Annotated in this window: 33 protein-coding genes, 3 tRNA genes, 1 rRNA gene and 1 riboswitch (1 of these 38 cut by a window edge); of the genes, 5 read left to right on the plus strand and 32 right to left on the minus strand. The window is 39.5% G+C overall.

The window, feature by feature from the left end:
- From hutW to DW000_RS05680, 12 genes are all read right to left on the minus strand, one after another.
- Positions 1-1186, minus strand: partial view of a heme anaerobic degradation radical SAM methyltransferase ChuW/HutW gene (gene hutW, locus DW000_RS05625; RefSeq protein ID WP_120055516.1) — the 5' portion only. It extends 455 nt beyond the left edge of the window; the window shows 1186 of its 1641 coding nt (coding positions 1-1186); it begins with the start codon at positions 1184-1186; the stop codon falls past the left edge of the window.
- A 21-nt stretch (positions 1187-1207) separates the two neighbouring features.
- Positions 1208-1726: a flavodoxin family protein gene (locus DW000_RS05630; RefSeq protein WP_008601576.1), complete on the minus strand. Its 519-nt coding sequence runs from the start codon at positions 1724-1726 to the stop codon at positions 1208-1210.
- 28 nt (positions 1727-1754) lie between these two features.
- A complete protein-coding gene (locus DW000_RS05635) occupies positions 1755-2558 on the minus strand; it encodes an energy transducer TonB (protein WP_004696671.1) in 804 nt (267 codons plus the stop codon).
- Positions 2559-2560: 2 nt separating this feature from the next.
- On the minus strand, positions 2561-2968 hold the full coding sequence (locus DW000_RS05640; RefSeq protein WP_004698605.1) for a biopolymer transporter ExbD: 408 nt from the start codon (positions 2966-2968) through the stop codon (positions 2561-2563).
- A gap of 2 nt (positions 2969-2970) precedes the next feature.
- Positions 2971-3588 carry a MotA/TolQ/ExbB proton channel family protein gene (locus tag DW000_RS05645; protein ID WP_004696674.1) on the minus strand — a complete coding sequence of 206 codons (618 nt, stop codon included), beginning with the start codon at positions 3586-3588 and terminating at the stop codon, positions 2971-2973.
- A gap of 35 nt (positions 3589-3623) precedes the next feature.
- Entirely contained in the window at positions 3624-8702 is a 5079-nt protein-coding gene (locus DW000_RS05650; RefSeq protein WP_120055518.1) for a TonB-dependent receptor, read from the minus strand.
- Between the two features lie 186 nt (positions 8703-8888).
- Positions 8889-13910, minus strand: coding sequence for a TonB-dependent receptor (locus tag DW000_RS05655; protein ID WP_165851001.1), 5022 nt, complete (start codon positions 13908-13910; stop codon positions 8889-8891).
- A gap of 231 nt (positions 13911-14141) precedes the next feature.
- Entirely contained in the window at positions 14142-15032 is an 891-nt protein-coding gene (locus DW000_RS05660) for an AraC family transcriptional regulator (protein ID WP_004698620.1), read from the minus strand.
- 258 nt (positions 15033-15290) lie between these two features.
- A complete protein-coding gene (locus DW000_RS05665) occupies positions 15291-15686 on the minus strand; it encodes a YbaN family protein (protein ID WP_004698716.1) in 396 nt (131 codons plus the stop codon).
- The gene (locus DW000_RS05670) at positions 15686-17053 is read right to left on the minus strand and encodes a PTS ascorbate transporter subunit IIC (RefSeq protein ID WP_004698733.1); all 1368 of its coding nucleotides are present in this window, start codon (positions 17051-17053) and stop codon (positions 15686-15688) included. The genes DW000_RS05665 and DW000_RS05670 overlap by 1 nt, the downstream gene beginning before the upstream one ends.
- 31 nt (positions 17054-17084) lie before the next feature.
- On the minus strand, positions 17085-17360 hold the full coding sequence (locus DW000_RS05675; protein ID WP_004696686.1) for a PTS sugar transporter subunit IIB: 276 nt from the start codon (positions 17358-17360) through the stop codon (positions 17085-17087).
- Between the two features lie 20 nt (positions 17361-17380).
- On the minus strand, positions 17381-17836 hold the full coding sequence (locus DW000_RS05680; protein ID WP_004696688.1) for a PTS sugar transporter subunit IIA: 456 nt from the start codon (positions 17834-17836) through the stop codon (positions 17381-17383).
- Between the two features lie 251 nt (positions 17837-18087).
- Here DW000_RS05680 and DW000_RS05685 point away from each other — a divergent pair, with 251 nt between their 5' ends.
- The 3 genes from DW000_RS05685 to DW000_RS05695 are packed head-to-tail and all read left to right on the plus strand — an operon-like array spanning position 18088 to position 20894.
- Complete coding sequence (locus DW000_RS05685; RefSeq protein ID WP_120055522.1) at positions 18088-19095, plus strand: iron ABC transporter permease; 1008 nt, start codon at positions 18088-18090, stop codon at positions 19093-19095.
- A gap of 26 nt (positions 19096-19121) precedes the next feature.
- A complete protein-coding gene (locus DW000_RS05690) occupies positions 19122-19868 on the plus strand; it encodes an ABC transporter ATP-binding protein (RefSeq protein WP_004698626.1) in 747 nt (248 codons plus the stop codon).
- Positions 19869-19889: 21 nt separating this feature from the next.
- Complete coding sequence (locus tag DW000_RS05695) at positions 19890-20894, plus strand: ABC transporter substrate-binding protein (protein ID WP_120055524.1); 1005 nt, start codon at positions 19890-19892, stop codon at positions 20892-20894.
- A gap of 232 nt (positions 20895-21126) precedes the next feature.
- Here DW000_RS05695 and DW000_RS09820 read toward each other — a convergent pair whose 3' ends face one another.
- The 5 genes from DW000_RS09820 to DW000_RS05715 form a co-directional block, all read right to left on the minus strand.
- Entirely contained in the window at positions 21127-21300 is a 174-nt protein-coding gene (locus DW000_RS09820; protein WP_004697552.1) for a hypothetical protein, read from the minus strand.
- 429 nt (positions 21301-21729) lie between these two features.
- Positions 21730-22728, minus strand: coding sequence for an inorganic phosphate transporter (locus DW000_RS05700; RefSeq protein ID WP_004696698.1), 999 nt, complete (start codon positions 22726-22728; stop codon positions 21730-21732).
- On the minus strand, positions 22721-23350 hold the full coding sequence (locus DW000_RS05705) for a DUF47 family protein (RefSeq protein WP_004697557.1): 630 nt from the start codon (positions 23348-23350) through the stop codon (positions 22721-22723). The genes DW000_RS05700 and DW000_RS05705 overlap by 8 nt, the downstream gene beginning before the upstream one ends.
- A gap of 230 nt (positions 23351-23580) precedes the next feature.
- On the minus strand, positions 23581-25050 hold the full coding sequence (locus tag DW000_RS05710; RefSeq protein WP_008714435.1) for a [FeFe] hydrogenase, group A: 1470 nt from the start codon (positions 25048-25050) through the stop codon (positions 23581-23583).
- Positions 25051-25182: 132 nt separating this feature from the next.
- Complete coding sequence (locus DW000_RS05715; RefSeq protein WP_120055526.1) at positions 25183-27198, minus strand: ABC-F family ATP-binding cassette domain-containing protein; 2016 nt, start codon at positions 27196-27198, stop codon at positions 25183-25185.
- A gap of 112 nt (positions 27199-27310) precedes the next feature.
- Here DW000_RS05715 and DW000_RS05720 point away from each other — a divergent pair, with 112 nt between their 5' ends.
- The gene (locus DW000_RS05720) at positions 27311-27631 is read left to right on the plus strand and encodes a hypothetical protein (RefSeq protein ID WP_008714437.1); all 321 of its coding nucleotides are present in this window, start codon (positions 27311-27313) and stop codon (positions 27629-27631) included.
- 43 nt (positions 27632-27674) lie between these two features.
- Here DW000_RS05720 and DW000_RS05725 read toward each other — a convergent pair whose 3' ends face one another.
- The 12 genes from DW000_RS05725 to DW000_RS05775 form a co-directional block, all read right to left on the minus strand.
- Positions 27675-28829, minus strand: coding sequence for a glycosyltransferase (locus DW000_RS05725; RefSeq protein WP_120055528.1), 1155 nt, complete (start codon positions 28827-28829; stop codon positions 27675-27677).
- Between the two features lie 82 nt (positions 28830-28911).
- Complete coding sequence (locus DW000_RS05730) at positions 28912-29211, minus strand: HU family DNA-binding protein (RefSeq protein WP_004696710.1); 300 nt, start codon at positions 29209-29211, stop codon at positions 28912-28914.
- A 51-nt stretch (positions 29212-29262) separates the two neighbouring features.
- The gene (gene mazG / locus DW000_RS05735; RefSeq protein WP_008601616.1) at positions 29263-30033 is read right to left on the minus strand and encodes a nucleoside triphosphate pyrophosphohydrolase; all 771 of its coding nucleotides are present in this window, start codon (positions 30031-30033) and stop codon (positions 29263-29265) included.
- The gene (locus tag DW000_RS05740) at positions 30017-31624 is read right to left on the minus strand and encodes a polysaccharide biosynthesis protein (protein ID WP_120055530.1); all 1608 of its coding nucleotides are present in this window, start codon (positions 31622-31624) and stop codon (positions 30017-30019) included. The genes mazG and DW000_RS05740 overlap by 17 nt, the downstream gene beginning before the upstream one ends.
- Positions 31621-34917, minus strand: coding sequence for a transcription-repair coupling factor (mfd, locus tag DW000_RS05745; protein WP_120055532.1), 3297 nt, complete (start codon positions 34915-34917; stop codon positions 31621-31623). Before mfd ends, DW000_RS05740 begins: the two co-directional genes overlap by 4 nt.
- Positions 34918-35104: 187 nt before the next feature.
- A tRNA-Leu gene (locus DW000_RS05750) sits at positions 35105-35189 on the minus strand.
- A 582-nt stretch (positions 35190-35771) separates the two neighbouring features.
- Positions 35772-35944, minus strand: a riboswitch (cobalamin riboswitch).
- Positions 35945-36082: 138 nt separating this feature from the next.
- A complete protein-coding gene (locus DW000_RS09885) occupies positions 36083-36604 on the minus strand; it encodes an ABC transporter permease (RefSeq protein WP_243624540.1) in 522 nt (173 codons plus the stop codon).
- Positions 36573-37199: an ABC transporter permease gene (locus DW000_RS09890; protein ID WP_243624541.1), complete on the minus strand. Its 627-nt coding sequence runs from the start codon at positions 37197-37199 to the stop codon at positions 36573-36575. The genes DW000_RS09885 and DW000_RS09890 overlap by 32 nt, the downstream gene beginning before the upstream one ends.
- Positions 37199-38311, minus strand: a complete 1113-nt coding sequence (locus tag DW000_RS05760) for an ABC transporter permease (RefSeq protein ID WP_120055534.1) — start codon at positions 38309-38311, stop codon at positions 37199-37201. Before DW000_RS05760 ends, DW000_RS09890 begins: the two co-directional genes overlap by 1 nt.
- Positions 38308-40107: an ATP-binding cassette domain-containing protein gene (locus DW000_RS05765; RefSeq protein WP_120055536.1), complete on the minus strand. Its 1800-nt coding sequence runs from the start codon at positions 40105-40107 to the stop codon at positions 38308-38310. The genes DW000_RS05760 and DW000_RS05765 overlap by 4 nt, the downstream gene beginning before the upstream one ends.
- A 9-nt stretch (positions 40108-40116) precedes the next feature.
- Complete coding sequence (locus DW000_RS05770; protein ID WP_120055542.1) at positions 40117-41157, minus strand: efflux RND transporter periplasmic adaptor subunit; 1041 nt, start codon at positions 41155-41157, stop codon at positions 40117-40119.
- A 21-nt stretch (positions 41158-41178) separates the two neighbouring features.
- Positions 41179-42879, minus strand: a complete 1701-nt coding sequence (locus tag DW000_RS05775) for a TolC family protein (protein WP_120055538.1) — start codon at positions 42877-42879, stop codon at positions 41179-41181.
- Positions 42880-43047: 168 nt separating this feature from the next.
- Here DW000_RS05775 and DW000_RS05780 point away from each other — a divergent pair, with 168 nt between their 5' ends.
- Positions 43048-43326 carry a helix-turn-helix transcriptional regulator gene (locus tag DW000_RS05780; protein WP_038125512.1) on the plus strand — a complete coding sequence of 93 codons (279 nt, stop codon included), beginning with the start codon at positions 43048-43050 and terminating at the stop codon, positions 43324-43326.
- Positions 43327-43451: 125 nt separating this feature from the next.
- Here the strand turns inward: DW000_RS05780 and DW000_RS05785 are convergent.
- The 3 genes from DW000_RS05785 to rrf form a co-directional block, all read right to left on the minus strand.
- Positions 43452-43528 (minus strand) — tRNA-Arg (locus DW000_RS05785).
- 112 nt (positions 43529-43640) lie between these two features.
- Positions 43641-43716: transfer RNA gene (locus DW000_RS05790), tRNA-Trp, on the minus strand.
- A gap of 1154 nt (positions 43717-44870) precedes the next feature.
- Positions 44871-44987, minus strand: a 5S ribosomal RNA gene (rrf, locus tag DW000_RS05795).
- Positions 44988-45259 lie beyond the last annotated feature (272 nt).

The raw sequence follows: 45259 nt of genomic DNA on the forward strand, positions 1-45259 counted from the left end.
CTAAGCTCATAATATTGAGGAATCCTTGTTCTAATTGACTTACTACTCGGTTGACGATAGGTTGTAAATCACTTTGTTTCATAAGGGCCATAAATGGTTTTTCACCGCGGGTAACCATATCTTCGTATGGTTTTAATGCACGATGTAACATCATGCCATAACCGTCGACGTTACCACCTGCACCACTACCAAATGGGAACATTGGGACGCCCGATTTAGCTAAAGTGTTATATAGGCTACGCTCACGATTATTAGCACTCCAATGTGCAGCACTCAATCGGCGATAAGATCGCGCATCTAGGTATTGTCGACCGAATTCGAACATATCTCCTTGCATTGCTGTTGTGGCTGCAGCTGGAACTTTACCGTTTGTAATGTCTTTATTGAGATCACTACCATCAAATACATTTAATTGATATAGGTCTGCACCATCAACGCCAGAGCTTACTAAATCAGCTAAATCTTGTTCCCACACCTCCATAGTTTGACCAGGCAAGCCATAGATTAAGTCAATAACGACAGAGCATTGACCATAAGCTTTCAAAGCAGCTAGTCGTTCTAATACGGTTTCTTTCGTATCTAAACGGCCTACCATTTGACGTACTTCTGTATTGAAAGATTGCACGCCGATGGACATACGGTTGACGCCGTTTGCCATCCAAACTTCAAGATTTTCAGGGATCAAATCGTGAATACGACCTTCTAAGGTAAGCTCGTAATCATTTGCCAATGGCAAGTACGCTTTAATCGCTTTAAGCAATCTTTCAGAATTTGTAGGTGATAGAGATGTTGGTGTGCCACCGCCGATAAATACGGCATGGATCAAACCATCTTTTAATCTCGAACGCTCACTAGCGAGCTTTAATTCACTGATAAGACCATCAATATATTGGTCTTCAACACTTTGACTCGTACCGTTTTGGAAGAAACCACAATATGTGCATTTTGTCTTACAAAACGGAATATGAATGTAAGCGCATTGCATTTCGCCCTTTTTAGGAGTGCCATTCATTAACGAATCCCAAACGGCTTGTGTTTCTTTTGGAGAAACGAGCGTACCATTGAGACCTGCATGTACAACACGTTTATGAGGAAATGCACCACTCATCGGATTATCGCATTCTAAACCTAGTTGTAGGTTTCGCTGCTTCTCCGGAATGGATTCAAAGAAACTTGCTAAACTCATACTCCAATCCCCTTTCAGAAATTAGGCTTGCAACTTTGCAAGTACAGATTTTGTAAATTCTTTTGCATTTGCAAAGTCTTGTTCATCTGGATGAGTTTCCGCCGCTTTATGTAATGCATCGCGTTCTGGGCTTTGCCCATGTGCTGATCCAGGGGGGAACATTTTATACATCATTTCGATTACTTTAGGATCGATTTTACCTTGGCATACGAAGCCGTCTACAAGAGCTTCTTTGTTAGGCAATAATTCAGATGCTTTTTCGATACTTTCACGAGCATGATCAGAATCAGCATACATACCTAATGTGGCAAAGAATACCACATTAGGATTCTTTAAAGTTTCAATCAATTTTGCCGCTTCTTTATTCGCTGTACCTCGATCCACCCAGAAACCTACGAATACTGTATCATAATCAGCTAAATTTTCAGGTGCATCTTTTACAGGAACGCAAGGTGTACCTTCAGGCATAACGGAAGCCATTGCTTCCGCTACACTTTTAGTATTTCCCGTAAGGGAAGAATATAAAATAATAGATTTCATATTTATCTCCTTTATTACTTAGATATATTTATTCTTCTTCATCTTCGCCATCGGCCTGTACTACAAAGTGTACAGGAACTTCTACCGGTTGTATATCCCCTGTTTCATTTGGATACGGAGTCGCTCGTCGCACTGCATCAAGAGCCGCTTCTACAAATATCTCATCGCCACCACTAGTTGGATATACGTCTATTAAATTACCATTAGTATCTAATTTAGCCATTACATTAATTGTAACATCTACGTTCATTTTACGCTTAATAGCCGCATAAGGAATTTGTTTTTGGCTATCTACAGCTGCATAAAAGCCCTCTACATTGAACGCTGCTTTACCTGTACCATGACCATCACCTTCACCGGTACCATCACCTGTACCAGTACCATGGCCTCTACCATCACCAACGCCAGTACCTTCACCGGTACCATGACCGCCACCAGATCCGCCACCTGATCCAGGGCCTGTGCCACCAACAGCGGAATTATCACCGGATGTATTGCCTTTATTTTCACTTGCTTTAGCTGCCACATCTACTGCATCAGGAATATCTGTTGCTGTAGATGGTTCAACATTTGCTACAACAGCCTTTGTTCTTGCCGCTACTTCATCTGCTGACAATGGTTTTGGGAACAGATCTGCTCTGTTACCTCCGCCACCACCAGCATGTCCACTGCCACCATCATCGAGCACACTTTGTGTGAGGTCGATTTCATAGGTATCCATTTCTTGAATGGCTGGAACCACTACAAAAAAGATTACAGCAATAAAGAGAGCAATAAGATGAACTACGGCGGATATAATGGCTGCTTTTTTCCATGATATGCCTAGTCCCATAGTTATCCTTTCTGTTCAGCTGCAATAGCTAAGCGTTTAACGCCAGATTGTTTTAACATGTCCATAATCGCTACTACTTGACCATGAGCCGCTCGTTTATCGGCTTGTAAGATAACACTAGCATTAGGGTTTTCTTGGATACGTTGTTTTACCATTGCCTCAGCATCGTCAATGCTCATTGGCTTGTTATCAATCGTAATATGACCCTCCGCATCTAATGTTAAAACCACTGGTAATTGAGCTGGTGCAGAAGCACTAGTAGCCTGTGGTAATTGTACAGACAAGGCTTTTTGAGCCACTGTTTGCAAGCTGTTCATCATGAAGAATACCAACAAGAAGAAAATGATATCAATCATTGGAATGATCATGAATTCCGGCTTAGTTTTCATACGAAAGCTTTGCAAGTTCATAACTATTTCCACCCTTCTCGTTTAGCTGTAACTATATTTACACACATATTTTCAATTTGATTAATAATGGAGTCCAAACGATGACTAAAAATTGTGTAAACGATAAATGCCATTATGGCCACACATAAGCCAGATGCTGTCGCGATAAGCGCCTCACCTACACCACCAGTAATGGCAGATGCACCCGCACCGGAGTCAAGGATACTGAAAGAACCAATCATACCTGTTACTGTACCAAGCAAGCCCAATAATGGAGAAATTGTAACTGTTGCACTTAAGTAGTCCATATATTTTCGGAAACCAACTGCATCAACCCCCATTTGATCAGCAAAAGCGGTCTTCATTGCTTCTTCGCTAGAATCATTTTTTAAACCTGCTTCTGCAATACGACTTGCAATAGAAGGGTTCTCTTTAATTACTTTATCGATTTCATCCCAACGTTGTAGTTTTGCGAATTCATTTACTGCATGAGTTACAACAAATGTTTTGCCTGCATACTTACGATAGAAGAAAGCACGTTCTGCAGCTATAGCGATAACCATGAAAGACAAGAGTAACAATGGATACATTACATACCCGCCACTATGAAATAAGTGAATGACATAATTTAAATTTTCCATATTTGTAACCTTTCTGTCTGTTTACAGACTGAACATTAGAACCTGTAGGTCCCTTGAATTCTTGTATAATCGCCTAACTTAAAGCTTTCACTACCATATAAAGTGTCTCGTTTATTAGTGCCCTTCGCATCGAAAGTATAGAATGCTTCAAGGAGCAAGTCCTTGCGCGGTACATAGCCGGCACCAAATGTAAAGCTGCGAACACCATCTAAATAACGATCAGGTACTGCACCCGTACCATTACCACCGAAGAAGGAGCCATGTTCAAAGTATTTGTAATCGATGAACGCATTCCAAGATTTCGGAACATCTAAATCAGCACGCCCAATATCTAGACGAGCCATCCAGAAGTGTGGTGTGCCGCCCATTTGGTGACCTTTTAGAGTAAAGTCTGCTGTACCACGTTCATGTTGATATACGGTATTACCATTGAGGTAACGTCCTAAGTTAGAACGATTTTGACCGTAATCAACTGTAACAGCTGCATTAGCACCAAGTTGATATTTAGCACCAATACCAAACACATGAGCTACATTGGAGAAGCTATGTTCATCATTACCGTTACCGTTTGCATTTAAATATGTATGTGTTTTACCGCCAAAGGAGCGTAAATACCAAGCTTGCAAACCTAAACGAGAGCCAATTTGTTTCTTGTATTGAATAAAGGCTGCCTTATCGATGGCTGGTACAGTATCTTTTTCAAGAACTACACCTTCTGTTCTAATCAAATTACCAATGATCTTACCAATTGCTTCACGTGGCAATTTATTTTCAGATTCCGCATCATGTACAACTTTTTCAAGATTATACATATAGTTATACATAGCATTTGGCATGCCCCAACCATAGTAAGAACCACCTTCGCCATAATCACCAGAGGACATGGTGAAGTTCTTTTTGTAAATGGCATCTTTAGCATCATAATCACTAAATACGTATTTACCACTATCGTATTTGTAAGTCTTTGCACCTAAGGAACCAGTGAATTCATAATCACTTGATGGTTGACCAGAGTAATCATAAGATTTCTTAAATGTACCATCAGCTTGTTTTACCCAAACTTCATCAAGCTCACCATTGTTATAATTACTCCAATTATCTTTTGCATTATATTTAGCAATTTCTGAAATGGATTGATTAATCTCATTACTATGTTTATCAACATAACCCTTTGGATTCAACAAAGCTTCTTTATTATCAGTAGGTACGATAAGGCCTTTAGCCTTATCTTTTAGATATTCAGGGTATAACGGAGAGTTCACATTATACATAAGATCACCAGTCTTATAGAGTTTTTCCCCTGTTTTCTTATTAGTAATTTCATACATTGTATATCCACCAGATGGAATATCGAGGGAGAATTTCTTCTCAGCCATCTCTGTAGGATACGCTTTTGTAAGAATATCTTGTAAACGACTCATAACTTGAGCTTGTTTTTGTTGTATTTCTGCTAACTTAGCATTAGCCTTTTCAACTTCTTGATCGCGGTTTGGATTACTCCAATTTAGGTTTAATGTAGCCTTATAAGCTTCGTATTCAGCTTGCAAGTCTTTGAGCTGTTGATAGAAATAGAGGCTATCTGTCTTACCTTTGTAAGTGGAGTTATAAATACCAGTTGGACTATCTGGAGCTGCCGGATCTGTTGAGGTCTTCTTCTCACCATCAGAACCGGTTTTAGTAGCACTCTCAATATCGTATGGATAATCATCGCGATTGATACCAATCAATTCAGCTGCTGTTGGTGGTCTAAAGATAACTTTGTGCACTGCATGAGTATATGCAGAATCAGTGATACCTGTACTATGTTTGAAAGTACCAACACCAATACGAACTTGAGAGTCATGGCCATTCCAAACAGCACGAACGCCATCATAAGATTGACCAAACCAGTAACCACTAGCACCCATAGGCTCGGTTAAGCGGCCCACTGATACATCCCATTTTTTAACTCGTCTTGTAAGATCAACAGTATCGAGTCGTTGATGATTGAGACCTTTGGAATCAGATTTTGTCCAGCTTGTATCTACTCCACTCATACCACTCATGCTGCCAATAACCTTGAGGTTTGTGAACTCATTGAGTCGAGCATCAAAGCCAAGACGTAAGCGTTGTTCAAAACTATGACGATTAGCATCGTACATATTAGCTTTTGCAGAACCGATAGCAGAATTCGATCTAAATGGAGATTGCGGTCTATTAGAACCATCATGTGCCATCCAACGCGCTCTATAGTCGCCAACCATTGTAATACCACGTTCTTTAGTAGTATCAAAATCAGAACGAATAAAGTCAGTTAAACGAACTACATCAGCTACGTTTTGTACACCAGATTCAGAATTTACCACTTCACCATTAGCTACATTAACCCCTGTAGCATTAACTTTTGAACCATCCTTAGTTTTGCCGATGGCTGTAGTTTTACTACTATCGCCACCACCAAATTTAAGGTTAACACCCATGCGGTATACGCGTTCTTGTGTAGCACGATCATCATCGCGATGGTTAAAGATATTGTTGATACCGAAATACATCATGGCATTTTTATTGAAACGTTTTTGAATCATTACATTCCAAATGCCAAATGTTTTCTTTTCATACATTTGTTTCTTATAAACGCCTGCATCACCAGATAAGATATCTGGCCAGTAGTTACCACCGTTATTAAGAGTATTACTATCAAGCATATTGATATAGTAATCACCCCAGATGGAGCCATTCCAACCGGATTTAGGGTTATCATAAGTAATGCCAATATCAACTTTGTGCATTGGTTTATCCAATAATTGACGTGGCATGGATGGATCGCTTTTGTTGATGGCGTGTAAATATGTATAACCTAATTTACCAGACCAATATTTGCCGAATTTTTGTTGTACTTCCGCTTGCAACCCTGTAATTTCAGCTTTACCAATATTTTTAAAGCTGTAAATCATATCCGGTGCACGTTGGTATTTCGCATCACCTTTAAGATATGGTGCGAAGTCCATAAAATCACCAGTGAAGTATACAGACATATAGTTCTTAATACGGTTATGGAATACACCTACGCGTGCATATGTATTTTTATTTTCACCTTCCAAACTCATGTCGAAATTGACCGATTTTTCTGGTTTCAAATTAGGATTGCCAGCCCAATACCAACCGAGTTTTGCTACCCCAATCCCTACAGGGTTAGAAGCATACATTTCCCAGTTATACCACAATTCGCCCATACCAGGTTCTGTATAACCAGTACCTAAATTGGCTTTAAATCTGCGATGTGTATTACCGTTAACGTTATATGTCATACCCAAGGATGCAGATACGTTAGAACCAAACAAGCTACTATTATCAAAACGCACAATTGGAGACAATGTTAAATTCTTATTAACTTGCCATGTATCAGAAATATAAGCGTTTATTTTACGAATCGTACCACTACCAGTAGTCAAGCGTTGGTCGCGATTACGGTACTCTTCCAAGAAAGCCTTACCATTTAGCTTAGGCGCTTTCTTACGCATTTCTGGATCGTTAGACTCACCATATTTAAAATAGTCACCTACGATGTTTGCACGATGTGCCGCCATTTCAGGATTTTCCGATTTCAACCGATTTTCCAAAGCATAATATCGCTTCTTAAATTCATCCGTTACGGGTTGATTATTCGGCGATGTGCTTGACCATTCACTAAGTCTGCTTTCCGATAAACCATAATTCACATAATCATCGTACGTAATGCCCGGCTTTTGTGCCTTTGTTTCAGCCCCATAGTATTCATAATCCATATCCCATTGCGGCATGCCGCCACCGGAATTAATGAATTTATAGTCATGGATGTGAGAGTAAACTTTAATACTATTATCGCCTTTACGTCGCACGAGACGATCAAGGCGGTCTACTAACAAGCTTTTATCGTAATCCCATGGATCAATGTACATCGTACTTGTATTAGGAGAACTCTTTAAGCGACTACCAGAACCTTCTTCACGAGCATAGCTAACACCATAGCTTAGCAAATGATTTTTATTGACTTGCGTATTAGCATTTACTCGAATATCTAATTGACGATGATCGATGTTATCGATATAACGCAACTCATTAGAGCCTTCATAAGCGGAACGACCTGTATAGTTAATGAGCGCTACGTCATTTTCTTTAATACGAGAGTAATTAGTTTCTACAGTCCAGTCACTCTTTCCAGCTCTAGAGGACCATTGCAGGTTAGCTGTATTACGATCTGCCGTACGTTTGAAGTGTTGCTGTGGCTCTAAGTCGGAGTCGGAGTGCTTAACATCGCGCACAAGGTCTTCCGTGTAACGATTAAGTCGCAATTCTACCTTATTTTTATCATTTGCCTCGTAGGTCGCTACAAGGCCGATATCTGCCGCATCACCATAGTAACGAAGTACATTGGGCTTGAAGTTATGTTTTGCATAATCAAAGGCCATCCCAGAGGCACGACGTTTAACAGATGCTAGAACAGGCATAAGATCTCGTTTACTACCTGATAAACCAACCTTTAACTTGCCCATTTGACCAGAATCGGCACGAATGAAGAAGTTTTGGAACGGAAACACATCGCCATCGCTCTTGCGACGCAGGCCTTCAGCATTAAATTGTACGGATGGTTTCTTTTGTGCTTTTTTAGTGATGATATTAACTACACCACCTACTGCATCAGATCCGTATTTAGCACTAGCCGCACCTTGAATAACTTCAATTCTCTCTACGTTCTCTGTACCCAAACGTTGTACTTCATCGGCCGCACCAGAGTACTTATCAAAATCACCTAGCACTGGTTGACCATCTACGAGGATAAGAGTGTGACGCGCTTCTGCACCGCGAATGGACACGCCCACACGCCCCATAGCATCAACTGTTCTAGATACGCCTGTTTGCGTAAAAATAATATCTTCAACGGACTTCGCCTGTTTCTTTTCAATCTCTTTCTTGGTAATGATTTGCACTTGCTGTGAGTTCAATTTTGCTTCTTCTTCTGCCCATGTGCCTTTCACATTAACAACATCTGTAGTGACAGTCGCATTATCTGCCCAAACCACTAGAGGTGCGCTAAGCCACAAGGCAACTGCACTAGACAGGATTATGGTACGCTTTGTATGTCCCCACCGGTTCATTATGCCCTCCTAAACTTATAACTAAACATATGTCTTGTATCTCCCACACAAAAATTAAAAAGATACACTTCACCAACATTAATGACATTGAATATCATTCACATTTTAATGTTAGCAAAGTGTATCTTGCATATCTACTCCGAATAGACCAAAAATATACGTTTCGGACAAATCGGATATAAATTTTTAGAATTTATACGTCATTTGGAAACGAGTATAATTCCCAAGTTTAAAGTTTTCAGATCCATATAAGGTATCTCGTTTATTAATCCCTTTTGCATCAAATGTATAGAATGCTTGTAAAAGAAGATCTTTAGTTGGCACATAGCCACCACCAAAGGTAAAGCTCTTAATACCATCTAAGTAACGGTCAGGAACAGCCTCTGTACCATTGCCACCAAAGAAGGAACCATGGGCAAAGTATTTATAGTCTACATAGGCATTCCAAGAACCAGGTTTATTCATATCGGCACGACCAACATCAAAGCGCAATGCCCAGAAATGAGGTACACCACCTACGTCACGGCCCTTGATATCGAATTGAGAGGATCCAGCCTTATGGTCATAATGAGTATTGCCATTCATGAAGCGACCAAAGTCACTACGGTTTTGTCCATAGTCGAAGGAAACACTTACATTATGATTTAATTGATACTTAGCTCCAACGCCGAAAACATTAGCCATATTGTTGAATTCATGCGCTTCTGTAGCATTACCATTCGCCGTATAGAAGCGATAGTCACTACCGCCAAAGGAGCGTAAGTACCACGCAGCTAAACCAAGACGAGGCGTTACCATATGTTTAACTTGAACATAGGTAGCCTTTTCAATTGGTGGAATTGTATCCCGCTCCAATACGACACCTATTGAAGGAATAACAGCACCTGTATATTTGCCTAGCGCCTCTCTCGGCAAACGACTGTTTCCGTCCGCTTTTTCAAGCATTCGGGCCAAGCTATTAAAGTACGAAGCTATCATAGAAGGATAATAGGCACTTCCTTTTACGTTAATAAGACCAGACGTGCCGGAGTCGTTAATATCAACGACATTCGCCTTATAAATAGACTTGTCCAGCCCGTCAAAGGCATTATCTTCAAATTTCATCGTATACGGATTATTGCCGAAGCTATAGGTTGCTATATCTTTCGCCTTGGCACGATACGCCTCCACGATAGCCGCCTTATTCTGATTGTACCAATTTGAAATAAACGTTTTTCCGCCATTGGAAAGAACAGTGGTATCACTCAACTTCATTTCAAACAATGGGTTTTTCTTATCAAGCCCAATCGTTCCCGGTGCTATTTTCTGAGTGAAAGTACGTTCGTCTTCATACCATTGTTCATCATCTTCATCATAGTATCGCGATTTATAAGAATACGTTACTGACACATCAGGCATCTTAATCGATACAGTCTGTTTAGCCGCATCCGCACCATAAGCTTTCACCGCGATTTCCTGCATCCGGCGCAACACATCAAACTGCGCAGCTCGCAACGGTTCCCGTTCTTTCGCCACACGAGCTTCCACATCCGGTAAAGATGCTTCCAACTTTGCCAACTCCGCTTTTAATGGAGCCAGTTGATCCGCGGACATGCCGTCAATAAATTCTTTAGACCAGATATCGGAAGTCATATCGTCGATTTTCTTCTTTAATGTACCTACCTCCGCATCTAAGGTGCCTTCCTTATCGCGCAAGGCTTTTAATTGCTGGTAGAAATTAATAGTATTCCCTGCGTTTGGTACGATGAGTTCCTTATTGGCACCGTCCGAATCCATAGTAACACCTAAGAATTCCTCCACCGTTGGAACCCGTTTAAAATGTGTATAAATAGCATGAGTATAAGCACTGTCGCTAATTCCCGTACTATGTTTAAAGGTCCCTACACCGATACGGACTTGAGTATTCTTATTCGTCCAAACACTACGAAGGCCGTCATATTCTTTATTAAACCAATAACCTGTAACCCCCATAGATTCAGTAATACGACCAACACTATGATCCCATTTAGAACCGTGATGTGTTACATCTAGTTCTTCGAGACGTTGATGATCGAAACCTTTAGAGCCTTCTGTTTCATGACTACTATCTACACCAGCTTGGCCAGAAGCACTACCCACAACACGTACATTCGTATTATCGTTAATACGAGCATCGACACCGACACGTATACGTTGATTCAAGCCATGTTCCTTGCGGTCCGCCAGATTCTTTGCGGCCTCGTCGGATACGTAACTTGTAGTCGTCACCCGCGTAGCAGGACGATCGGATCCAAGATGACTGTCATTACGTACACGATAATCACCTACAAGTTCCATACCTCGTTTTCTGTCTGTATCGAAAGGACGCGTAATAAAATCCTGCAGCATAACCGGAGGTAACGATTCAAACTGCTCCTTCGTAAGTTTCGTTTTACTTTCACCTGAACCGAAACCGAATTTCATATTTAATCCGATACGATATACTCGAGCCGATAAAGCCCGATCATCATCACGATGATTAAAGAGATTATCAATACCGAAATAGATTCGCGAATCCTTATCAATCTTCTTTTGAATCATCAAATTCCATATGCCGTAAGTTTTATGTTCATACATATCGGCGGTTTTTCTATTATTCAAATTATATCTGATAACGGAACGATCGGAATTATTAGGATCAATATAAGATACCATATAATTACCGCCACCAGACAAGGAGTTACTATCCAGCATATGAATATAATAATCGCCCCACAGACTACCGCTCCATCCGCTAGCCTTATCCTCAAAATCCACACCGATATCCACTTTATGACGAGGTTTATCCAGTAATTCACGAGGCATATCTTTATCGCTCTTATTAAGCGCTCGTAAATACGTATATCCCAAACGTGCCTTCCAGTGCTTATTCAAAGTTTGTTTAACTTCAAATTGAAGTCCCGTAATTTGGGCCTTGCCAATATTACGGAAACTGTAAATCATATCTGGTGCATGAGCAAATTTCGCCGCTCCATATGTGGTAGATTCATCATACTGAGGATAAAAATCCATCAAATATCCCGTATTGTAAATCGACATATAATTCCGAATATTATTATGGAATACGGTTACTTTACCATAGGTATTTTTATTTTCCCCTTCCAAAGAGAGGTCGAAATTCATGGATTTCTCTGGTTTAAGGTTCGGATTTCCGACCCAATACCAACCTAATCGGGCTTCACCGCCACCGATTGTGGCATTTGTAATATTCGGACCATACATTTCCCAGTTATAATACAGCTCGCCCATACCAGGTTCCGTATAACTGGTACCCACATTAGCCTTTAATCTGCGGTGTACATTTCCATGTACATTATGAGTCATGCCGAAATTAAACGACCAATTAGAGCCAAATAAATCACTATGATCCAGTCTTATAATTGGTGATAAAGTAGTATTTTTATTAACCTGCCACGTATCCTGAATAAAGAAATTCTGTTTCTTGATCTCCGCACGTCCTGCGGTCTGTTGATTAACGCGTTTTAAATACTCTTCTTTAAAATAAGCTCCGTTTAATTTCAACTTCGTAGAATCAAAATCCGGTACGGCGCCATAGTAAAAGCTCGGTAAATATGCATCATAAAGTGCTGGATAATACTTACCGTTTTCATCTTTTCGGCCCTCCTTATTAAAATGATAGTCTTCAATAAATTCTTTATTCTCCGCTAATAAACGTTTAGCAAACTGCTGATATCGCGCATAAGCTTCAGGATTCCGTTTTTTCAGCGTACGCTCCGTCACGGGGCCGTCCACAAGTCCCATTGCGGCCGCTGAATCAATTCCCGCCTGCGGATCCAAATATTGAAGATATTCTTCGTAAGTAAATTCCGGCAATGTATTTGGCTTGCTTTTATCTCCGTTATACCATTCTTTCTCCTTATTCCACTGCTCTACACCGGCCTCGTTTTTTCTGAAAGAATGGTCATAAATTGTGGATGAAGGAACACCGTTTTTTACCGCCAGACTTTTATCGTAATCCCAGGGATCGATATGCCGTTTATAGGTATGAGGCGCATTTTTAAGTCTGCTACCTTCGCCTGTCTCCCGTATAAACCCAATACCATAAGACAAGAGATGTTTCTTATTGACTTGCGTATCTGCCCCGAGTGTTACGCTCCATTGACGATGATCTACATTATCCACATAGTTTAATGTATTTTTCCCTTCATAGGTACTGTTCCCGTAGTCACTGGTTAATGTTACATCATCTTCTTTGGTTCGAGTATAATTCAGCTCCGCTTTCCACGAACTCTTATTGTCCTGACCAGTATACGTCAAATTAAGATTGTTCCTATCTAAATCCCGTTTGTAATGAACCTGAGGTTCCAAATAAGAAGTACTGCGCTTTACATATCGTTCCAAGTCTTCATTATACCTATCGATACGGACTCCCAAAGACTGTTTATCATTAATATCATACGTAGCGGCCAAACCTATATTGGAATTTGTACCGTAATATCGTAGGGAATTCTTTAAAAACCCGTGATCTTCATCATTGGTCATAGCGCTGATACGACGCCGCTCGCTAGCATAAATAGGCATAATATCACGTTTACTACCGTGAATATTAACTTTTAACTTACCTAATGAGCCAGAATCAGCGCGCATAAAGAAATTGGAAAACGGTACGATATCACCGTCGCCTTTAGTTCTACGACCTTCTGCATTAAACTGAAGGCCAGCGATCTTACGCGGTTTATTGGTAATAACATTGATAACACCACCGATGGCGTCGGATCCGTATTTAGCGCTAGCTGCACCTTGAATAATTTCTATACGTTCCACATTTTCTGTACCGAGACGCTGTAATTCATCACCGGCGCCTTGATATTTAGCAAGATCGCCCATCACAGGCTGTCCATCCACAAGAATCAAGGTATGACGCGGATCCGCACCACGGATAGATACACCGACGCGCCCCATCGAATCAACGGTTCTGGATACACCAGTTTCGGAAAATACAATATCTTCTACGGATTTTGCCTGCTTTTTGACAATATCCTTCTTCGTAATAATCGTCGTCTGTTGAGACTCTTGTTTTGCCTGCTCTTCAGCCCATGTACCGCGAACATGAACCACATCGGTTGTTACAGTCGCATTATCCGCCATAACTACCGGCATTTGCAACCAGCACGCTACTGCGCAGGATAATATAACATATCTCCTTGCCCGCACCCAACTCCTATTCATTAAATTTCCTCCAGACATATATTTAACCATGCATATAAAAATACACTTTACCACCACAACCAAATGACATTGAAAATCATTTACAGATTTAATGGTAGCAAAGTGTATTATACATATCTACTCCGAATAGACCAAAAACATACGTTTCGGACAATATTTAATTTTCATAGACTATCAAACCTAGCCTAAAGCACAAAATTTCTATCTAGAATAATATAAGATCCAAATTATTTAAACCTTACGATAAGCACTTGGCGTTACACCAGTAGCCTCTTTGAATGCACTAGTAAACTTACTACCATTCTCATACCCTACCGCATTAGCGATTTCTAAAATAGACTGATCTGAGTCTTGAAGCAATCGCTTTGCCGCATTAATACGACATTCTTTTAGATACTGATGTATGGTTGTACCAAATACACCTTTAAAGCAACGTTTCAGGGTAGATGTAGGAATATCAAACTGTTCAGACAAGGAGTCAATAGTAATACGCTTCATAAACTGTGTCGATACATATTCACTTACAGCTTTTACAATATCTACCTGTTGCTTTCTATAGGTACTTCTCTTTTCAGGATTAGCTGTAGAGATAACAGATAATAATAAAAAAATTTCAATTACTTTTAATTTAAAATAGTGCTCCTTTATTTGATCTGGCACATTATATAAACTGGAAAAAATGTGACGAACTGTTTCCGTTTCTTCCATCATCATACCAAAATCAGAATGCTCACAAAACCGATTGGCCAGCTCAGTCAAATCAATTCGAGAATCACTAACAAGTGCATCTAATACGGGTTGTGCCTTTTCAACATCTACTAATAATACAATTCCTTTAAATAGTTTTGTAGGAAAGTAATTTTCATGTTGGTAAGCGGAGCGTGTATGCCACCCTAACGACATATCCCCTGGACCCATATATAAATACTCACCAGATGTGAACTTGCACTCAATGCGCCCTTCTTCACAGTGATTTATAGCAAACGTCTTGGTATGTGATTTAGCATAAAATTGAATCGTCTCTTGCTTCACATCTAAGAACATCAAATCGATACCGTCAAATATCGTATGTCTTGACATAGATGTTCCAGCATGTGAAACCGCATGATTATGTGGATTCATACTATCACCATATACACAAATACTATAAACATAAATTAATAATATTATATTATAGTATACTTATTGATAGTCATTGTCAACTTCTAATTAGTAATAATTCATTTTAGATTTAAAAACACAAGCTAGTTCGTTTTAGTAATATAAAACAATTAAGATCTTCGTTGAGAGTTATTCTAGTGTACTATAAAATAAGCCTCATGAATTAAACTACAACAATTTAATTCATGAGGCTATATTCAAAACTAAGGATATAAGTTCCTATTTTTTTGTTTTAATAATAAAAGCTAATGCTATGACATGCGCTACCCATATAATGCCCATAACCATTAGAGCAATAGGCATATCTTGACTAAAATAGGCACCAACCGCCATTATGGCACTAACGGATACGAGAATGGACAACTTTGCCCGCAAGGTCAACGCTTTATCGCGTTCATAAGCAGCAACAGTCTTTTGATATAAACTAGATTCCAAAAACATTTTATGGAATCGTTCAGACCCTCGAGCTAAACAAAATAAAGTTAGCATATAAAAAGGAACTGTTGGCAATAGTGGTAATACGATACCTGCTGTACCAAGTCCAAAACTTATTGCTCCAATAGTCAGGAATACATATCGTACTACAACATTACTGTGTTGCTCAGTTTTTTTCATTAATCCTCTTCTACATAATTAATAACTTTACCTTTTGTTTTAATAAAGTTAGGAATAATAAGTACTAAAGCGGCAATAGCTACAATGCCATAAATACCAGCCATACCTACCCATTCATAAGCATTACCTAATACGAGACCCATCACTGCAAAGTCCGCATCACCAAAGGTTGTATTTTGGAAGCCTAATTGACCAAGAACTGGCAACGCCAAAGCTGGCAAGAATGTAATAGCCAAACCATTTAGGAAAGCACCTACCGCTGCGCCACGACGACCACCAGTAGCATTGCCATAAATACCTGCTGTAGCACCACAGAAGAAGTGTGGCACAAGACCAGGAATGATTAATACGCCACCTACAGCCCCAAGGATAAGCATACCGATGATACCACCGATGAAGGAACTAAGGAAGCCTAATACAACCGCAGTTGGAGCATAGGTGAAGAATACGGCACAGTCTACAGCTGGAATTGCATTAGGAATAATTTTTGTAGCAATCCCTTGGAATGCAGGAATCAAATCACCTAAGATCATACGCACACCTGAGTATACGATTGTTACACCAACAGCAAAATTCATAGCACTCATAACAGCGTATAAATATGGGCTCATATCACCTGATAAAGTAGCGACAAATTCGGAACCTGCTGCAAATGCCGCAATTAGGTAAAATACGATCATAGTTAATGCTGTAGATAATGTTGAGTCTCGTAAGAACCCCCATTTTTCTGGTATTTCAATATCTTCTGTGCTATCTTCAGCTTTCCCAACATATTTAGCAACCCAAGCCGATAAATAGTAGCCTAAACTACCGAAATGACCAATGGCAATTTCATCACCATCTGTCACTTTGGATGTATAACTTTGACCAATAGCTGGAGAAATGGCAGACCAAGCCCCCATTAAGAAACCACCTACAAGAATTAGTTCCATGCCAGATAATCCTGCAGTACCAAGCACGGCAGACATAAGACATGCCATAAATAAGCTGTGATGACCAGTTAAGAACACATATTTGAACTTGGTGAAACGAGCAATACATAAGTTCATCAATAAGCCTACTACGAGAATAGACATCGTTTCAACGCCAAGTACCTTTTGTGCAACAGCTACGATAGCTTCATTATTTGGCACTACACCAGTAATATGGAATCCATGTTCAATCATTTTCCCCAATGGGTCAAGATTGCTAACGATAACACCCGCACCTGCAGCTAACATTAAATACCCAAGAATAGGTTTTAATGTGCCCGTCATTATTTTATGAAACGGACGTTTCAAGGCGATCAAGCCTATACATGACATAATACCAATCAAAAGTGCCGGTTGAGACAGCACATCACGCAAGAACTCTAATACCATTTCCATGGCACTACCTCCTATATATAATTGTTACATATTATTGAGCGGCTTGTTTTAATGCTTCAAGAACATCTTCTGTAATCTTCTTTTTATTAATATAGCTACGAACAATAGCAACATTTTTATCGTCAAATTGTTCAGCCAATTCTTTTACAGTTACGATAAGGTCAGCCTTACGACCTTGAGCCGCGTTAAAATCGATAGATTCAACTTGTGCATCGATACCATTTTCAGCACAAATTTCTTCAATTTTCATTTTTAACATCAAGCTAGAACCAATACCATTACCACATACAGTTAATACAGAAATCATACTTGCCTCCTTCTAAATGTTTATTGCTCGTCTAAATGCTCTGCCAAGAATGCTTGTACGTCGTCAATACTTTCAAAGTCAACGGCCGCATCTAAGAACTCTTCATCCTCAAATAAAGTAGCAATATCTGTTAACAATTGAATATGCTCATCTTTATTGGGAGCACATAAGAATAATGCGACAGATACTGGGTCATTATCAGGGCTGCCAAAATTCAATGGTTTTTCCAATGTCACTAAAGCTGTCCCTACACGCTTAGCACCATGTTCTGGGCGCGCATGTGGCATAGCAAGACCGGGAGCCAATACGATATATGGACCCATTTCACGAACTACTTCAACCATAGCCTCTGTATAAGATGGATCCGTAAAGCCCGCATCAACCATCAGTTGACCACCATGACGAATTACATCTTCCCACGTTTCGGCGGGATAATGAAAGGATACATTATCCTCAGATAATAAATCTTGTATCAAACTAACACCTCCTAAACATTCTATTGTACATATAATTCTATTATAGCCATTCTAATAAATTTTTCATATATCAAAATAACAATGAACTTATAAAAATGAATAAAGCTAACATAAGATTTTGCTATTTATAATTTAATGAATCCTCATACTTATAATACCTATACAGGTATTAATATTGTATATATATTGAAAATTCTCTATACTTAGATAAGACTTAGACTACCTAAATAAAAATAGAATAAGGAGATTTTATGCAGACTTCGGTAAAAGTATTTATACTCTGTCTAATCCTCTGTATTTCATTGGTAACAGCGTTACAGTTTGGATCTAAATTTGTACCACTAGACCAAATTATTTCAGCACTTATGTCTATGATTGATGTAAATGCTACAGCATCTATGACTGATACGATTATTACAGATATCCGCTTACCACGACTTATTTACTCTGTTCTAACAGGTATAGGCCTATCACTTGTGGGTCTATTAATGCAAACGGTCACGCGCAATGCCCTCGCAGATCCCTATGTATTAGGTGTTTCTTCTGGTGCAAGCACAGGTGCGGTTTTCGCTATTATCATGGGTGGGCTTCCATTCTTAGGTCATTACAATACGCCTATTTTTGCGGCCCTAGGCGCAGCACTTTCAATTATATTAGTACTACTATGTGTTGGTAAAAGTAACAGTCCAGTAAAGCTTATCCTCATAGGCATGGGCATGACCGGTGTATTTTCAGCCTTAACGATGATGATCATTTACGGAGCCAAACACGAAGCACAAGTACGAAGTGCCATGTTCTGGCTACTTGGCAGCTTTGCAGGCATACAATGGGGCGATTTACCATTAACAGCAATTATTGTAACCTTGTTTATGCTATATATCTATATGTTCAATCAAGACCTTGATGTGTTGCTACTCGGTAATCATGAAGCAGCACAAATGGGGCTTTCCGTTAAGCAGTTACAATTAAGCATCGTTATCATATCCTCTATTGTGATTGCCACACTAGTATCAAAGGTTGGTGTAGTTGGCTTTATCGGCCTTATCATCCCTCACCTTGCTCGGATTGTAGGCGGACCTAAGCATAAATACACATTACTATTCAGTGCACTCATCGGTAGCATCGTTATGATTTGGTCAGACGTATTATCGAGAGCACTCTACAGTCCAGAAGAAATCCCTATTGGTGTGCTTACATCTTTATTGGGGGCGCCTCTCTTCATTTGGATTATCATGAATCGTTATAAACACAATGGTTAGTGTATATCATATCTATAGGAGATACTATGTATCAAATTAATCAGCTGTCTTTTTCTTATGAAACAAAAGAAGTGTTAAAGAATATTTCTGTAACATTTCCTACCAATAAAATAACAGCCATAATTGGACCGAATGGATGTGGTAAGTCTACCCTACTTAGCCATCTATATCGACTTCATCCAACAAAAAACAAAATCACATTAAACGGAAAACCTTTAGAGTCTTATAAAGGTCGCGAATTTGCTCAATTGGTAGCAGTCTTAACACAATCTAGAGACGCTATGATTGATGATTTTCTCGTAAAAGATATCGTTCTCATGGGACGGTATCCGTACAAACAACACTTTGGCACCTATAGTTCTGAGGATGTTAAAATTGCAGAGCATTATATGAATGAAGTAGGAATCACCCATTTAGCAAATGAAGAAATTCATCATTTATCAGGTGGTGAGAAGCAACGCGTATTTATTGCTAAAGCCTTAACCCAGAAACCTCAAATACTTCTTTTAGATGAACCTACTAATCATTTAGATATGAAGTATAAAGTGGCACTAATGAAACAATTACGGGCTTTTAAAGGCACTACGATCGTAGTCCTTCACGACTTAAATCTAGCGGCTCAATATTGCGATCATATTGTCATCATGAACAGCGGAACTATCCTAAAAGAAGGTTCCCCTACCGAGGTGCTCACACCTGAAATTCTTGAACCAATTTTTGAAGTTCCTTTTAAAACCTCTTGGGATGAAGGGCGCTATCATTTATATTATTAATTAGTAAAGAAAGGACTTACTATGTTTCAGAATTTAAGAAAGTCAAAAAAATTATTATTAATCGCTATGACATGTGCTACATTTGCTATTGCTGGTTGTGGTTCTGATACTACAAAAACTACAGCGGATAATGGAACCTCTGTAACATGGAGTGAAACATTTGACGGTACAAAAACAGACTTTGCCGTAAAATCCGCCCCTACTCATGCAGTGTCCATGTCTCAAGCAACAACGGAAATGATGTTACAATTAGGCCTTGAAGACAAAATGGCTGGGACCGCTTTCAAAGAAGAAGAAATCTACCCACCTTTACAAGCGGCTTACGACAAAGTAAAAGTATTATCTGATAAATGGCCTTCCTATGAAGTATTCATGTCCGTAAAGCCTGACTTCGCTACGGGATGGCCTGATTCTTTCAGCAAACGAGCTATACCTGCAGATAAAATGATTTCCCAAAAGGTTAATATTTGGATCCCTGAATCCATGTTATCTACTAAAGCTGACCTAGAAACCAACTTCAGCGACATGATTAAATTGGGTGAGATTTTCGGCGTAAAACCTAAGGCAGAAGAATGGGTTGCAGGTCAACGTAAAACATTGGCAGCTATCCAGGATAAACTAAAAGACTTACCTCGTAAACGCGTTTTCATTTATGACTCTGAAGACGGTCAACCATTCACAGCATTCGAAGGTTATACTACTAACATCTTAAAACTTATCGGTGCTGATAATGTAATGAGCGGCTTAGGCGTTGATAAAACATGGGCTAAAGGTTCTTGGGAAACAGTAATTGCGCAAAACCCTGACTATATTATTATCGCTGACTATGGCAATTCTATTCGCAACGATGATGATTTCCAACAAAAAATTGAAAAGATCAAGGCTAACCCTCAACTTCAAGATATCACAGCCGTTAAAGAAGGTCACTTCATTCGTGTAAAACTTTCTGAAATCACTCCTGGGGTACGTACCGTTGATGCTCTAAAACGTTTAGCTGAAGAAATTCACGGCATCAAAGTAGACTAATTTAATATAACAAAATATAGAGTAATATATAATATGTATTGTATATTATATATAACGAAGAAGGTCCCAATTCAAATGAATTGGGACCTTCTTCGTACTGCTTGTATTGCACACAGCATATTGTTTTAGAGAGTAAAGATGTGTTGTAGTTGAAAGATTTAGAAATAATGAATTATTGTAAAATAGATTTAAAATGTATTAAATTGTATATGCTGTGACAATGCCTGATTATTTATACTTCTCGGCTATATTGTTGCCTATATCGTTTATCATTATTTGCCTTAATAGCCATGATCAATGGCTTTAGCGAAAGAAACTCTTCATCACTAAGTCGAAAGGTTCTACCAATACGTTTAATAGGATTACGTGGGCGCCCGGCACCGCGTCTAGATCCACCCCATGCCATATACATACCTCACTTTTCACTTGAAAAACTCCTTCTACCGATAGTATAACCTCCAATACATAAGTATGCAATAGCCATTCACTTTAAACAACCTCTTAATAGCCTATAAACAAGTAATAAACTTCATTTATTAGTAAAATGCATAATCAATAAAACACATATTTATAAGTATTTTCCCCTATTCAACTTGAATTGTAACATTAATGTTGCCAAATATAGATAAATCTCTTTTATAGAATATAGTATTTACAAATCAGTTTATTTCTATATTTTTAGATTATTTAGAAACTATCACGTACATATATAATAAATAGAATTTTAAAATAGAAAAGCAAATTATTTATAAATATGACAATATAGGAAGAATATTTTGACAAACAAAAAAGACTGCGTTTGCAGTCTTTTTTACTGTAATAAAAAGTATATGAATTAGCCAAATAGTAAGTGACCTACTTCATAAGCAATAGCGGCAACGATGCCAGATAATGGAATCGTTACAAACCAAGCCATAACCATAGATCTTGCTACGCCCCAGTTAACGGCTTTAATACGTTTAGAAGAGCCTACACCTAGTAAAGAACCACTTACTACGTGTGTAGTACTTACAGGCAAATGTAAGAATGTAGCTGTAAAAATAGTAATCGCCGAGTTTAAATCAGCAGCGAACCCATTAATAGTTTCTAGTTTGAAAATCTTGGTACCCATTGTAGAGATAATTTTCCAACCGCCTACAGCAGTACCCATAGCCATTGCAGTAGCACAACAAAGCTTTACCCAAATCGGTACATCTAATGTATCGATGAAACCACCGCTAAGTAAGGTTAATGTGATTATCCCCATCGCTTTTTGTGCATCATTAGAGCCATGAGAAAATGCCATCATAATTGCTGATACAATTTGCATGGATCTAAATCGATCATTTAAAACAATTGGAGAAAATCTACCGAAAATAAGCAACAATACTTTCATCACAATATAGCCACCAATCATGGCTACAATCGGAGATAAAATAAGAGACAAAAAGATTTTTAAAATCCCCGCCTCATTCAACGCATCAAATCCTACAGACCAGCCCACAGCACCGATGATACCACCAATCAAAGCATGGGATGAGGAACTTGGGATTCCCCAATACCAAGTTAAAAGATTCCATGTAATGGCACCGATAAGGGCTGCAGAAATAATACCACTATCGATAAGAGATGGCGACATTACTATATCACCACCAATAGTCTTTGCAACACCTGTACTAACCATTGCACCCAAAAAATTGAGAGCAGCGGTCATCATAATCGCTTTTTTAGGCTCAATAGCTCGTGTAGAAACGGATGTGGCAATGGCATTCGCCGTATCATGAAAGCCATTGATATAGTCAAAGGCTAATGCTAAAAATACAACTAGCCATACTAAATAATGAGCATCAAGCATACTTCAATACTACCCGGCGGAATGTACCAACCAAATCTTCGCAGCCATCGATTACATCTTCCATAGCACTAAGGATTTCCTTCCATTTGATAATTTCAATTGGATCTGTACACTCTGTAAAGAGCTTAGCCATTTCTTCATGATAAATATTATCCGCTTCAGACTCAAGTTTCAATACTTGGTGAACACGCCCCTCTACCTTCACATGATCCTTTTTAAGACTACCCATATAACCAATGGATTTGTTGATATGCTTAACGCATTTAACAACAATTTCACTCATGCGAATAGCACCATCACTTGGTTTGCCAACGTGATACATAACCATTTTATCCATGATTTCTTTGATATTATCCAATGTAGTATCCAGTTGGTCAATCAAAAGCTGAATATCCTCACGATCCATTGGAGTGATAAATGTTTTACGTAAACGCTCTACAGTTTCATTTACTAATTCATCGGCAGCTTTTTCCTTTGTATCAATTTCAAGAAATGCCTCTTCCTTAGAGATATCCCCCTTAAACACGCGTTCCATCATTTCCGCACTTTCATAGGTTAGTGCAGCATGCTTTTCCAAAATACTGAAAAATTTTTCTTCTTTTCCTTTTAATTTAAAAGCCATGAAGATCCTCCCGAACCAGTATTGATTGCTTCTATAATAACAATTTAATTATAGCATACTACAGGTAATTCCTAAACCAATTTACCAATCTCTATATTTTAACCCCTATGCGTATATGGCATATATAGAATCTACCTCTGTGAAAGCTTTTATTGACCATATTTCCACTATATAAAATAGATAAAAAAGCAGATAGCTGACTAACATATCAACTATCTGCTATATATTTCTTAGCTATTAGCTTCCGCTGCCGCTTTAGCCGCCTCTGCCGCCTTTTTCAAATTAGGCACGGATGTAGGGCATGTAGCAGGCGTACAAGCACCATTAGGGCCTAAATCTTCAGAACGGTTCACAAAGGTAGTATGTAACATGTGATGTGCTTTGTGACTCATAGGTTTGCCATCAAAGAACTCAGCATACAATTTTTGGATATCCGGATTATCACAAGCAGCTTTTACAGTTACTTCTGCATCGCGAGTATACAAGGATGCAATACGAGCTTCACGAGCTTTGTCAGCCATCGGCAATTTAACGCGTGGTTGTCCACCACCACCGATACAGCCACCACGACAAGCCATTACTTCGATAAAGTCATAATGGATATTTTCTGCACGCATGTGTTCGATGAACTTACGCAAGTTACCTGTACCATGAACTGCCGCTACGTGTAATGTTTTATCCCCAATCACTACGTCTGCTTCGCGAGCACCATCCATGCCACGAATAGCTTCAAATGGGATCAATGTTTGAGGTGCATCTTCACCTGTCGCCATCTTGTAAGCCGCACGCATAGCCGCTTCCATAACACCACCAGTGTTACCGAAAATAATACCACCACCAGAAGCTTCACCCATCAATGGGTCAAAAGCAGAATCTTCAAGATCATCAAAGTTGATTTCTTCTGCGCGCAACCATTTTGCAAGTTCCCGTGTAGTAATACAGTAGTCTGTATCGCGCATTTCTGGTGTATCCCAGTATTCCGCAGAGGAATTCATTTCATCGCGACGAATTTCAAACTTCTTAGCTGTACATGGTGTTACTGCAACAGCAACAATTTGTTTTGCATCAAGGCCCATTTTTTCAGCAAAATATGTTTTTTGTGTAGGCGCTTGCATAGCAATTGGGCTCTTAGCCGTAGATAGGTTTGGCAAGAATTCTGGATAGAATGTTTCCGCAAACTTAACCCAAGCAGGACAACAAGATGTGAATTGAGGCAATACTGCATCACTATTAATAACGCGTTCTAATAACTCAGATGCTTCTTCCATGATAGTCATGTCCGCACCAAAGTTTGTATCGAGAATATAGTCGCCACCCAATTTACGAAGAGCAGCCACCATTTTACCTTCTACAAATGTACCAGCCTCAAGTCCAAATTCCTCGCCTAAACCAACACGTACGGCAGGCGCAGTTTGGAAAATGACGATTTTATTAGGGTCAGCAATAGCTGCTTTTACTTCATCAATTTCAGAGCGCTCATTAATGGAATCAAATGGGCAAATAGACGCACATTGACCACAATGAATACAAATTGGATGATCCCCATTTGTTGTTAAATCATAATAATCAAATACACCCATGTCTACAGCACAAGCTTTACGACATAAGGAGCAGTTTTTACATTTAGTTAAATCTTGTACTAATGCAATATTTCCGTCTTCAATTGGCACGCGACGGTCTAAAAATTGGTACTTACTCATGAGTTCCTCCTACTTAGGTAACGTTGTTATCGTTAATCGTAGAAATTATACTATACATTGTGAGTTTTATCAATAAACTTACACGTAATTCCTTTGCATAGCAGATATTAAAAAATAGCATGATAAAAGGAGTTATAGGCGTTCCTCTAATTCCATCCACCGTTCAGTGAGCGCATCTATTTGAGTCTGTGTTTCTTCTCGTTCCTCCATCAGTGACTGCATTTTTTCATAATCAGTAGCCACTTGGCTTATCATAACATCGAGGCCCTTCACTAAATGTTCTAGCTTAGGCAATTCATCCATAATTTTGGCATACTCCGCTTCTTCTGCTTTATTGAGACCCTTCTTTGGTATTTCTTTGAAAGTATCTGTTTCATCACTAGCTACAACATTATCATTTCCAAGGGTATCTACCCTATTATATTGATTATCAACAGAGTCATCGCTATCAGCCTCTCCACCTTCTACAGCTCGTACCGTTTTGGAATTAGCCGGTATATTATCATTTGGCATATAGAATGGGCGCTTGCTACCACTACTTTCATCAAGAGCATCTTTGTAGTCAGAATACGAGCCATGAACGATTTCAATATGCCCATCGCCTGTAAAGACAAACAGTTTATCCACTACGCGGTCTAGGAAGTACCGATCGTGACAAACTGTAATGATGACGCCACTAAAGGAGTCAAGGAAATCCTCTAATACCTCCAATGTTGGAATATCAAGATCATTCGTCGGTTCGTCCAGCAATAATACGTTAGGGGCGCTCATCAACAATTTTAAGAGGTATAAACGACGACGTTCCCCGCCAGAGAGTTTTCGAATCGGTACACCATGTAATTCTGGGGTAAAAAGGAATCGCTCAAGGATTTGTCCTGCGCTCAATGTAGATCCATCACCGAGTACCATATAAGAGTGGTCCTCACGAATATAATCGAGAACGCGCATATCTTCATCAAATTCAGGTAGCTCTTGTTTAAAATGAGCAATGCGAACGGTCTCACCTTTACCGATAGTGCCTCTCGTCGCTTCGTAGGTGCCATCAAGGATATTCATAAAGGTAGACTTACCAACACCATTGGGTCCTACTATACCGATACGATCATGGCGTACCACGTGATAGGTAAAGTCCTTAATCATAGGACGTTCATCAAAATAAAACTCTAAATGCTCAATATCAAAGATGGTTTTTCCTAAACGTGTCTTCAGCGCAATAGGATCCATTTGATCCGGACGACGGGTTTTCTCCATATTCTTTAATTTTTCGTAACGGTCAAGACGAGCCTTTTGTTTTGTAGTTCTAGCCAGAGCACCACGACGTACCCATTCGATTTCTCGTTTTAAAAATTGACGTCGTTTTTCTTCCGTAGCAGCTTCACGAGCCTCTCGATCAGCTTTCAAGGCAATAAATTCTTCATAATTGCCATCGTATTGATACATATGACGATTTGATAGCTCTAAAATACCATTACATACGGAATCGAGGAAATATCTATCATGGGTACTGATTAATAATCCTCCTTGACGTACACTCAAATACGACTCTAGCCAATCAATACTATCTTCATCCAAATGGTTAGTCGGCTCATCTAGTAATAAAAGATCACATGGATATAGCAATGCTTGCCCCAATGCAAGACGACGCTTTTGCCCTCCTGATAACATAGCTACCTTTTGCTCCACATCAGGAAAGCCCAATTTAGATAAAATAATGCGCGCCTCTTGCTCTACCTGCCACCCGTCTTGTTGATCCATTTGCTCCAATGCATTCATATAGTTGCGAGATATTTTAGCATCGTCTTTACCAGACTCTTGCATTTGGCGATACTCACGACTAATACGTTCAAAAGCTTTTACCATTTGCAACCGAGGATGATTTCCATCAAGAACGGCCTCAAGCAAAGTAGCTTCCGCATCAAAATCAGGTGTCTGCGCTAAGTAATAAATGCTAGCCTTACCATTACGCTCAATGGTGCCTTTATCAGCTTCCATTTGTCCTGCTAATATTTTTAGAAATGTAGACTTACCCGTTCCGTTGATGCCCACAAGACCTAATCGTTTTTCCGTGGTAAAAGTCATACTCACCTCTTTAAACAGTAGCCTTGTGCCATATGATTTCTCTATGTTCTGTAAACTAATAACGTTCATATTCCGCTCCTATTTTGTAATTCTGTTATTTATTATACTACACATTACCATTGACAGTAACAGGCGCCCTCAGTAGAATAAACGTAACATATATATTCATGAGGAGGTCCACATGGCGACGGATATGGTTTTAGACTTTTATGAAAGTATCAACTTTGAACTTATCGACATTGATGGGTATGACACATTATTTACCGAGCTCTTAGAGGATGGCACGTATGCAACTGTGTCCGATGATGACGGCTATATGCCAGAGGACTTAGAGACACCAGTCGTATTCAATGTGTACGACGATAACGACTCCTTCCAATGGAGTGTTACCCTTGATGACTCTTACCAATTAAAAGATTTATTGGATGGTGCAGAAAGTACGGATGCTTTCTTAGTCACATTACAAAAACTTCGAAAAGAACATATTGAACAGTATCAATAGAAAAAAGCGATGGCCCTTTTGGTCATCGCTTTTTCTATATTGGTTAGCTAATTGCCTCTTGAGCTTTCACAAGCTCATCTTGTGCACTACCATCTAAAATTTCAATGAGACTATTTACAATATCAGCAGCCCCATCCACATGCCATTCGCGAGCTCGCTCAGACATTTGTTGAAGTCGCGGAGAATTAATTAACAGTGCAGTTACCACATCTTCTAAGTTATGAATATCACGAGCCCAACGAGCACACCCCCGTTGCTCTAATAGTTCTGCATTTGCCTCTTCCTGCCCTGGGATAGCATTAAAGAATACCATTGGCAATCCGATTGTAACAGCCTCCATACAGGTCAATGCACCAGGTTTTGTAACGAGCAAAGACGATGATTTCATGAGCTCAGAAATATTGGTAGTATAACCATATACGGTGGTCTTCGTCTTCATAGATTCACTAAGGACAACTAACGATTCGTAAAGAGACGTATTTTGTCCGGCTACAACGGTAATTTCACCAATACCATTTACTTCATCTAGATGTTTTAAAGCCGTCTCAAGAGAGCCTAAACCCAGGCCACCACCCATAACAAGAACTTTCACAGGTTCCTCTAAGCTATACTCTTCAATAGCATCACGGAAAAAAGATCGCCGCACAGGAATGCCAGATACATGAATACGAGATTCATCGATACCTGAAGCTACCATTTCAGGTACCATAGATTCTGTTGCAACATAGTAAACATCAATCTGTGGATAGAGCCAAAACTGATGACTACTAAAGTCTGTCATAATAGCCACTAGTGGTACATCTATATGACCTTGACGTTTTAAAATCGATGCCGCACCACAAGGAAATGGATGTGTAAAGACCATTACATCTGGCTCTTCTTGTTGTACTAGTTTAAGCATGCGGCTTTTTAGTAGGTACGACAATGCGGTTTGCATAATGGTACCTCGTTTTTCCCCTTTCGATACGCGATAAATCATATCATAGAGCATGGGGAATACGTCAATCATCTTGATATAGGTACCCTTAATTAAATGCTCTACAGACATAGTTTCTGTATCAAGAAAATCAACATGGGTAATTGATGCTTGTGGCTCTTTTTCTTTCCAATATTCTTCTATGGCTCTTGCGGCTTGCATATGTCCAGTGCCGATTGAGGCAGACACGATGAGAACCTTCCTTGATGTTTCGTTATTCATAATGCACCCTTTCTCTGTGCATTATACCATAAATAGATAAAAAAAAGAGACCTCGAAAGGTCTCTTTCACATCCAATATGGATTATTTTTTGCGTTTTTTAGCTTTTGCAGCGTTAACTTGTTCTTTCAAACCTTTACCAGCTTTGAATGCAGGGGATTTGGAAGCTGCAATTGTGATAGTTTTACCGTTTTGTGGGTTACGGCCTTCACGAGCTGCGCGTTCACGAACTTCGAAAGTACCGAAGCCGATAACTTGTACTTTGCCACCAGCTGCTAATTCTTGAGCTACTGTGTCAAATACAGCTTTTACTGCTTTTTCAGCATCTTTTTTAGTTAATTCAGTTTTTTGTGCAACACTTGCGATTAATTCTGTTTTGTTCATGACAGAACCTCCTTAAAATTACAATACCTTAGAAGTGTATAAACCTCTAGGTTACTTTTCCTGCACTTTAGCCTCCTCCCAAAAAGCATCGAGCTCAGCTAATGAAAAGTCTTCCCATGAGCGATCGCTTTGGTTAACACAAGCTTCTACATGTAAAAAACGCTGTCGGAACTTTGTGTTTGTGCGATTTAGTGCATTTTCACCGCTTATTTTATACCATCTGAATAGATTAATCAAGGAAAAAAGCACATCTCCTGCTTCTTTTTCCATATTTTCTCTATCATTTTGGTCAATAGCCTCCTTAAATTCCCCCATTTCTTCGGAAACTTTAGCCCAAACAGGATCAAGCTCATCCCAGTCAAATCCTAGCTTTGCAGCCTTTTCTTGGAGCTTATAAGCCGCCATTAAAGCAGGTAAACTTTTCGATACACCATCCAATACAGAATTTTGAATATTTTTCTTTTCTTGTGCCTTTAATTCATCCCAAGTGTATGATTTTTCATCATTTTCTGGGCTAAAAACACGAGGATGACGACGAATCATTTTTTCAGCGACATCATTAATTACATCTTGAAGTGTAAAATGACCAGCCTCCTCTGCCAATTGACTGTGAAAAACAACTTGCAATAATACATCACCTAACTCTTCACGAAGATTCGGCATATCTTTATTATCAATGGCATCTACCACTTCGTAAGTCTCTTCTATAAAATAGCGACGTAAAGATTCATGCGTTTGCTTTTGATCCCAAGGACAGCCATTTGGTGCACGCAAAGTTTTCACTACATCGACTAAAGGTTGAATATCAATATTGTTCTTCATATAGCTTTGCTTCCTCCCTATTGCGTCGAGCTTGTAAGCGCTTGCCTATGATTGGGAAATAGTATATATCATCTTTTACGACAGCTTTAGTAAGCCATAACGATAAACCATATACAAAAATAGCCACTACAATTGCTGCAGCCACAGCGCCACCATTGCCTAATAAATCAACAGTGCTCACATAGATGACTTGTGTAGCACCGCCCATGGCCATGGCAGATACTATTATTTTTAATAACTCTAATGTGTTGAGTACCGAACCTACATATCTTTTTACAAAAATATGATTAATAAGCGCTGCAATAGCAAAGTTTAAATTCGTCGCCCAAGCCGCACCATTAATGCCCAACTCAACACTGCCTGTCAATTCATAATCTAAGAATGTCTTCACTAATAAGCCGATAAAAATCGACACCATAGGAATTACTGTCCTTCCTAACCCTTGCAAAACACCTGCAGTAACCTGCTGCCATCCGAGGAACACAATACTCAAGCTAATAACAGCAATAACAGGCCCTGCGTGGGGTGTTGCATATATTAATTGCGATATTGGCGTAGCTAGTACACAGAGACCAATACAGGCTGGAATCGTAAACATATTAGCAATTTTAATCGCCGTTTCCGCTCGTTTCACGATGCGATGTACATCACCTTGAGTATGGGCCTCAGATACGGCTGGCACAAGACTAGCGGCTAAGGACGTAGTTAGAATGATTGGCAACCCAATCAGAGATGTTGCCATCCCCGTTAAATAGCCAAATTGTGTGGTTGCTTCATTGAGATAGTATCCTATATCCATCAATCGTTTTGGGACGATAAATGTATCAATGAGTGATACCATAGGAAGCATAATATTCGCCATAGAAACAGGTATAGCAAGGCTAAACAAGCGTTTAACTACGGTGCCATTACTTTCACAAATAGCATTAGGATTCTGTTGTGAAAGCATCTTCTCTCGAACATTACGTTGTCGGTAGTAAAAATAAATTAATACCAGTAACCCTGCCAATACGCCTGGGAATGTAGCAAAGGTCGCACCACCTGCCGCCAAATGGAGTCCACGATCAATGAAGTAGTATGCCAAACCTACCATAGAAGACACGCGAAAGATTTGTTCAAATACTTGACTCGTACCAGTAGGCACCATATACTGGAAACCTTGGAAATACCCTCTAAAACAGCTCAGGATGGTCACTACAAAAATGGCTGGAGATAATAACTGAATAGCAATTAAAGCACGTGGATCGGTGATGATTTGATTGTCTACGAGCCATTGCGCACTACCATATAAGGCCAAACTAAATACCAGCCCTAATATAGCGAGTACCCTTAAAGATACGGAAAATACTTGTTGTACGCCTCGCATATCATCATTAGCAAGTTTCTCTGCAATCATAATAGATATGGCTACAGGAATACCTGCAGCAGAAATACTAACGATAATTTGATAGATTGGATAGGCCATCATATATAGCCCAATTCCTTCACCACCTAAAATCCGTGCAATAAGAACCTTACTAAACGCACCGATGACCTTCACGATAATACCGGCTAAGGTTAAAATCATGGCTCCTTTTAAAAATCGATTCATAGGCCCTCCTTAGTCGGTGACTTGTGGCTAAGAGCCTTTATCACCGCTTCCGTAATGGTCAAAACAGAACCTTTCATGCCATTAAGATTCACATATAATGTGGCTGGCTTGGTGTCCATAAACTTCATTTTTTTCCATAAATCTTCTCGTACAGCCCCCATGTCCCAATCGGTCATTTTAGAATCGTCATACCAATGGATGGTGAGCCGCTTATCTCTACGGACGATACTTTTAATGCCCAGTAGGCGCGCTTGCTCTTTAATTTGAGCAATGCGCAACAAACGGTCTACTGGGTCGGTTGGTGTACCGAAGCGATCAATGAGCTCATCCGTCATATCATCGAGTTGCTCTTTAGATTTAATATGTAACAATCGTTGGTATACAGAAATCTTACGTGCACTATCTTTGATATACGCATCGTCAATAAACGCATCTACCTCTAAGTCGATAGCTGGATCAATGGATACATCTCGCTCAACTTCTTTATTTTGAGCCTTTGCAATCGCTTCTTCTAACATGCTCACGTACATACCAAAGCCGACAGATGCGATATTACCATGTTGCTGTGAGCCTAATAGATTGCCGGCACCGCGAATCTCTAAATCTCTCATGGCTAACTTAAATCCTGCGCCGAGCTCGGTGAACTCCTCTATGGCTTTCAAACGCTTTTCAGCTGCCTCTGAAAGTATTTTATCTGGCCGATACATAAAGTATGCATAAGCACGTCTACGAGAACGTCCTACACGGCCTCGCATTTGGTATAGCTGAGATAAACCTAAACGGTCTGCATCATAAATAATGATAGTATTGGCATTAGGAATATCTAAGCCAGTTTCAATGATACTCGTGGACAAGAGTACATCATAATGACCTTCATAGAAATCGGTCATAATCTCCTCAATTTGACGGCCTGTCATCTGTCCATGAGCAATAGCATAACGCAAGCCAGGCAATGCGGATTCTAATAGTTCTCCCATGTGATTAATAGACGCGACACGGTTATATACGAAATAGACCTGTCCACCTCTTGCAAGTTCTCGTTTGATAGCATCTGCTATGAGATTCATATCGTATTCCACCACATAGGTTTGAACAGGCAAACGCTCCTCTGGCGGAGTATTGATAACAGACATTTCTCGAACGCCAACAAGGGACATATGTAAAGTCCGCGGAATCGGTGTAGCACTCAAAGTGAGTACATCGATATTGCTAGCCCACTCTTTCCACTTTTCTTTTTGTACTACCCCAAAACGTTGCTCCTCATCTACAACGAGCATTCCTAAGTCTTTGAATACCACCTTTTTGTTAAGTAATGAATGAGTTCCAATGAGAATATCAATAGATCCATCCTCTACGCCTTTAAGAATTTGTTTTTTCTCTGATGTAGTTCGGAATCGATTAAGCACATCTACTTTCACCCCAAATGGAGCAAAGCGATTCAAAAAAGTTTGGAAATGTTGCTGTGCTAAAACCGTAGTTGGTACAAGTACTGCTACTTGTTTTCCGCTCATAACAGCCTTGAAAATGGCGCGCATAGCCACTTCCGTTTTACCAAAACCTACATCACCAGCGAGCAAGCGATCCATAGGAACAGGTCTTTCCATGGATTCTTTAATCTCTGCGGTAGCCTGTAATTGGTCTTCCGTTTCCTCATAGGGGAATGCATCTTCAAACTCTTGCTGCCATGGTTGATCTGGCAAGAATGCAAAACCTTCTGTGATTTCTCGTTGTGCATATATCTCAACGAGTTTATCTGCTAAATCATCAATAGATTTTTTTGCCTTTGAAACAACCTTGCTCCAGTCACGACCACCCATCTTATTAATACGTGGCACATCACCTTCGTTGCCAATATATTTTTGCAGTTGATCTAAATTATTAGCTGGTAAGAACAGTTTGTCCGTTCCAGCATAAGCAATCTCAATATAATCGCGATGAATGCCTTCCGTCTCAATTGTTTTAAGACCAATATACTTGCCGATACCATGCATATTATGTACTACATAGTCACCAGGCGTTAAATCTGTAAAATAATTGATTTCTTGGCCCTTTTTAGGCTTATTACGAAGCTTGCGCTTTTGCTGTCCGTAAATATTACCTTCTACGACAACTACGAGATGGCTATTGGGCAATTCAAAACCATCTGTTAATAAGCCCTTTAAAATAACGACGGTGTTTGGCTTTGCTATCCATGTATCACTATGAATAAATGCAATATTCTCCCCTTCAAGGGCGCGCTCAATACCTTCTCGTCGTTGCTGATTATTTAATACGAGTACCACTTGATGATTTAAACGATGCCATTGTTTAATTTCATCTATTAATAGGGGAATTTGACGCTCAAAGCTCGTCATCGTCTTCCCTTGAATGCCAATAGGATTAAATCCTGCAAGTCCAATAGAACGTTGTTGCATAAATGTGAAAGCCACTTGATTCGTAGCATCTACAGTGCGTTGTAGTTCATTCCAATCACAATGATTTTTCCGATGTGTAGGATCTTCTTTTAAGAATTTCTTTAACGCCTCTTGAATACGACCTGGCTCATCATAAATTAGAGTGCCCTCTTTCACATAAGATAATAAAGTACTTTCCGCATCACTTTTACCAAGAAAGAAAGGAGTTACCGTATAGGATTCGATTTGCTCAATAGAGCGTTGATTCTCAACGGAGAAGAAACGCAATGTATCGATCTCATCGCCAAAGAATTCAATACGAATCGGATGATCACTATTTACAGGATAAATATCTAAAATATCTCCACGCACAGCAAAATGACCACGTTGTTCCACCTGGTCTACGCGTTCATATCCAATTGTTACGAGCTGTTCAAGGGCTATATCACGTTCAATTGCATCATTTAAAGCAAAATGCAACGATTGCCCCTTTAAGTAATGAGGAGATACAACATACTGTGTAACCTCTTCAGCATTGGCAATGACTACTGCCGGCTCTTGCCATGCCAACAGTGCTAATGCTCGCATCTGCGCACCTTGGTCTTCAAGACTGCGAGCCACAGTCGTAAAGTCTACATGATCTGTTGTAGGAAATGATAAGACTGGTACATTAGGCATGAAAAAAGCTAAGTCCCGTTCCCACATCTCCTTATGGTCCTTATCATGGACTACGATGACTACAGGTTTTATAAGACCTGCAGAAAAAGATTGACTTAAGAGGAAACTCTTTTGAGATCCGCTAAGACCATATATGACTGACTTCCCCTTTCGCTGAAATGCGTTTAGCCCATCCACAAAGGATGGGTTCTGTGAAAGCAGTTTTGTTAATGTATTATCCATACTGCACCATATAGTATTACTATGATTGTATTAATTAAATAGTTCTAACTAATATATTATAACATATAACGTAGTAGTTAAATCTGTACCTATCTTGCTATCAAATTGTATGTGTTTATCGATATAAATATCCACGTTAATACTTAATTTAGGCAAAAAAAATACACCTCTAAAGGTGCAATAAAGTTGGTGCGGGAGAAGGGACTTGAACCCCCACGCCGTAAGGCGCCAGATCCTAAGTCTGGTGCGTCTGCCAATTCCGCCACTCCCGCGTCTCAACTGAAATAATAATATCATGTATGGAATTCATCGTCAATCATTTTTTTATAAATGACTTAAAATCCATATATCTAAAAATAAATTCCAAGGAAAATAACTATCTAAACCTTATGATTTACGTAAACCTAAAACAAATTCTAAAACTAAAAAATCTTAACTCTACAATTGTATATCTATTAATAATTGTATATCTATTAATGCTTAACGCCTCATCTAAACCTTAACTCTACAGGTCTCAATCTAAAAGGTCTTACCGATAATTAATATTTGCAAAATAAAAAGAGACTGACCCAGAATCCGAACTACTAGAACCCTGGGTCAGCCTCTTTTTTAGGATGATGATGAATAAATGCATGCCCTACATTTACCATAAAATATATTAACAGTCATAACATATGTCATGCTGGTAATACCAATAAGGTAATCCACCATGACCATAGCACGACATTTAGATCGTATAGAACTAAAATCTAAATCAAATATAATGCAATTTAGATCCAATAGAACTAAAAAATCCTTTTTACGGGTACGTAAAAAGGAGCTATTAACTTCTCCTCCCTATCTCTCGTAGGTCAAATGGTGAATGTTGAATAGGCAGTTCTCCTGACTCGGCGTCATCGCTCATCTAGCCTTCCCAGTTTCCCAGTGACTTAATTTAGACTCGCTCGACCATACAGTGGCGGGACCGTGCTGGCATTTAACCAGCTTCTCTATTATGCTTTTCAGCACCTATTCCCAAATATGATATTTTCTATGCCTTTATTCTAACAGTCTACATTCATTTAGTCAATACGGCAGTAGCATATTTATTAATAAAAAAATGCTATATAGGTCTGCCGTATTGTTATAACAAAATATAAAAAGTTTAACGATCTAATCATTAGCTTTATCCAACGCGATTTCTAAATAGCCATCCTGCTATGGACATGCTTATAACGGTTAGGATAATCATAGGAATAAAATTAAACCAAATATCCGTCAATCCTGCACCTTCTAGATAAATTCTGCGCATTGCCTCAACAGAAAACCGCATAGGATTTCCATATGTAAGATATTGCAATATTTTCGGCATATTATGTACAGGTGTGATTAATCCGGACAATAAGGCTAGTGGAAAAAGAAAGACAAAAACATATACGAGAACTTGCTGCATATTTTTTGCAATAGCCGAAATAGATAACCCCAATCCAATGCTACTACTTATAAACGTAAACAACACGGCATACACAAGAAATATATTGCCCCGAAATGGAACTTTAAACCAAAACATGGCTATTAATAACAATACAGTACTTTGAAACAGTCCTATTAACATGGGTGGTATAGACTTTGCAACCAAAATTTGCATAGATGATACGGGCGTTACCAATAATTGATCAAAGGTCCCCTGCTCTCGTTCTCGTGCCACAGATAGCCCCCCCCAACATGATAACTTGTGTCATACTGATCAATATAACGAGACCTGTCAAGAAAGTCCAAGAAGACTGCTGATTTTCATTGTACCAGGTACGAGATTCAATTGTGATTTCCTTATGCTCAACACCTAACCAAGTCTGATTGAATTGAGAAATGATTTGCCCCATATAGGCTGTGGCAAGACCTGAAGTCATTGTATTCGTTCCATTTACAATAACAGTAATAGATGTAGGTTGTTTATGCTTTAAGTTTTCTTCAAAATCCTGAGGTATGATAACCGCCATAATAACCTTGTTGGAGTCTATTAATGGTGCGATTATATCCGGAGAGTTCGCAGATTGATACAGTTCAAAAACACCGGATGAATTAATAGTCGATTCTAATGCAGCTGCGGTCTGCGTATGACTTTCATCAATCAATACATAGGGAACCTTGTTGAGATTATAGGTTGCGGCATAACCGAAGAGGAACCCTTGAATAATAACCGGTAACAGTAAGATTATACGAGTTTTCGGATCTTTAAAGGTGGCTAATAGCTCTTTCCATATGATGGAGACAATTTGATTCCAATACAGGCGCCAATTCATTATTCCACCTTCTTCCGCGTAATATAAATTGTCAATATTGTAAAGCAAATAGCAAACCCCGATAATACGGCACTATTTTTAATAATCAAATACCAGTTATTTCCACCTAGGAACAATGATTTCAGCAATTCTAAAAAATATGTAGGAGGTAAAAGCCGTGAAATATATTGAATCACCACAGGTTGTGAATGTGGATCAAATAAAAACCCCGTCAATATCAACGCCGGTAAAAAACTGGTAAGTAACGCCATTTGACAAGCTAAGAACTGTTTCTTCGTAAACGCAGATATAAGTAGTCCCATATTTAAGGAAACAATCAAATACAATGTGGACACGATGCAGATGATCCATAAGGAACCACGCATAGGTACTTCATAAAAGAAATACGAAACACCGAGGCAAAACAACAGCCCCAACATGGCCAATACATAATAAGGCACTACCTTAGCCAAAATAATTTCAATAGGCTTAACTGGTGTAACGAATAAAGCCTCAAAAGTACCACGTTCCCATTCTCTAGCCATAACGACAGCCGTAAGAAAAACGGATACAATCGTCATGATAATCATGATGAGTCCAGGAATCAAAAACCAGGTACTTGTATTTGTCTCATTAAACCACATGCGAGGGTTCATTGTTATATATCCACCACGTAGCATAAACGGAATATTCTTAACGGCCCATAAGTTAATAGCTGAGTTTACATAACTTTCTATACTCATCGCTACCGAAGTATCGACACCATAGTAAATCCCCTGCACTTTCCCTTGTCCACGCATAATTTGATCAGAAAAGTCCTGTGGAATCACCAATATGGCATCTACCTTTCGTTTTTCCATCAATAATTCCGCCGTTTTTCTATCGCGAACCGCTATAGGTTGAAAGTACTCAGAGCCGTATAAGGAGTCATACACACTCTGGGTCATAGAATCTTGCCGTTCCATAACCACTGCTATCGGCACGTGTTTAACATCCAAAGTAACCCCTGAGCCGATGAGGATGATAAGTAGTATAGGTAGCACAACACCCAACAAAATAGTGCTAGGGTCGCGCAATACTTGTAAGGTCTCCTTGTATACCAATGAGGAAAACCGTCTTATAAATCCGTTCATACGTTATCCTCCTGTTCCCGTTTTTCCAGTATGACGGAGATAAACGCTTCATCCATAGTACAATTCTCATCGCCGGCAATCCGTCTAACTTCATCAGGTGTTCCCAGTACAACGAGTTTCCCTGCATCCTGAATCATAATACGGTCACAGTATTCCGATTCATCCATAAAATGAGTCGTAATAATAATCGTTGTTCCTCGCTTTGATAAAGAAGTAATCTGTCGCCAGAAATTACGCCGCGTAAGAGGATCAATACCACTTGTGGGCTCATCCAAGAAAAGAATTTTTGGCTCATGCATTAAGGCAGCCGCCATGGACAAGCGCTGTTTATAACCACCAGGCAAATCACCGGCTATCATATCGCGCACATCATTTAGACGAAACTCCTTGATAACAGCTTCTATTCGATCATCCTTTTTTTGACCGTACAAACCGTACACACCAGAAAAAAATTCCAGATTTTCCATAACGGACAAGTTGCCATACAAAGAAAAATTTTGCGCTACATATCCGAAATTGCTTCTTGCCGCTGTACGAGATTTAACGACATCAACGCCAGCTACGCTTAAATCACCGCTTGTTACAGGTAATAATCCACACAACATACGAAATGTCGTCGTCTTCCCTGCTCCGTTTGGACCGAGTAACCCGAATACTTCTCCGCGCTGCACCGTAAATGATGTATTAGCCACCGCCGTAAAATCACCGAATGTTCTCACCAAATGAGATACGGAAATTTCTACTGGACGCTCAACCATTTCATTGGGGGACAACAAATGCTTTCGTTCTTTCACTATCGCACTTTCATCCAAATCCATATCGATACTATCTAAAGGCTTAGCCCCTTGTTTTGAGGCAATTTCATCCTCTTTTAACAGCATCATAAAGGTATCTTCCAAACGACTCTGAACTGGTTGTTCCTCCATACCGTACTCATTAAGCCAAGGAATCGAAAGCATTTCTTTTGTTTTTATGTACCTCACGGCACCGGCCTCCGGAACTGCATCCGCCACGCATTTCCTGTCATCCATCAATGCGGCCTGTACATTTCGCATGCTCAACGACTTCGGAATTTTTACCTGAAAGCATCGTTTCTCAGACATTTGGGTCAACTCATGCGGCGTCCCCGTTGCTAAAAAGTGCCCCTTATTGAGGACGAAAACATCTTTACAATGCTCCGCCTCATCTAAGTATGCAGTGCTAACAAGTACGCTGATTCCATCTGTACATACCAGCGACTCTAAGATTTCCCATAACTCCCGCCTTGAAAATGGATCGACCCCTACAGTAGGCTCATCGAGCAATAAAAGCTCCGGAGAACGAACCAATGTACAAGCTAGGCTAAGCTTTTGCTTCATACCGCCTGACAATTTACCAGCTTGACGCTTAGTAAATTTGGCTAACCCCGTCATATGCAGTAATTTTTCAACCCGCTTCGTTCTCACATGCAAAGGAATACCGTGTAAATCTGCATAGAGATTCATGTTTTCACTGACGGATAATTCCTCATAAAGCCCAAATTTCTGAGGCATATAACTGAGTCTATCTTGAACTGCCTGTGAATGTGCTTTCACATCCATTCCGAGGACATCTAAAGAACCAGCCGTGGCATCCAATAAACCGGCTATCAAACGAATCAAAGTTGTTTTTCCCGCCCCATCTGGCCCGACCAACGCAGTTAAACAGCCTTTCCGAATTTTAAAATCCAAATGATCCAATGCTATTATAGGATCAGCTCCAACAATGGGAAATTCTTTATATAATTGTGACGCTTTGATTGCATATACATCATTCACCGCACACCTCTATATATCAATGGAAACAGTGGCAGGCATTCCTAAACGAAGGCGATTATTCGGGTCATCTACATATACCCGTACTTCATACACAAGGGTAGTACGCACATCCTCCGTTTCTACTGATTTAGGGGTAAATTCCGCTACGGAAGAAATATATCCGATTGTTCCGTGAATCGGTTCGTTCTTATATGTATCCGTTGTTACATTTGCATCCATACCGTTATAAATTTTTCCTAAATCCCGTTCGTTCACATATACACGAACCCATTTCTTAGTATTCTCAGCCAATTTAAATACAGGTGTATTCGGTGAAGCCATATCACCGACCTGTAATAATCGGGCCGTTATAACACCGTCTATAGGAGCTGTTAATACGGTTTGGTTTAACAAAAACTCCTGACGGGCCAGTTCGCTTTTCATCGCATCCAATTGGCCTTGGGCCTGTGCTATATCTTCCTGTCTTGGCCCTGCGACAGCTAAATTGTATGCTTGCTGAGCCTCGTTTAATTTGGCTTCCGATACTTTCACCTTCGCCTGTATATCATCTACAGACTGTCGACTAACGGCCTTACCATTTGAAGCATTATAGGATTTTTGTAACTTCTCTGCTTCTTGTTTCGATTGTGCTAACGCAGCTTCTGCAGATGTAACTCGTGCCGATGCTTGAGCGATTTCTTCTGGTCTACTGCCTGCTTGCAACTTGGCCACTATAGTTTCCTGTGCTGCAATGGTAGCCTTAGCCTGCTGTACAGCAAGATTCAATTCATCAGAATGTAAATACCCCAAAATCTGCCCTTGGCTCACGACCGCACCTTCATCCACCAAAAGGCTGGCAATCCGGTCACTTCCCCGAAATGCAACATTAACTTCACGCAGATTCACATTGCCTTGCAACACAATATGATGAGAGGCCATGTACGCTTCGTATTGATTATAAGCATAATAACCTACTCCACCCAAAATTATTAGAAAGGCAATCATTATACCTGCGCACTTTTTTCTATTATTCGCCATCCACCGTTTAAGGACATCAAGTTTCTCTTTCATAATCATTCCCCGTTTCTCACACTATTTCTTAGCATGCGAGTCCGCCTCTGCCTCCTGATCCATGTCCATGGCTTCCCAACCACCGCCTAAGGATTTAAATAAACGAACGGTATCAGCAAACTCTTGTCCCCGACTCATGATATATTGCCGCCTTGCAGACAATACATTTCTTCGTGCATCAAGAACACTTAAGTAATCGCTAAGACCGGAGTCAAAATTGGTTTGCGCCAAAGATTCTGCTTGCTGTGCAGATTCTACAGCAGATATCAATTCCTCAGACTTAATATGATCCTGAGATGCATCCGTTACTGCATTTCGGACCTCCCCTACAGCTTTCAAAACAGCCTCTTCGTAAAGTGCCAAGTATTCCTGTTCCTTTTCTGTTTGTACCTTTATATTCTTACGAATAGCACCGGCATTGAAAATAGGCATAGTGATAGATGGTCCTATTCCTATCATTTTACCGATAGCCGAAATAAGACCTCCCGATGAAAACGACTCCAAGCCTATACTGCCATTTAGTGAAAATCTAGGCTTAAGGTCAGCCTTTGCAGCCTTGGTTTTCTGTTGTTGCGCCGCAATACGTCGTTCCGCCGCCTGAATATCAGGCCGTTGTCGTAAAGCTTCCGCCGGTATGCCGATAAACATGTGTGGATCCACCGTAGGTAATGAAGTATTTTCCATCAATAACCCATCAATCTCGCCTGGAACTGTTCCTGTCAATATAGAAAGAGCAGCCATTGTGGAAGCTATATTTTTCTTTAATAAAGGAATCTCCGCTTGAGTCTGAGATAATGCATATATAGCCTGTTGCACAGGTAATTCATTAATAATACCAGACTGATAATTTATCTTAATCAGTTCCAACGCTTCCTGTTGACGCTTCACATCATCTTCTGTTATGCGCAATTGCTCCTGTAAAGTTCTTAACGACATATACTGTAATCCGGTTTCCGCGCTCAAAGATACCCAAGTGGAATATAAATCCGCCTGTGATGCTTGTAACGAATTCGATGTAGCACGTGATTTTGCTTTTTGTCTTCCGAATATATCAATTTCCCATCGCGCATCAATTCCCAATTTACCGGTTTCTACATTTCTCGTCATCTTATCAGATATAGGTAAATTCTTTATCGCTTCTCGGTCTGAATCCCATTCACCCTGACCTCTATTAGCCGACCATGAACCGGAAGCATCTAGCCAAGGTAATCGCTGTGCTTCAGCAATACCCAACTGTAACCGCCCTTGTCTAACTCGAGAACGAGCTACCTCTAACTGCCGATTATTTTTGAGGGTCAAATCAATTAATTGATCCAATACAGGATCGTTAAAAACCTTCCACCAGTGGGCTAATTCTTCTTCACTGACCGCTTTCCCTTCTACAACCTCATACGGTAAGGGATGTTTTCCCGCTTCTTCTACCCAAGAATGTTCATTCAATTCTTTAGTTGCATTTTGTTTCTCTGAAAGCTTAGTCTCATCAGCAGCAGTACTCTTTTTCTTCTTGTTTTTGCCATCTTTGTAATACGATGCAATAACAGGACTGCCTTGGTCAGAATCGTCAACAGTTTTTTCAGACCCATGCTGTACTGTCGTATTATCTCGACGCGTTTGATTCGTATCTCTATTTGATTGACTAAAGCTGATGTCAGCGCTAGCACTCCAAGCCCCTAATGCTAAACATATATAAACAATTAAAAGTTGTTTTCTATTCGTCTTCATAGCAAACCTCTTTTCATTTCCATATATATCAGTATCATTGTATGTTTATCTTATAATATAAAACCATTATGTATCAATAATATGAAGTATCATTTCAATCTAACTTGAGTTTTATCGAACTTTCACATAAAATAAAAATGTATTAATATAATTCAAGTGGAGGCGAGTATGTATATCGGTGAAATCATTAAAAGCTATCGCGAGCAACATAATATGACGATCGAAGAATTCGCAAACAAATCGAATCTAAGTCAAGCAGAAATCACTCAATTGGAAGAATTATTTCAAAGCGATGGAACAACACCTCATCCTGTTGCAATGCGACAAATTAAGGCTATAGCTGAAGCCATCGAACAGCCAATCCCCATCATTATGAATCTTATTTCTGCAGATCAAGAAATTGTCGTTAACGTAGTAGCGGAATCAGATCAGCCACATGCGAAATAATAAAACTTAGTTTATTAAATAAAGATTATTAACTCATAAAAGGACCCTACATAAATATGTAGGGTCCTTTATATACATATAAAAAGCAAAATAAAAAAGCACCACATTACTGTGATGCTTTAATTTGGTGACCCAGAAGGGATTCGAACCCCTGGCCTTTTGATTCGTAGTCAAACGCTCTATCCAGCTGAGCTACTGAGTCATGTACAAGGTACTCACTTATATTAACATAATGATTGCGGCTACGCAAGCATTTTTTAATATTTTTCGAGTAATTTTATGGACATGCGGTCCAAAGACCGCAATCCAAATTTTGGCAGGGGCAGTAGGACTTGAACCCACAACCAACGGTTTTGGAGACCGCTACTCTACCAATTGAGCTATACCCCTATGTTCATCAAGCTTTGCTTGATACTTGATTAGTTTAACAAATATTACATACTATGTCAAGAAATATAGGCTTATTAATCAATAAAATAATAGGAAATATTAAAGGAAAAGAGCCCTCTTTCAAGGGCTCTTATGTCTACCTAACTTTTACCTTTATATATACGGGAGATGGTATATATAATTAGAGAGTTTTGTATATGTATTGTTTTGTTTATACACAGGGAGAGTATTGTTGTGTATTTAAGTGTTGTTTTATGTGTTGTATTGTTTTGTGTTGTTTGTATTATTTGTAAAAGGGACAGGTAAAAGTTATTAGTAGTAGACCTCCATTTCCTTAGTTGATCTCAATCAACTATAGCTAGTATATAGATAGTTCGTGAAAACATAGTGAAAGTGATATGAAATATAATCAAAACGAGTAATTTTTGGTACATTTTGGTATATTATTGAATATCAGTAAGATAGCCATAAACCACGTATTTACTAGTCTAGATAGGGATCTATATAAAAAAGTGATAATTCTATGCATGAATAGAATATGTAATAAATAGTAATTATTAAAATTTATAATTAGACCTTCATTAATTATTTATTATCAATTAACTGATAATATAATTAAAAAATAATGAACTAAGTGATGCAGTAAATCTATCGTCGTTTTATTCTTATTACCTTTAACTTGCCCTACTCACCAGGTCTCCTGGGAGGATAGAAAGCCATACAAAAAAAGACACACCCTCAGGTGTGCCTTTAGCTTAATCAGCGGCTTCCTATCAATCCTCACTGTGGATTTTCCTTCACTGCTTCGCAGTTCGGTAAATCTTACGTTCGGAAGAAGGTGATGTGTGGGCCCCATACTTCGTTTAATCCTAATTACTTTTTGCTTGCCCTACTTGCTTCCTCACTGTGGATTTTCCTTCACTGCTTTGCAGCTCGGTAAATCTTACGTTCGGAAGAAAGCGATGCAGTGAATCTGTCGTCGTTTCACTCCTCCATCTTCTACTGCCCTGCTTTTCCCAAGGCCGTCTTACACAGACACGCAGATAGATATAACCTCTACAACCTTGGCTGGAGACGGTTCTAGCAGGGGGGGCTAGTCGAAGATGAGCAAAAAGAAAAAGGCCTACCATTCGGTAGACCTTTTTCTTTTCGTTAATCAGCAGCTTCCTATCCTCCCAGGCCGTCTCCAGCCAAGTACTTTCGGCGTTTATGAGCTTAACTACTGTGTTCGAGATGGGAACAGGTGGATCCTCATAGCCATCGCCACTGAATCTGTCAGAGTTTGTACTCTGAAAACCACATAGAAGGTATATATATTTGTTGCACATTCTGCTTAATGTTTTGTTATATGTTGCGTCCCATACTCAAAGTACACGTCTGGAGGATTGCGTCGAAGCCTGTGGATTTCACATCGTGAAATCTTACGTTTCGACGTAAGCGACTCCACGCAACTTGTGCGTCGCGTTGCTCCTTCAAGTTGGTTACGCTGCTTAAGTAAAGCCCTCGATCGATTAGTACCAGTCAGCTCCAAACCTCACGGCTC

It is taken from the genome of Veillonella sp. AF36-20BH (genome assembly GCF_003602765.1).
Taxonomy (GTDB): domain Bacteria; phylum Bacillota; class Negativicutes; order Veillonellales; family Veillonellaceae; genus Veillonella; species Veillonella hominis.

Excerpts from the sequence above, each read along its gene's own strand:
- DW000_RS05630 (WP_008601576.1), bottom strand. The coding sequence starts at position 1,726 with ATGAAATCTATTATTTTATATTCTTCCCTTACGGGAAATACTAAAAGT.
- DW000_RS05675 (WP_004696686.1), bottom strand. The coding sequence starts at position 17,360 with ATGATTTCTGTATTAACTGTATGTGGTAATGGTATTGGTTCTAGCTTG.
- DW000_RS09890 (WP_243624541.1), bottom strand. The coding sequence starts at position 37,199 with ATGAATTGGCGCCTGTATTGGAATCAAATTGTCTCCATCATATGGAAA.
- DW000_RS05670 (WP_004698733.1), bottom strand. The coding sequence starts at position 17,053 with ATGGAAATGGTATTAGAGTTCTTGCGTGATGTGCTGTCTCAACCGGCA.
- DW000_RS05655 (WP_165851001.1), bottom strand. The coding sequence starts at position 13,910 with ATGAATAGGAGTTGGGTGCGGGCAAGGAGATATGTTATATTATCCTGC.
- DW000_RS05690 (WP_004698626.1), top strand. The coding sequence starts at position 19,122 with ATGTATCAAATTAATCAGCTGTCTTTTTCTTATGAAACAAAAGAAGTG.
- DW000_RS05770 (WP_120055542.1), bottom strand. The coding sequence starts at position 41,157 with ATGAAAGAGAAACTTGATGTCCTTAAACGGTGGATGGCGAATAATAGA.
- DW000_RS05740 (WP_120055530.1), bottom strand. The coding sequence starts at position 31,624 with ATGAATCGATTTTTAAAAGGAGCCATGATTTTAACCTTAGCCGGTATT.
- DW000_RS05710 (WP_008714435.1), bottom strand. The coding sequence starts at position 25,050 with ATGAGTAAGTACCAATTTTTAGACCGTCGCGTGCCAATTGAAGACGGA.
- DW000_RS05720 (WP_008714437.1), top strand. The coding sequence starts at position 27,311 with ATGGCGACGGATATGGTTTTAGACTTTTATGAAAGTATCAACTTTGAA.
- DW000_RS05780 (WP_038125512.1), top strand. The coding sequence starts at position 43,048 with ATGTATATCGGTGAAATCATTAAAAGCTATCGCGAGCAACATAATATG.
- DW000_RS05685 (WP_120055522.1), top strand. The coding sequence starts at position 18,088 with ATGCAGACTTCGGTAAAAGTATTTATACTCTGTCTAATCCTCTGTATT.
- DW000_RS05715 (WP_120055526.1), bottom strand. The coding sequence starts at position 27,198 with ATGAACGTTATTAGTTTACAGAACATAGAGAAATCATATGGCACAAGG.
- DW000_RS05705 (WP_004697557.1), bottom strand. The coding sequence starts at position 23,350 with ATGGCTTTTAAATTAAAAGGAAAAGAAGAAAAATTTTTCAGTATTTTG.
- DW000_RS05775 (WP_120055538.1), bottom strand. The coding sequence starts at position 42,879 with ATGAAGACGAATAGAAAACAACTTTTAATTGTTTATATATGTTTAGCA.
- DW000_RS05645 (WP_004696674.1), bottom strand. The coding sequence starts at position 3,588 with ATGGAAAATTTAAATTATGTCATTCACTTATTTCATAGTGGCGGGTAT.
- mazG (WP_008601616.1), bottom strand. The coding sequence starts at position 30,033 with ATGAAGAACAATATTGATATTCAACCTTTAGTCGATGTAGTGAAAACT.
- DW000_RS05700 (WP_004696698.1), bottom strand. The coding sequence starts at position 22,728 with ATGCTTGATGCTCATTATTTAGTATGGCTAGTTGTATTTTTAGCATTA.
- DW000_RS05730 (WP_004696710.1), bottom strand. The coding sequence starts at position 29,211 with ATGAACAAAACAGAATTAATCGCAAGTGTTGCACAAAAAACTGAATTA.
- DW000_RS05725 (WP_120055528.1), bottom strand. The coding sequence starts at position 28,829 with ATGAATAACGAAACATCAAGGAAGGTTCTCATCGTGTCTGCCTCAATC.
- DW000_RS05660 (WP_004698620.1), bottom strand. The coding sequence starts at position 15,032 with ATGAATCCACATAATCATGCGGTTTCACATGCTGGAACATCTATGTCA.
- DW000_RS05635 (WP_004696671.1), bottom strand. The coding sequence starts at position 2,558 with ATGGGACTAGGCATATCATGGAAAAAAGCAGCCATTATATCCGCCGTA.
- DW000_RS09820 (WP_004697552.1), bottom strand. The coding sequence starts at position 21,300 with ATGGCATGGGGTGGATCTAGACGCGGTGCCGGGCGCCCACGTAATCCT.
- mfd (WP_120055532.1), bottom strand. The coding sequence starts at position 34,917 with ATGGATAATACATTAACAAAACTGCTTTCACAGAACCCATCCTTTGTG.
- DW000_RS05650 (WP_120055518.1), bottom strand. The coding sequence starts at position 8,702 with ATGAACCGGTGGGGACATACAAAGCGTACCATAATCCTGTCTAGTGCA.
- DW000_RS05695 (WP_120055524.1), top strand. The coding sequence starts at position 19,890 with ATGTTTCAGAATTTAAGAAAGTCAAAAAAATTATTATTAATCGCTATG.
- DW000_RS05665 (WP_004698716.1), bottom strand. The coding sequence starts at position 15,686 with ATGAAAAAAACTGAGCAACACAGTAATGTTGTAGTACGATATGTATTC.
- DW000_RS05760 (WP_120055534.1), bottom strand. The coding sequence starts at position 38,311 with ATGAACGGATTTATAAGACGGTTTTCCTCATTGGTATACAAGGAGACC.
- DW000_RS05640 (WP_004698605.1), bottom strand. The coding sequence starts at position 2,968 with ATGAACTTGCAAAGCTTTCGTATGAAAACTAAGCCGGAATTCATGATC.